The organism is Streptomyces sp. NPDC028331 (assembly GCF_055565775.1).
The window spans coordinates 113,729-162,007 of record NZ_JBVHTR010000011.1; the positions used below are offsets into that span (position 1 = coordinate 113,729).

Annotated in this window: 32 protein-coding genes; 12 read left to right on the forward strand and 20 right to left on the reverse strand. The window is 72.5% G+C overall.

The genetic code is table 11. The features are described from left to right. Positions 1–330: 330 nt before the first annotated feature. Together ACZ4SW_RS18315 and ACZ4SW_RS18320 are read left to right on the forward strand one after the other, a co-directional pair. Positions 331–1,344, forward strand: coding sequence for an alpha/beta hydrolase (locus ACZ4SW_RS18315; protein WP_468244053.1), 1,014 nt, complete (start codon positions 331–333; stop codon positions 1,342–1,344). A gap of 156 nt (positions 1,345–1,500) precedes the next feature. Next, positions 1,501–2,532 carry a helix-turn-helix domain-containing protein gene (locus ACZ4SW_RS18320; protein ID WP_468244056.1) on the forward strand — a complete coding sequence of 344 codons (1,032 nt, stop codon included), beginning with the start codon at positions 1,501–1,503 and terminating at the stop codon, positions 2,530–2,532. 24 nt (positions 2,533–2,556) lie between these two features. On the opposite strand, the gene ACZ4SW_RS18325 is transcribed toward ACZ4SW_RS18320, so the two are convergent. Further along, complete coding sequence (locus ACZ4SW_RS18325; protein ID WP_468244059.1) at positions 2,557–4,296, reverse strand: cholesterol oxidase substrate-binding domain-containing protein; 1,740 nt, start codon at positions 4,294–4,296, stop codon at positions 2,557–2,559. A gap of 134 nt (positions 4,297–4,430) precedes the next feature. Here ACZ4SW_RS18325 and ACZ4SW_RS18330 point away from each other — a divergent pair, with 134 nt between their 5' ends. After that, positions 4,431–5,414 carry an aldo/keto reductase gene (locus ACZ4SW_RS18330; RefSeq protein WP_468244062.1) on the forward strand — a complete coding sequence of 328 codons (984 nt, stop codon included), beginning with the start codon at positions 4,431–4,433 and terminating at the stop codon, positions 5,412–5,414. Positions 5,415–5,442: 28 nt separating this feature from the next. Here ACZ4SW_RS18330 and ACZ4SW_RS18335 read toward each other — a convergent pair whose 3' ends face one another. After that, the gene (locus ACZ4SW_RS18335) at positions 5,443–5,730 is read right to left on the reverse strand and encodes a hypothetical protein (RefSeq protein WP_468244064.1); all 288 of its coding nucleotides are present in this window, start codon (positions 5,728–5,730) and stop codon (positions 5,443–5,445) included. Positions 5,731–5,980: 250 nt separating this feature from the next. Between ACZ4SW_RS18335 and tgmA the strand changes: the two genes are divergently transcribed. Then, a complete protein-coding gene (tgmA, locus tag ACZ4SW_RS18340; protein ID WP_468244067.1) occupies positions 5,981–6,172 on the forward strand; it encodes a putative ATP-grasp-modified RiPP in 192 nt (63 codons plus the stop codon). Between the two features lie 13 nt (positions 6,173–6,185). After that, on the forward strand, positions 6,186–7,142 hold the full coding sequence (gene tgmB, locus ACZ4SW_RS18345) for an ATP-grasp ribosomal peptide maturase (RefSeq protein ID WP_468244070.1): 957 nt from the start codon (positions 6,186–6,188) through the stop codon (positions 7,140–7,142). A 90-nt stretch (positions 7,143–7,232) separates the two neighbouring features. Here tgmB and ACZ4SW_RS18350 read toward each other — a convergent pair whose 3' ends face one another. The 3 genes from ACZ4SW_RS18350 to ACZ4SW_RS18360 all read right to left on the reverse strand — a co-directional run bounded on the left by ACZ4SW_RS18350 (position 7,233) and on the right by ACZ4SW_RS18360 (position 11,291). After that, positions 7,233–8,852, reverse strand: a complete 1,620-nt coding sequence (locus tag ACZ4SW_RS18350; protein WP_468244073.1) for a serine/threonine-protein kinase — start codon at positions 8,850–8,852, stop codon at positions 7,233–7,235. A 114-nt stretch (positions 8,853–8,966) separates the two neighbouring features. Beyond that, positions 8,967–10,241: a 4-hydroxybenzoate 3-monooxygenase gene (locus tag ACZ4SW_RS18355; protein ID WP_468244076.1), complete on the reverse strand. Its 1,275-nt coding sequence runs from the start codon at positions 10,239–10,241 to the stop codon at positions 8,967–8,969. Positions 10,242–10,319: 78 nt separating this feature from the next. Further along, complete coding sequence (locus ACZ4SW_RS18360; RefSeq protein WP_468244079.1) at positions 10,320–11,291, reverse strand: LLM class F420-dependent oxidoreductase; 972 nt, start codon at positions 11,289–11,291, stop codon at positions 10,320–10,322. A 191-nt stretch (positions 11,292–11,482) separates the two neighbouring features. On the opposite strand from ACZ4SW_RS18360, the gene ACZ4SW_RS18365 reads away from it, so the two are divergent. Beyond that, the gene (locus tag ACZ4SW_RS18365) at positions 11,483–12,910 is read left to right on the forward strand and encodes a serine hydrolase domain-containing protein (protein WP_468244081.1); all 1,428 of its coding nucleotides are present in this window, start codon (positions 11,483–11,485) and stop codon (positions 12,908–12,910) included. A gap of 31 nt (positions 12,911–12,941) precedes the next feature. Here the strand turns inward: ACZ4SW_RS18365 and ACZ4SW_RS18370 are convergent, their stop codons facing one another. Genes ACZ4SW_RS18370 through ACZ4SW_RS18380 form a run of 3 tightly spaced genes read right to left on the reverse strand, consistent with a single transcriptional unit; the run spans position 12,942 to position 16,451 of the window. Then, positions 12,942–13,292 carry a UBP-type zinc finger domain-containing protein gene (locus ACZ4SW_RS18370; protein WP_468244083.1) on the reverse strand — a complete coding sequence of 117 codons (351 nt, stop codon included), beginning with the start codon at positions 13,290–13,292 and terminating at the stop codon, positions 12,942–12,944. Next, a complete protein-coding gene (locus ACZ4SW_RS18375) occupies positions 13,289–14,749 on the reverse strand; it encodes an ATP-binding protein (protein ID WP_468244086.1) in 1,461 nt (486 codons plus the stop codon). The genes ACZ4SW_RS18370 and ACZ4SW_RS18375 overlap by 4 nt, the downstream gene beginning before the upstream one ends. A gap of 22 nt (positions 14,750–14,771) precedes the next feature. Then, positions 14,772–16,451: an NAD(P)/FAD-dependent oxidoreductase gene (locus ACZ4SW_RS18380; protein WP_468244088.1), complete on the reverse strand. Its 1,680-nt coding sequence runs from the start codon at positions 16,449–16,451 to the stop codon at positions 14,772–14,774. A gap of 137 nt (positions 16,452–16,588) precedes the next feature. On the opposite strand from ACZ4SW_RS18380, the gene ACZ4SW_RS18385 reads away from it, so the two are divergent. Then, the gene (locus tag ACZ4SW_RS18385) at positions 16,589–17,458 is read left to right on the forward strand and encodes a universal stress protein (protein WP_468244091.1); all 870 of its coding nucleotides are present in this window, start codon (positions 16,589–16,591) and stop codon (positions 17,456–17,458) included. Position 17,459: 1 nt separating this feature from the next. Here the strand turns inward: ACZ4SW_RS18385 and ACZ4SW_RS18390 are convergent, their stop codons facing one another. The 5 genes from ACZ4SW_RS18390 to ACZ4SW_RS18410 all read right to left on the reverse strand — a co-directional run bounded on the left by ACZ4SW_RS18390 (position 17,460) and on the right by ACZ4SW_RS18410 (position 25,561). Further along, complete coding sequence (locus ACZ4SW_RS18390) at positions 17,460–18,215, reverse strand: dienelactone hydrolase family protein (RefSeq protein ID WP_468244093.1); 756 nt, start codon at positions 18,213–18,215, stop codon at positions 17,460–17,462. Between the two features lie 89 nt (positions 18,216–18,304). Further along, positions 18,305–19,561, reverse strand: a complete 1,257-nt coding sequence (locus tag ACZ4SW_RS18395) for a DUF4032 domain-containing protein (protein WP_468244096.1) — start codon at positions 19,559–19,561, stop codon at positions 18,305–18,307. A gap of 318 nt (positions 19,562–19,879) precedes the next feature. Next, positions 19,880–22,387 carry a SpoIIE family protein phosphatase gene (locus tag ACZ4SW_RS18400; RefSeq protein WP_468244099.1) on the reverse strand — a complete coding sequence of 836 codons (2,508 nt, stop codon included), beginning with the start codon at positions 22,385–22,387 and terminating at the stop codon, positions 19,880–19,882. 116 nt (positions 22,388–22,503) lie between these two features. Beyond that, positions 22,504–24,429, reverse strand: a complete 1,926-nt coding sequence (locus ACZ4SW_RS18405) for an AMP-dependent synthetase/ligase (RefSeq protein ID WP_468244102.1) — start codon at positions 24,427–24,429, stop codon at positions 22,504–22,506. A 181-nt stretch (positions 24,430–24,610) separates the two neighbouring features. Next, positions 24,611–25,561, reverse strand: coding sequence for a TauD/TfdA dioxygenase family protein (locus ACZ4SW_RS18410; RefSeq protein ID WP_468244105.1), 951 nt, complete (start codon positions 25,559–25,561; stop codon positions 24,611–24,613). A gap of 248 nt (positions 25,562–25,809) precedes the next feature. Here ACZ4SW_RS18410 and efeU point away from each other — a divergent pair, with 248 nt between their 5' ends. From efeU to ACZ4SW_RS18425, 3 genes are all read left to right on the forward strand, one after another. Then, positions 25,810–27,942 (forward strand): iron uptake transporter permease EfeU, encoded by a 2,133-nt coding sequence (efeU, locus tag ACZ4SW_RS18415; protein WP_468244107.1) that lies wholly within the window; start codon positions 25,810–25,812, stop codon positions 27,940–27,942. A 68-nt stretch (positions 27,943–28,010) separates the two neighbouring features. Next, entirely contained in the window at positions 28,011–29,291 is a 1,281-nt protein-coding gene (gene efeB, locus ACZ4SW_RS18420) for an iron uptake transporter deferrochelatase/peroxidase subunit (RefSeq protein ID WP_468244110.1), read from the forward strand. A 220-nt stretch (positions 29,292–29,511) separates the two neighbouring features. Continuing rightward, complete coding sequence (locus ACZ4SW_RS18425) at positions 29,512–30,054, forward strand: SMI1/KNR4 family protein (protein ID WP_468244113.1); 543 nt, start codon at positions 29,512–29,514, stop codon at positions 30,052–30,054. 115 nt (positions 30,055–30,169) lie between these two features. On the opposite strand, the gene ACZ4SW_RS18430 is transcribed toward ACZ4SW_RS18425, so the two are convergent. The 5 genes from ACZ4SW_RS18430 to ACZ4SW_RS18450 all read right to left on the reverse strand — a co-directional run bounded on the left by ACZ4SW_RS18430 (position 30,170) and on the right by ACZ4SW_RS18450 (position 40,096). Next, a complete protein-coding gene (locus tag ACZ4SW_RS18430) occupies positions 30,170–34,579 on the reverse strand; it encodes a golvesin C-terminal-like domain-containing protein (protein WP_468244116.1) in 4,410 nt (1,469 codons plus the stop codon). Between the two features lie 1,109 nt (positions 34,580–35,688). Beyond that, positions 35,689–36,504, reverse strand: a complete 816-nt coding sequence (locus ACZ4SW_RS18435; RefSeq protein ID WP_468244119.1) for an ABC transporter permease — start codon at positions 36,502–36,504, stop codon at positions 35,689–35,691. Next, on the reverse strand, positions 36,501–37,439 hold the full coding sequence (locus ACZ4SW_RS18440) for an ABC transporter ATP-binding protein (protein ID WP_468244122.1): 939 nt from the start codon (positions 37,437–37,439) through the stop codon (positions 36,501–36,503). Before ACZ4SW_RS18440 ends, ACZ4SW_RS18435 begins: the two co-directional genes overlap by 4 nt. A 102-nt stretch (positions 37,440–37,541) precedes the next feature. Next, positions 37,542–38,906 (reverse strand): FAD-dependent oxidoreductase, encoded by a 1,365-nt coding sequence (locus tag ACZ4SW_RS18445; protein ID WP_468244124.1) that lies wholly within the window; start codon positions 38,904–38,906, stop codon positions 37,542–37,544. A 104-nt stretch (positions 38,907–39,010) separates the two neighbouring features. After that, entirely contained in the window at positions 39,011–40,096 is a 1,086-nt protein-coding gene (locus tag ACZ4SW_RS18450) for a PP2C family protein-serine/threonine phosphatase (RefSeq protein ID WP_468244127.1), read from the reverse strand. Between the two features lie 140 nt (positions 40,097–40,236). Between ACZ4SW_RS18450 and ACZ4SW_RS18455 the strand changes: the two genes are divergently transcribed. Beyond that, positions 40,237–41,340 (forward strand): NAD-dependent epimerase/dehydratase family protein, encoded by a 1,104-nt coding sequence (locus ACZ4SW_RS18455; protein ID WP_468244130.1) that lies wholly within the window; start codon positions 40,237–40,239, stop codon positions 41,338–41,340. 26 nt (positions 41,341–41,366) lie between these two features. Here the strand turns inward: ACZ4SW_RS18455 and ACZ4SW_RS18460 are convergent, their stop codons facing one another. Beyond that, entirely contained in the window at positions 41,367–42,890 is a 1,524-nt protein-coding gene (locus ACZ4SW_RS18460) for a C40 family peptidase (RefSeq protein WP_468244133.1), read from the reverse strand. A 261-nt stretch (positions 42,891–43,151) separates the two neighbouring features. After that, complete coding sequence (locus tag ACZ4SW_RS18465; RefSeq protein WP_468244136.1) at positions 43,152–47,609, reverse strand: cation-translocating P-type ATPase; 4,458 nt, start codon at positions 47,607–47,609, stop codon at positions 43,152–43,154. Positions 47,610–47,794: 185 nt separating this feature from the next. On the opposite strand from ACZ4SW_RS18465, the gene ACZ4SW_RS18470 reads away from it, so the two are divergent. Beyond that, positions 47,795–48,178, forward strand: coding sequence for a hypothetical protein (locus tag ACZ4SW_RS18470; protein WP_468244139.1), 384 nt, complete (start codon positions 47,795–47,797; stop codon positions 48,176–48,178). Positions 48,179–48,279 lie beyond the last annotated feature (101 nt).

Consider the following 48,279-nt stretch of genomic DNA (forward strand, 5'->3'; position numbering starts at 1 on the left):
TATTAGGCTAGACCCCCCCCCTTGGTCCCCCGGCGGGCCAGAGGGGGGGGAAGGGGGGGGGGGGGAGAGGAAAAACGCACCCTCCCCCCCCCCGCCCTGGTCCGCTGCCCGCCCCGGTCCGCCGCCCGCCTCGGTACCCCGTCCGCCCCCGTTCGCGGACCGCCCTCGTCGGCGGCCGCGCCTCCGCGCTCGGCACCGACGGCTCGTTCCAGGTGAGCCCCGCCATTCGGCGGGGGATTCCCGCCGAACGGCGCGTGCCACGGCGGCGGGGCGGCGGGCACCATGAACGGCACTGGCCACACGGGCGTGGCCACGACGCGAGGAGCAGCCATGACCGCCGAGCCGACGACCTCCCCGGCACCCGCAGACACCGAGCCCGTCTTCCCGCCCCCGCCCTTCGACCCCGAGCTGGCGGCCGCGCTGGAACTGATCGGCGAGCAGTTGTCCCCGGGCTTCCCGCCCGAGGCCATCCCCGAGGTGCGCGCCGGCATGGTCATCCCACCGCCCTCCGACGAAGAGCTGAGCCGCGGCGGTGCCTTCGAGGTGGAGGAGCGGGCGGTGCCGGGACCGGCCGGGGCGCCCGACATCTCCCTGCTCATCTGCCGGCCCACGGGTGCGACCGGCCCGCTGCCGGCCGTCTACCACGCGCACGGGGGCGGGATGATCCTCGGCACCAACCGGTTCGGCGTGGAGGAGGCGCTCGACTGGGCCGAGGAGCTGGGGCTGGTCGTGGTCTCCGTCGAGTACCGGCTGGCCCCCGAGCACCCGCACCCGGCGCCGATCGAGGACTGCTACGCGGGCCTGAAGTGGACCGCCGAGAACGCCAAGGAGCTCGGCGTCGACCCCGAGCGCATCATCGTCGCAGGCGGCAGCGCGGGCGGCGGCCTCACCGCGGCGCTGGCACTGCTCGCACGGGACCGCGGCGGACCGGCACTGCTGGGCCAGATGCTCATGTGCCCGATGCTGGACGACCGCAACGACTCGGTCTCCGCCCACCAGATGGCCGGGCGGGGCGTATGGGACCGCACCGCCAACGCCACCGGCTGGGGCGCGCTTCTCGGCGACGCGCGCGGCGGGCCGGACGTCTCCCCGTACGCCGCCCCGGCCCGCGCCACCGACCTGTCGGGTCTGCCGCCCGCCTTCATCGACGTCGGCTCCGCGGAGACCTTCCGCGACGAGGACGTCGCGTACGCCACCCGCATCTGGCAGGCGGGCGGACGCGCCGAACTCCATGTGTGGCCCGGCGGCTTCCACGGCTTCGACGGCTTCGCCCCGCAGGCCCTGCTCTCCCAGGAGGCCCGAGCGGCCCGGTTGCGCTGGCTGCGGCGGCTGCTGAGCGCCTGACCGGGCCAGGGGCCGCCTTGTGGACCAGCCCCCTCGATCCACGAGGCGACCCCTGCGCCCCTCCCCGGCGAGACGAGCGGTCCGCCGCGCCGGGGAGGGGGCCGACCCGGCGCCCGGGCCTTGGCAGAAGCCGTGCGCACCCGCAGGATGGTGCCCGTGAAAGAGCTGGCAGGACGGCTTGCGGCGCTCGATCCCGACGCGGGCGCCGCGCTGCGCGTCATCGCGTACTTCGACCGCCTGACGGAGGAGCGTGCGGGCCTGGAGGCCCTGGTGCGCGGCGCCGCGGTCCTGTCCGGCAGCCCGGCCCGGCTGGTCGACGAACGGCGGGGCGTCCGCGTGCGTGTCGCACCCGACGGGCGCCGCCACGACACGGCGGACCCGCCCGACCCCGCCTGGCCGTGGGCACCGCTCGCAACGAGCACGGAGGTCGGTGCGGCCGACCAGGAGGGCGCCGGCCTCTGGCTGGAACACCCCGGCCCGCCCGACGGCGTCCACGCCATGATCCTGGAGCGGGCGGTGTCGGCCGTCCGGCTGGTCCTGGACCGCACCCGGGGCCGGGCACCCGCCGACGATCCGGCGCTCCTGGAGACGCTGCTGGACGCCTCCGCGACGCCCGCCGCACGGCTGAGCGCGGCGGCCCGGCTGGGACTTCACGCCGGGCAGCAGGTACGTGCCGTCGCGCTGCACGGCGGCGGCGCCCGCGTCGAGGCCGCCGACACCGTGCGAGGGCCGGGGGAGGAGCCGAGGGCCGGCATAGGCCCCGCTGTGGAGCCCGTACGGCTGCCCGAGTCATGGGCCGCGGCCCGCACCGCGCTCCGGTTCACCGCCGAGGGCACCGCGCACGACCCCGGCCCGCGCACCGTCCACGCGGACGACCTGGGCGGACTGGCCCTGCTCGCCGGGGCGGTCGGCCCGGACACCCCGCCGATCCCGGACGTGCTGGCGCTGGAGCGTGCCGTCGCCGAGGCCCCGTGGGCCGCGGTGACCCTGCACGCCGTGGCGTCCGCGCCCAGCCTGCGGTCCGCCGCCGCGGAGCTGACGGTGCACCACTCCACGCTGCAGGAACGCCTGGCCCAGCTCGAGCACGTCCTCGGCTGGGACGTGCACGCCCCGCACGGCCGTCTGCGCCTCCAACTCGCCCTCGCGGTACGGAGACTGCGGCGCTCCACGCCCGAGAGCGCCGGCTGACCGTTCAGAGCTCCGAGGGCGCTGTCAGGCGAACAGCCGGTCCAGAAAGGCGTTGCCGAACACGTGGTGCGGGTCGAGCCGGGAGAGCACCGCGGACGTCTGGGACCAGGACGGCCCGTCGTCGAACGAGCAGGGCACGGCGTCGTGCAGCACGTCCGGGTCCGACCACGCAGCCTGGTCCGTGTACGCCCACCCCTTGGACCACTCCGCGCGCACGAGGCCCACCCCGCCGTCGTAGGTGTCGAGCAGGAACCGCTCCAACTCCCTGTAGAACTCCTCGGCGTAGGGTGTGCCCGGCAGGGTGAGCACGTCGAGCCAGACCGCGGTGTCCCACTCCGGGTGATCGGCGCGCGGCCGCAACGCCGACAGCGACGGGGCCCGGGCGCCGGTGAGCCCGACGTCGGCGGGATCGTCGAGGCCCGTCACGCGGATCTCGACCTGGCCGTTGACCGGGAAGCGTCCGCGCGCGGCGTACGCGGTGAGCCGTTCCCGGTAGAAGGTGGTGAACTCGTGGACGACGCGCTGCACCTCGTCGCGTGAGGTGAGGACCGCGTAGCCGTTGGCGGTGACCCGCAGCGTCGTGGGTCTGATGTACAGCAGCGTGTTCTTGGACGGCCCCCACAGGTCCGCGGAGAGCGTGGCGGTCAGGCCGAGCACGGCGGCGTCCAGTTGCGCGTTGCCCAGCTCGGGCGCGAGGTACCAGGCGGCGTCGGACACCATCCGTCCCGCGAGGTCGGCCACGAGCGTGGGCACGTGGTCGGAGAACGGGTAGTTGTACGGCGACGTCACCGGCCGTGAGGTGAGCGGGCGCCGCGGGGCGACGCTCCACACCTTCAGCCAGGGGAACTCCGTGAAGGCGAACCAGATCGCCTCCGCCCGGCCCGTCTCGTCCAGGAACCGCGCGAACGTCCGGCCGTCGCTGCCGGGCGCCGCGAAGAGCTCGGCGGCCGGGACGTCGGTGCGGCTGACGCAGCGGAGGTTGGTGTCGGCGCCCACGCGCAGCACCACCTCGGTGACCAGGGCGCGGCCGAGATGGGTGAGCAGCGCGGCACCTTCGGCCTCGTCGCGCCGGTACGTGCGCAGGACGTAGGCGTCACTGTCCTGGTCCCACACCACCGCGGTCAGGGACAGTACGAGATTGCTCAGCGAACCGTAGGTGTGCCCGGGCAGCCGGCTCTCGCCGTGGGCCGGGACCGCGGTGCCGTGGGCGTCGATGGCCAGGGCACCGCCGAGGGTCAGGTCACCGGGCGCCGGCGCCGCGGTCAGGCCCAGGCCGTGGTCCTCCAGGAAGCCGAGCAGGGCCTCGAGCGTGACGCCGGTGCCGGCCCGGACGGCGGCCGGACCGGTGGACTCCAGCGACAGCCCCGTGAGATGGGTGGCGGTGTCCACGAGCAGTACGGGCGACCCGGCCCCCGTGCCCTCGGGGATCGTCAGGGGCGACCAGCCGTGGGAGCAGCCGCGGGCGCGGACCGTCCAGCCCTGCCGCCGGGCCCAGTTGACCACGTCCACGACCTCCCGCGCGTCCGCCGGCGCACAGGCCCACAGTCCGTCGGCGGTGATCTCGCCGACCCAGTTGCGGTAGGCCGTGCGGTACAGGCCGACGTCCGGTGGGAATCCGGGCAGCTCGTCCGCGGCGGCGGTGCCGTGCGTCAGGGCCGTGGTGGCGGTGGCCAGCGAAGCGGCGGTGAGCAGGAAACCCCGGCGCGTCCAGGAGGCTTCCCCGCCGCCTATGGCAGGAGGGGGACCGGCTGGTGGTTCGGTCATGTCGCCCACGGTAGGCGGCAGTTGACACGTGTCTCCCTCCTGTCACATCAATTCACCCGTATGAGTGATTCGGATGTATCCGGTCCGGGAGGGGCGTTCCGGCTGCGGCCGGGTCCGGATGACACACTGACCGCATGGAAGAGCGAGAATTCCGCAGGTCGGGCCAGCACGCGTCGGTCGTCGGCCTCGGCACCTGGCAGTTGGGCGCCGACTGGGGAGACGTGGACGACAAGGACGCCCACGAGGTGCTGGAGGCGGCGGCCGAGTCCGGGGTGACCTTCTTCGACACCGCCGACGTGTACGGCGACGGGCGCAGCGAGCAGACGATCGCCGCCTTTCTGCTCGGCAGGCCCGATCTGCATGTGCTGGTGGCGACCAAGATGGGGCGCCGCGTCGACCAGATCCCGGAGAACTACGTCCTGGACAACTTCCGCGCCTGGAACGACCGCTCCCGGCGCAACCTCGGCGTCGACCGCATCGACCTCGTGCAACTGCACTGCCCGCCGACGGCCGTCTACTCCTCCGACGAGGTGTACGACGCCCTGGACACCCTGGTCGAGGAGGGCCGGGTCGCCGCCTACGGAGTGAGCGTCGAGACGTGCGAGGAGGCGCTGACCGCGATCGCCCGCCCGAACGTGGCGAGTGTGCAGATCATCCTCAACCCGTTCCGCATGAAGCCGCTGCGCGAGGTCCTCCCGGCAGCGCGGGAGGCCGGCGTGGGCATCATCGCCCGGGTGCCGCTCGCCTCCGGCCTGCTGTCGGGCAAGTACACCAAGGACACCGTCTTCGCCGCGAACGACCACCGCTCCTTCAACCGGCACGGTGAAGCCTTCGACCAGGGGGAGACCTTCTCCGGCGTCGACTTCGCCACCGGCGTGGAGGCGGCCGCCGAGTTCGCGGCGCTCGCCCCGGAGGGCTGGACCCCGGCCCAGCTCGCGCTCGCCTGGATCCTCCAGCAGCCCGGCGTGACCACGGTGATCCCCGGCGCCCGCTCCGCGGACCAGGCCCGCGCGAACGCGGCGGTCGCGAAGCTGCCCCCGCTGCCGCGGGAGACGCTCGACGCGATCCGGGCCCTGTACGAGCGGCGGATCAAGGAGCAGGTCGAGGACCGCTGGTAGAAGCCCGCCGCCCCGGCCTGTTCCCCCCTCACGCCGACAGGGCGGAACGGGCCGCACGGGATGTGCCGCGCGCGGCGGCCCGGACCCGGTAGACGGTCTTCGACCGGTCGACCACGGGATCGCCGAGCACGATCCGCCCCGCCGCGTGCAACGCGTCGCACTCCTCGGTCGGCAGGGCCACGGGGCGGCCGCCGGCCTGCCAATAGCCGTACCGGCGGCGCCCGTTCGCATGCACCGTCAGGAAGACCGCCAGGCGCTGGTCGATGATCAGGCGCAGCACTTCGGCAGCACGGGAACTGAGCCGAGGGCGCGTCATGGTCGGTGAGCCTTTCCGGGGCGGGGCGGACGGTCGTCCCGCCCGAGGGCGAGATGATCTTTACTCCGCATTGTTGCCGAGGGCACTGACACTACGCATCCGGCGTGCCGGAGACGCCCCGTGTCGTCTCGGGGTTGCGTCTCGGGCATGTGATGACCTTCACCCCCATGTGTCGGAAAGTGATGAATTCCTTACGGGGGGAAGACGTAAAGATTTGGGAATAGGCAACCCATGACCGTGGAGGTTTTCCGTGCGACCGTTCACCCTCAACTACGCCGTGCCCAGAGGGCTTCCGGCCGCGGTGACGCCGTACCGTTTCGATGCCTCGCGGCAGTTGAACGTGCTCCCTGACGGGCGTCCCGCCGTCAGTGACCGTGCCCTGCTGCTGGCGACCGGCACGACCACGTCCACGGCCGGCTCGCAGACGCACTTCGACGACTGACGGCACGGCCGGGATGACGGTTCTCATCCTCACGTCGGAGCAGGACGTGACGGCCGACATGGTGGTGGCCGAGTTGCACCGGCGGGCCGTGCCCGTGATGCGCCTGGACCCGGCCGACCTCCCCGGCAGGGCGGTGCTGTCGGCCGACTACGCCCACGGCGACTTCGACGGCCACCTGTCGGTGGGCGGGCACGTCCTGAGCATGAGGGGCCTGCGCGCGGTGTGGGTACGCCGGCCCGGCGAACCGGCCGCCCACGCGGCGGAGCCCTCCACGTGGCTGACCGCGGAGACCCGCCAGGCCCTGTACGGCATGCTCTACTCGGCCGCCACACGGTGGATGAACCATCCCCGCAACGCCGAGCAGGCCCGCTACAAGCCGTGGCAGCTGCGGATCGCCCACCTCAGCGGCTTCGCCGTGCCGCCGACCGTCGTCACCACCGCGCCGCCCGTGGCCCGGCAGTTCGCCGAGGAGCACCGGGACGTGGTGGTGAAGTCGGCGTCGGGGCCGCCGACGGACGACCCCGAGCTCGCCCTGCCGACGACCCTGATCGGCCCGGACGCCGACTTCACCGCCGTCGCGGCCGGCCCCGCCCTGCTGCAGCGCTACATCCCCAAACGCGCCGACATCCGGCTGACCTGCGTCGGCGCGCGCCTGTTCGGCGCCCGCAAGAGAGCGGCACCCGGGCAGGTGGACGGCCGGTACGGGGACACCGAGTACCGCTGGGAGCCCACCGCGGTGCCCGACCGCATCGTGAAGTCGGTCCACGAGTACCTGACGCTGTCCGGCCTCGCGTACGCCGCCTTCGACTTCGCCGAGGACGACGACGGGGTGTGGTGGTTCCTTGAGTGCAACCAGGGCGGCCAGTTCGGCTTCATCGAACTGGAAACCGGCCAGCCCATCGCGGAGTCGATCGCCCACTGGCTGGCCCGGCGCCCACCCGACCGCCGGGCCCCGGAAAGTCGCCGGTAGCCGCTGAGCGGGCACGGCGGGGGGTATTCGTACGCGTGGGCCGGGCCGCCCCGTCCCCACGGCGTGACGTGTGCAGCGGATGCGGGCGACTCAGGTCGCCGGCGGCCGGAACGTTCTCAGGAACACGTCCAGTGCCTGCTCGTCGGCGGTGCTCCGCGCGTCCGCCGCCGGGGTCGTCCAGCGCAGGGAGCAGCCGCGGCCGTCGCCGAGCAGGAAGCCCCGTCCGAAGGTGCGCACCCGCACGCCGTCCTCCGTGGACAGCCACACCATGTCGGCGCCCTTGTGCCCCTGATAGGTCACGGCGCGGATGTCGCCCACCCGCTGGTAGCCGGCGTACGTGCTCTTCAGGGACGGCTCCAGATCCCGCCACACCGCGACCGGATCGGGGCCGAGCCGCACGCTGTAGGTCACCGTCAGCGTGCGGGGGTCCCCGCTCGCGCCGAACGTCACCCGATAGGTGCCCTCGGCGGCCTTGAGGGTGTGCACGGGCTTCCATCCCTGGGGCAGGTCGATGGAGAAGCCCTCCGGGGCGTCGTAGCGGTGGAAGGTCACCGCCGGGTTCTCGGCGGCGGGCGGCGACGAGGGCGCGGACGGGGGCGGTGCCGCACTCGTCGCGGGCGGGAGCGTCCTGCCGCCGGTGTCCCCGGAGGGCGCGGCCGGCCGCGAGGGCGCGACCGAGCGCGACGGCTGCGCCCCGGTCGCCGAGGCACCGCCCCCGTCGTGGCCGCCCGCGGTGACGACGACTGCGACCGAGCAGGCCACGACCACCAGCCCCGCGCCCACCAGGACCGACAGGCGCACCGACGGCCTGCTCCAGAGGTGTCCCGCCCGGTGGGCGACCAGCCACGCCCCCCGCAGGCGCGGCATCAGCGTCTCCTGCGTGGGCTCGTCGAGGTCGTTGCTCACGATGCGCACCAGGGAGGCCCGCACCGCGGACTCCGGGACCCGCTCCAGGGCGTCCCGGCGCAGCAGACCGGTGATGGCCGGGGCCAGCGGCCCGGCGCTCTGCGGGGGGCGCAGCGGCAGCCGGTCCACGGCCCGGAGCGTCGCCTCGGCCGAGCCGCGGTCCCGGAACGGCGGACGGCCCTCCACCATCGCGTACAGCAGCGCCCCGAGCGCCCACTGGTCCGCCGCGGGACCCGCGCTCGAACCGCGGGCCTGTTCCGGGGAGGCGTACGACGGAGCGGTGACCCGCTGGGTGACGGACGATCCGATCAGCCCGAACCCGGCCACCACGACCTGGCCGCCCTCCTGCACGAACACCTGCCCGGGGCTCAGATCCCCGTGGGTCACGCCCCGCCGGTGGGCGGCCTCCAGGACGTCGAGGAGCCCCAGGCCGATCCGGGCGGCACGCACGTAGTTCAGCGGCCCGCGCTCCAGGACCTCCCCCAGCGGCGTGCCCTCGATCCGTTCCGTCACGCTCCACAGGACACCGTCGTCGTCGACCGCGTCGAGGACGGTGGCGGTCCGGCCGGGGCACAGCAGTTCCATGGCCTCCGACTCGCGCAGGATCCGGGCGATGGTGCGGCGGGAGGAGACCTCGGGCCGCAGGGGCGCGAGTCGTGACCCGATGAGGGTGACGGGGCGCCCGAACTCCACGTCCTCGCCGAGCCAGACGGTGCGCCCCTCCTCCTGGTGGACGACTTCGAGCGTCCGGTACCGTCCGGCGATCAACTCTCGTGTGGAGACCTGCCCGTGGTCCATCGTCATCCCTCGCAGCGCACCGGACTCTCCCGTTTCCCGGATGTACGGCGGACGTGACGGTGGGTGTTCAAAGAAAGGCGATTTTCTACGAGCCGGATTTCCGCGACCCCCGCGCACCGCTCACACGTGCGAAAACGCGCCCTCTTCACTACTCGCCAGTAGTTTACCGTGGGTTACCGTCGTGGCCGCCCCGATGTACGACTCGGCGAACGCGGCGGCCGCCGCGGGGGAGGTGAACAGGCGTCGCAGCCGGGCGATCGCGTTGCCCGCACGGAAGGGCTCGCCCGACGACGGCCCGTGCAGCAGCTCCGCGAACCACTCGGAGAACTCCTGGTAGTCCCAGACGCGCCGCAGGCAGGCGGCCGAGTAGCCGCTCAGGCCCCCGGTGTCGCCCGTGCGGTGGTAGGCGATGAGCGCGTCCGCGAGCAGCAGGGCGTCGTGCAGGGCCAGGTTCATGCCCTTCGCGGCGATCGGGGCGACCAGGTGGGCGGCGTCGCCCGCGAGGAACAGCCGCCCGTACGCCATCGGCTGCAGCACGTAGTTGTGCATGTCCAGCACGCGCTTCTCGATCAGCCGCCCTTCCGTCAGCGGCGGCGCCCCCGCCACGGACAGCCGTTCGCGCAACTCGGACCAGACACGGTCGTGCGGCCAGTTCTCCGGGTCGTCACCCGGCGGGACCTCCAGGTAGTAGCGCGTGACCTGCGGGCTGCGCGCCATGTGGGCGGCGAAACCGCGGGGATGGACCCCGAAGACGACACAGTCCGACGACGGCGGCGCCTCGGCGAGCAGCGCCAGCCAGCCGACCCCGTAGTCGAGGCGCGCGAGGTGCGCACGCTCCGGCGGCAGAGCGGTCCGGGTGACACCGCGGGCGCCGTCGCAGCCGGCGATCACCTGGCAGTCGATCCGCCGGTGCTCCCCGGAGACGGGATCCGTGTACGACACGGACGGCTCGGCGGTGTCGATGCCGTGCACCCGCACATCGCGCACGCCGAACCGTATGTCGCCCCCTTTGGCGTCGGCGTACCGGCGTACGAGGTCGGTGACGAGCAGCGGCTGCGGATAGACGAAGTGATGGTGGCCCGTGATCTCCGCGTACGGGAACCGGAGCCGTTCCCCGTCGACGCGGAACTCGCACGCGCTCTGCGTCTGGGCCGTCTCCAGCAGCCGTCCGGCCAGCCCGTGCCGGTCGAGCGCCCGCACGGCCCACTCCTCGAGGAACCCCGCCCGCGGCCGCTGTTCGATGAAGTCCCTGCTCTCCGCCTCCAGGACGACACAGTCGACGGAGGCGTCCCGCAGGACGTTGGCGAGCGTCAGCCCGGCGGGACCGGCGCCGACGATGACGACGGGGACGCGCGGCTCGGGCCGGGGAAGGGGGGCGGGGGAGAAGTCGATCATCCGGTCATTATGGCGGCGTGCCGGCAACTCCTCCCACGCCAGGCGCCGTCAGGCGTGATCGCCCCCCGTTGGCGCCGCTCAGCCCAGGGCCTCCCGGAGGGCCGGCAGGAGTTCCTTGCTCGACCACTCGATGTACTCGGGCTGCGATTCGCCGCCGATCTGCACCAGCGCGATCTCCGTGAACCCGGCCTCGGCATAGGGCCGTACGGCCTCCACGAAGTCAGCCGGGTTGTCGCCGCACGGAATCGAGGCGGCCACGTCGTCGGGCGTGACGAACTGTGTGGCCGACGCGAACGAATCCGGGTGCGGCAGCTCCGAGTTGACCTTCCAGCCGGAGCCGAACCAGCGGAACTGCTCGTGCGCCCGCTGGATCGCGGCGTCCCGGTCCCTGTCGTAGCAGACCGGCAACTGCCCGACCCGGGGCTTGCCCTCGCCGCCGTGCCGGTCGAAAGCCGTCAGCAGCTCCTGCTTCGGCTCCGTGGAGATGACCAGGTCGGCGAGCCGGCCGGCGAGCGCGCAGGACCTCTCACCGGAGACGGCGACACCGATCTGCGGCGGCTCCTCCGGCAGGTCCCACAGCCGCGCCGAGTCCACGCTGAAGTGCTTGCCCCGCCGGCTGACATGGCCTCCGCCGAACAGGTCGCGGATGATGCCGATCGCCTCTTCCAGCATCTCGTGCCGCACCTCGACCGAGGGCCAACCCCGGCCGACCACGTGTTCGTTGAGGTTCTCGCCGGCGCCGAGCCCCAGCCGGAAGCGGCCCTGCGACAGCAGTTGCACCGTCGCCGCCTTCTGGGCCACCACCGCCGGGTGGTAGCGGACGGTCGGACAGGTGACGTACGTCATGAGCGGAATGCGCGAGGTGGCCTGGGCGGCGGCGCCCAGCACGCTCCACGCGTACGGGGCGTGCCCCTGCTCCCGCAGCCACGGGAAGTAGTGGTCGGAGGTCACGGAGAAGTCGAACCCGGCCTCCTCGGCCCGCACCACATGGTCGACGAGCTCACGGGGGCCCGCCTGTTCGGTCATCATCGTGTATCCGATTCGCACCATAAGGCGCGGGTTCCCGGCTGACAGGGACGAAAACGGGCCATTCGGACCCGTCCGGAGACACCGTGGACACCCGCCGGGTGGAGGCGGAAGGATGGCAGATACAGCGATCAGCCGTCCGATCGGCAGCCGTGGTCGGCAGGTCGACCGGCGGTCGACCGATCACCCGCCGAGACCGTCCCGGAGGCCGCCGGATGAGTGTCCGCCCGTTGCCCGTCAGCACACCCGCCGAGCAAGGGGTCGACGCCCGCGGGATCCAGGCGTTCCTCGACGCCGTGGAGGGGGCGCCGGACATCGAGCTGCACAGCCTGATGATCCTGCGCCACGGCCGTGCGGTGGCCTCCGGCTGGTGGGCGCCGTACACCGCGGACCGCCCCCACCTGTTGTACTCGCTGAGCAAGAGCTTCACCTCGACCGCCGCCGGATTCGCCGTCGCCGAGGGACTCGTCGACCTCGACGCGCCCGTGATCTCGTACTTCCCCGAGTTCGAGGCGGACATCACCGACCCGCGCAGCCGGGCCATGCTGGTCCGGCACGTCGCGTCCATGGCGAGCGGACACCTCGCCGAGACCTGGGCCGACGCCGTGGCACACGACCGTGCGGAGCCCGTCCGCGGCTTTCTGCGGATCCCGCCGGACCGGGACCCGGGCACGGTCTTCGCCTACAACCAGTCCGCGACGTACGCCCTCGCCGCGATCGTGCAGCGGCAGTCCGGACAGTCACTGACCGAGTACCTGCGCCCGAGGCTCTTCGACCCGCTCGGCATCGGGGAGGCCACCTGGGTTCAGCATCCGCGGGGCCGCGACCTCGGCTTCTCCGGACTGCACGCCACCACGGACGCGATCGCCCGCCTCGGACTGCTGTACCTCCAGGACGGTGTCCGGGAGGGCAGGCGCCTGCTGCCGTCGTCCTGGATCGCGCAGGCGACCCGCCCGCACATCGCCACCGCCGGCGGCACGCTCGAGGGCGTCGGACCGGACTGGCGGCAGGGATACGGATTCCAGTTCTGGATCGGGCGGCACGGATACCGAGGCGACGGCGCGTACGGCCAGTTCTGCGTCATCCTGCCCGAGCACGACGCGGTGATCGCGACGACCGCGGCGACCGAGCGGATGCAGGAGTTGCTGGACGCGATGTGGCAGCATCTGCTGCCCGCGTTCGGCCCCGCCCCGCTGACCGGCCGCGACGACGACGACAAGGCACTCCAGCACCGCCTCGAACGTCTCGCGCTCCCTCCGGTCGCGGCCGACTCCGATCCCGGACATCGGTCGGCGATCCACCTCACGCCGCAGGGCGGCCACTGTGCGGAACAGCCGACGTTGACGGCGGTCGAGGCCGCCCGGGAGGACGGCACCTGGAGACTCGCCCTGGTCGAGGGCGAACACCGCCTGGTGGTCCGTCTTCCGGGCTCCACCTGGGCGGTCGACGAGGACCCGTTTCCCACGGCGACCAGCGGCGGCTGGACCACCCCGGACACCCTCAGCGCCGACATCCTGTTCCTGGAGACCCCGCACCGCCTGACCATCACCGGCACACGCGGCACGGGCACGTTCACGGCCCACTGGCACACGACCCCACTGCACGGGGGGCCACTGCGCCGCAACCGCGCGCCCCGTGCGTGACGATCCGGCCGGGGCGCCGTGATCGATACACCTAGCCGAGCGTCTCCATCCAGTTGGCCGGGACCCTCCCGCGCGGTCCGGGCGCGGGCTGGTCCTCGGGGTGACAGACCGGAGGAGCCAACTCGGGCCCGGCCTCGTACAGCTCGGACGTCTCGTAGTTCCAGAACCAGCCCTCACCCGGCTCGAAACTGCGCATCACGGGATGCCCGGTGGCGTGGAAGTGCGCGGTCGCGTGCTTCGCGGGCGAGTCGTCGCAACACCCGATGTGCCCGCACTGCGCGCACCGCCGCAGATGGAACCACCATCCGCCCGCCGCCTCGCACTCCACGCATCCGGTGCCGCTCGGCGGGACGCTCGGGTCGATGCCCTGCACTGCGCTCATGACGACGCCTCCGGTGCTGTCTCGGAATCCACGGCGGTGAGCGGCAGCCGTACCTGGAACCGCGTGTCGCCCGGCTGGGACTGCACGCTCAGGCTGCCGTGGTGCTTGTTGACGACGATGCGCCAGGAGATGTCCAGGCCCAGCCCGGTTCCCTGGCCGACCGGCTTCGTGGTGAAGAACGGGTCGAAGATACGGTCGCGGATCTCCGGCGGCACACCCGGCCCCGTGTCGCGGAACTCCACGAGCAGCCGGTCGTGGTCGAGCGCCGTCCGCACGGTCAGCGTGCCCTCCCCGCCCGCGTCGTTCATGGCCGACACCGCGTTGTCGATGAGGTTGGTCCACACCTGGTTCAACTCGCCGGGGTAGGCGGGGATGCTCGGCAGCGTCCGGTCGTAGTCCTTGACCACGGTGATCCGCTTGCCGATCTTCCCGGACAGCATCATCAGGGTGCTGTCGAGGAGTTCGTGCACATCGGCCGTGCGGTACGGTGCCCGGTCGAGCTGGGAGTACTGCCGGGCCGCGTTGACGAGCGTGGACACCCGGGTCGTGGAGTCCTCGATCTCGTTCATCAACAGCTCGGTCTCGACCGTGTAGTTGAGCCAGCGGACCGCGCCCTCCAAGGTGCCCTCGTCGACGGCCGCGGCGACCTGGTCCAGCCAGTCGGTGTCCAGACCGGCCTGCACGAACGTCGGCGCGAGCTGCCAGCCGCCGTCGATCCCGTGGTCGTCGAGCCAGTCGGTGATGGCGTCCTCGCGGTCGGACGCCTCCAGCGGGCTGACCGGCACCGCCTTGGCGACCTGTTCGGCCGTCCGCTCCTGGATGTCGACCAGCGTCAGCAGCGCCTCCGGCTCGTAGCGCCCGGCGGCGATCACGCCCAGCTTGTGCCGCATCCCGGCGACCCGCTCGCGCAGCGCCGACGTGGCGCGCACGGCCGCCGCGGCCGGGTTGTTCAGCTCATGGGTGAGACCCGCGGACAGCGAGCCGAGGGCCAGCAGCCGCTCCCGCTGATTGATCACCTGCTGGGTGTTCTTGGTGCCGAAGAACAGCCCCTCCAGCAGGTGCACCGCCATCGGGAACCAGTCCCGCATGATCGAGGCGAACGTTTCGGCGGGCAGGATGAAGAACCGCGAAGGTTCGGTGACCCGCATCGACCCGCCGTACGACGCCGCGGCCCGGTCGCCCAGATACGCCTGGAAGGCGCCCGCGTACACACCGCGCTGCGACGTCCGGTTGACCTCCACGTCGTCGGCGCCGACCCGCCGCGACAGCACGACCGTCCCTTTGAGGAGGACGAAGAAGCAGGTGGCGGGCTCACCCTCGGTGTAGACGGGGCCCGGGTCGAACTCCTCCACCCGCCCTTCCCGGCACAGCCGCGCCAACTGCTCGTCGTCCAGCTTCTCGAACAGGAAGAGCGTTTTCAGCTCCGCCCGGTCGCACGCCATCGGCCGTCCGCCCATCACCGCTCCCCACGTCGTGGGTTCATGACTGCTCCAGATACCGGTGGACGAGCATCACGGCCATGGCTCCCTCGCCCACCGCGGAGGCCACCCGCTTGGCGGACTCGGCGCGCGCGTCGCCCGCCACGAACACGCCGGGGACGTTCGTCTCCAGGTGGTACGGGGGCCGGTCCAGCTCCCAGCCCTTCGGCGGCTGCCCGTCGCTCGTCATGTCGGGGCCCGTCGGGATGAACCCCTTCTCGTCCCGCAGCACCGTCCCCTCCAGCCAGTCGGTGAGCGGGGCCGCCCCGATGAACACGAACAGCCACTGCGCGTCGACGAGTTCGGTCTCCCCGGTCGCCACGTCCCGCAGCGTCAGCTTCTCCAGATGGTCCGAGCCGTGCGCCGCGTCCACCACGGTTCGGGTGCGGACGTGAATGTTCGGAGCGTCGTTGATCTGCTGGATCAGATAGTGCGACATCGACGCCGACAGCGACTCGCCGCGTACCAGGAGATTGACGGACTTGCAGCCCCGGGACAGGTACATCGCCGCCTGGCCCGCGGAGTTGGCGCCGCCCACGATGTACACGTCGTACCCCGAACAGGCCGGCGCCTCGGTCAGTGCCGAACCGTAGAACACCCCACAGCCCGTCAGCTCGGCGAGCCCCGGGGCCAGAAGCTGCCGGTACGACACGCCGGTCGCGAGAATCACGCTGTGCGCGCCGATCGCGGTGCCGTCCGAGAACCGTACGATCCGCGCGGCACCGTTGACCTCGAGAGCGGACACCTCCCGCGCGGTGAGGATCTCCGCGCCGAACTTCTTCGCCTGCCGACGCGCCCGGTCCGTCAACTGCGCCCCCGACACACCGTCGGGGAAACCGAGGTAGTTCTCGATCCGGGAACTCTGCCCGGCCTGGCCGCCGGTCGCGGACCGCTCCACCAGGAGTGTCCGCAGCCCCTCCGACGCCCCGTACACCGCCGCACCCAGCCCGGCGGGCCCGCCACCGATCACGACCAGGTCGTAGAACTCCGAGGTCGGCGTGGTCGCCAGGCCCACGTGCGCGGCCAGCTCCGGGTCGTCCGGTTCGACCAGCGGCGTGCCGTCCGGGGTGACGACCAGCGGCAGCCGCTGCCCGTCCTGCCCCGCCGCCGCCAGCAGCCGCTGCCCCTCCGGCGTGTCGATCGAGTACCAGCGGTAGGGCACCTGGTTGCGGGCGAGGAACTCCCGTACGTCCGAGGAACGCGCGGACCAGCGGTGCCCGACCACCTTCGTGGTGGGAACCGGCCGGTAGTCGGAAGCCCGCCACGCCTCCAGCAGGTCGTCCAGGACCGGGTAGAGCTTCTCCTCGGGCGGATCCCACGGCTTGAGGAGGTAGTGGTCGAGGTCGATCACGTTGATCGCGTCGATGGCCGCGTTGGTGTCCGCGTACGCCGTCAGCAGCACCCGCCGCGCCCCCGGGTAGACGTCCAGCGCCTGTTCCAGGAACTCGATGCCGTTCATCTGCGGCATCCGGTAGTCGGCCAGGATCACGGCCACCAGGTCGCCGCGCAGCTTCAGCTCCCGCAGCGCGTCCAGGGCGCTCTCACCGGACTCGGCGCGCACTATGCGGTACGACTCGCCGTACCGGCGGCGCAGGTCGCGCGCCACGGCACGCGACACTCCGGGGTCGTCGTCCACGGTCAGGATGACGGTCCGTGCAGCTGCCCCCGCAGCCTGTGCCATAAGGTCTCCCGCCCCGAGTTCATCCGCGTCCCGCCCATCGTATGTTCGATCGTCCGGTTTCGCTCCTGAACCCGGTGAGCACCGGTCGGTGGCATGATCACCCCTCACCGGAGCAGCAGCGACAGGAAGGCAGCAGCATGACCCGCCCGATCACCGTGGGAGTGGACGGATCGCCCCAGAGCACCGCCGCGGCCGCCTGGGCGGGCCGGGAGGCCGTGCGCCGTGGCGTGCCGTTGCGGATCGTGCACGCCTGGGAGTGGCAGGCCCCGGACATCGCCCTGGGGGCCGACGAGGACGCCCAGGCCCGCTGGGCGCAGGAGGTCGTGGACGCGGCCCGGGGCACGATCACCGGGCGGCATCCGGAGCTGACCGTGACCGCCGAAGCCCTTCGCGGCGAACCCGTCGCAACGCTCGTCACCGAGGCGGCCACGGCCGAACTGCTGGCACTGGGATCTCGCGGGCACGGTGCGGTCGTCGGGTTCCTGATCGGCTCCGTGGGCCAGCAGGTGATCGCCGAGTCCGCCCGTCCCGTCGTGCTGGTCCGCGCGGCCGACCGGCCCGCGGCCGAGGCGACGGGCCGCGACATCGTCGTGGGACAGCACGGCGGGCCGGACGACAGCGCGCCCGCGCTCGCCTTCGCGTTCGAGACGGCCGCGGCCCGGGGCGCGGCCGTCCGCGTCGTACGGGCCTGGAGCCTGCCGCCCGTGTTCGCCTACAGCCCCGGCTCGCTCAAGCTGCTCGACGAGGCCGGCGGGCTGGAACCGCACGAGAGGAAGGCGCTGGACGAGGCGCTGCGCCCCTGGCGGGACCGCTACCCCGACGTGCCGGTGACCGAGCACGTGGAGATGGGCAGCGCCGCCCAGGTGCTGCTCGCCGCGGCCGGCGACGCCCAGCTCGTGGTGGCGGGACGCCGTGCCGCCCGGGCGGTGGGACCTCGCATCGGCTCGGTGGCACACGCACTGCTGCACCACGCCCCCTGCCCGGTGGCGGTCGTACCGCCCGCCTGACTCACAGGACGCGGTCGAAGAGGGCCACCAGTTCCCGCCAGTGCCGTTCCGCCGCCTCGGCGTGGTAGCTGGAGGTGTCCTCCTGGGTGTAGCCGTGCGGGGCGCCCTCGTAGACCTCGCAGCGGTGACGGACGCCCGCGTCGGTGAGCGCCTTCTCCAGCCGTTCGATCTGCTCGGGCGGCAGCGAGTGGTCCTGGTCGGCGTGCCCGAAGTACGCCTCCGCCGTGATGCGGTCGGCCAGGAGGTGGGGGCTGTCCGGCTGGTCGCTCGCCAGCTGCCCGCCGTGGAAGCCCGCCACGGCGGCGACGCGCTCCGGATGCGTGCCCGCCGTGCGCAGGGCCAGCCGGGCGCCCATGCAGTAGCCCGTGACGCCGACCGGACCGTCGGCGGCCTGCGGGCAGTCGGCGAGCCGGCGCAGGTAGGCGTCGGCATCCCGCTCCACACGCTCGGGCGTCAGCGCCCGCATCATCGGCATGAGCTGCTGGAAGATCTCCGGGCGCGCCGACGGGTCGATGAAGTCGGGCAGCTCGATGACGGGCGCCCGGCCGTGGCGGTAGAAGACGTTGGGCACCAGCACCGTGTAGCCGTGCCCGGCGAGGCGGTCGGCCATCTTCTTCAGGGAGGGGCGCAGCCCGAAGGCGTCCATGTAGAGCAGGACCGCGGGGTGGGGGCCGTGGTCGTCCGGGTGGGTGAGGTACGCGTCAGCCGTGCCGTCCTCGGTGGGGATGTCCACCGACGTTCCACGGGTGGCGGTCATGAGTGGTTCTCCTGCCTGTCGACGTCCGGCCGGGGACGACCCGGCCGGGCCTTCCGTCGCCATCATCGCAACGCCGGCCGGCCGGCCCCTCAGGAGGGTCGTACGGGACCGTCCTCGTCCTGCGGATCGGCCAGCGTCTCGCGGACCTTGGGCAGGATGTTGTCCACGTAGTCCTTCACGGCGGTGTCCAGACCTATGTCGTGCTGAGCCCGCTCCGACAGGTACCACCGGTGTTCCAGCAGCTCGTGGTACAGCTCCGCGGGATCCATCGCCCCCCGCAGCTCCGGCGGCACCGCGCGCACGGTGGGCCGGAACACGTCCCGCACCCAGCGGTGGGCCAGCACCTCGGGCCGGGCGGCGAGGGGGTCACCCGGCGCGTAGTCCTCCTGGGTGGCCATCCAGCTCTCCAGGTCGTTCAGCAGCCGCCGCGCCTGGTTCTCCTCGGCGTCCAGGCCCGTCAGCCGGAGCAACTGCCGCTGATGGTGGCCCGCGTCGACGACCTTCGGCACGAAGGTGACCGTGTCGCCGTTGGAGGAGTGCGAGATCTGCATCTCCGCCACGTCGAACCCGAGGTCGTTCAGGCGGCGGATGCGGCGGTCGATGTAGTGGTGCTTGCCCGCCGGGTACACGGACGTGCGGGTCAGCTCGTCCCACAGACCCGAGTACCGCTGGCAGATCTCCGTGCCGAATTCGATCGGGTCGACGGACGGGTGCAGCGCCCCTGAGGCCTCCAGATCGAGCAGCTCACCGCTGATGTTGACGCGCGCCAGGTCGAGGTCGTAGTCCCGCTGCCCGGCGCTGAGCCGCGGGTGCAGCTCACCGGTCTCCGCGTCCACCAGGTACGCGGCGTAGGCGCCCGCGTCGCGCCGGAACAGGGTGTTGGACAGCGAGCAGTCCCCCCACGCGAACCCCGCGAGATGCAGTCGGACCAGCAGCACGGCCAGCGCGTCCATCAGCCGGTGCATGGTGGCGGGCCGCATGGTCGTCTCGAACATCGAGCGGTACGGCATCGAGCCGCGCAGATGCCGGGTGATCAGCACCGGCTCCAGGGGCTCGCCGTGCTCGTCGGTACGGCCGGTGACCACGGCGAGCGGGTCCACCGCCGGAATGCCGAGCCGGTCCAGGTCCCGCAGCAGCTCGAACTCCCGCACCGCGGGCCGCTCGGCGAGCTCCTTGACGGCCACCACCTCCGTGCCGGCGCGCGCGTAGCGCACCACGTGCCGGGAGATACCGCGCGGCAGCGGCACCAGGTGATGCTCCGGCCACTGCTCCAGGGGAAGCTGCCAGGGCAGTTCGAGCAGGAGCGCGGGGTGCTCCGGATTGGTCGCGCTGATCTGCAGAGCCATCGATGGACTGTCCTCGCCTCACGGTCGGCCGACGTGCCAAGGAGCATCACCGCACCAGCACGGCACCCGAGTCAACAGGCGGCCCGGATCTTGGACGGGAACCTGCGGTGGCGGCCCAGCCGCGTTCGACCTGTTGGGCGTTCGAGGAGGCCACATGGCGCGGGAAACCACACGGTGCGGACAGCACATGGTGCGGACACCTCATGGCACCGGACACCTCATGGCACCGGACACCTCATGGCACCGGACACCTCATGGCACCGGACACCCCATGGCACCGGACACCCCATGGAGCCGCAGACCACGACGGCCCGGAGCCTACGACACCCCGTTGCCCACACTCCGCCGCGTCGCCAGCAGCAGCGCGATGTCGTCCGGCCGGTCCGCGGCGCACCGCGCCCGTTCCGTGAGCCGGTTCCCGAGTTCCGCCAGGGAACCTTCCGCCCGCCGGTGACACTCCTCCCACGCCCGCGACAGCGCCGCACGCAGCTCGCCGACCCCCTCGTCGATGTCCGCCCCCGGCCGCTCGACCAGCCCGTCCGTGTACAGCGCCAGCACGGACCCCGGCTCCAGCCGCAGCCATGTCACCGGGTACCGGGCCTGCGGGTCCACCCCGAGCACGACACCACCGCGCACGTCCAGCACGTCCGTACGCCCCTTCGGGTGGCACAGCAACGGCTGGGGATGCCCGGCCCGCGCGGCCCGCGCCGACCCCGTGACCGGGTCGAGACGGATGTAGCAGCAGCTCGCGAACTGGCCCGGGTCCAAGCCGATGAGCAACCGGTTCGTGCCGCTCATCACCTGGTCCGGAGGAAGGTCACCCAGCGCGAACGCCCGTACCGCGCTGCGCAGTTGCCCCATGGTGGCCGCCGCCTGCACCCCGTGCCCCTGCACATCGCCGATGACCAGGGCCAGTCCGTCCCCGGCCTCCACCACGTCGTACCAGTCGCCGCCCACGTCCATCCCCTGGGTGCCCGGCAGATAGCGGCCCTCGGTCTGCACCAGCGGATGGGTGGACAGCCGCTGCGGCAGCAGGGCCTCCTGCAGACCGCGGGCCAGGGCCGCCTCGGAGTCGTAGCGGCGGGCCCGCTCCAGGGCCTGCGCGATCAGACCGGCGAGCGCGGTGAGCACCGTACGCTCCTGGGAGCTGAACGTCCGCGGCCGCTCGAAACCGAGGATGCAGGAGCCGACCGGCCGCCCGGAGGCGATCAGCGGCAGGAAGGCCCGCGAGCCCGTGTGGGCGTCCAGCGGGATGCCCGGATAGGCGGCCTCCAACTGCTGCATCGACTCGAAGAACAGGGGGCGGCCCGTCGTGAGCGTCTCCACACCCGGCAGCTTGGCGTCCAGGCCCACCCCTTCGAACTGCCCGAGGAACCTCGGCGGGAAGCCGGTCTCCCAGGCCAGATACAGATGCCGCTCGTGCAGCAGGTAGATGGCGAGATGGCGCCCCCCGAACGCGGGCAGCAGCTCCCGCATCACCACCTCGGACACCTGACGGGCGGTCAGCGCCTCGGACAGCGCGATCGCGAGCACGATGGGGCGGTACACCGGGGCCAGCGCGCCCTGCGCGCCGAGCGTCCCCGCGGCGGTCGTCGCCGCCGTCTCGTCCACCGAGGCCGCCTCCGCCGTGTGCCCGAGCGGCACGACCCGGCAGGTGACGATGTCGGGGCCGGGATAGACGGACAGCGTGAGCCAGTCGCCGTCCCGCTCTCCGCGCGGGCCGGTCATGGGACGCTCGACCTGGAAGTGCACCGGCTCCGACGACAGCAGCGCCGCCCGCAGATGGTCCTCGTAGGCGGGCCGGTCCAGCCACGGCACGGCCTCCAGCAGTGGCCGGCCGACCAGTTCCGCCGGCTCCCGCCCCAGCAGGCCCGCGGCTCGCGGGTTGATGTAGGTGACCAGGCCCAGCCGGTCGAACGCGAACACCCCGTCGGGGAGCAGGTCCGTGGCGCCCTCCGCCGCCGGGCCGGGCCCCGGATCGATGACGAGACCGCCCACCCGGTGCTTCTCGCGCTGCGGCCCCTCCGTCCAGAACTCCAGCAGCCGCTCGCCGCCGTCCTCGGCCCGCACCCGCAGCGGCCGCGCCGGCGAGCCGCCGGCGGCCGTCTCGCGCAGCGCGGTCAGCACCAGGTGCGCGTCGTCGGGGGATACCGCCCGGGCGAGCGCCTCCGGCGACCGGACGATGTCGTCCGCGGAGCACCCGGCCAGCCCCCGGAAGGCGTCGTCCGTGGTGATGGTGCCGTCGGCCGGGTTCCACACGAAGTGCCCGATGCGGCCCCGGGGGCGGCCGGCGACCGGGGGCCGTGCACACAGCGGCGGCCCGTCCCACACCAGCGGATCACCGCCCTCCTCGAGGGCGGCCAGGGTGTTGCCCAGCCGGTCCGCTATGACCGTCAGCCGGCCTCGGTCGGGCATCGCCTCGGTCGTGTACGGCGCCGCGGGCCGCAGCACCGTCAGCACACCGTACGTCGTGGCCCCGGCCCGCACGGGCACGTACACGGAGCCGAAGCGGAACGGCAGCCCCGCGGACAGTTGCGGATAGCGCCGCATCGTCTCCGCGGCATCGGCGAGTACCACCTGCACGCCCAGCCGGTAGGCGTCCGCCACGGGGAACGGCCGGTCCTGGTGCAGTCGTGACCACGGTTGGAACAGCTTCGCGGGCAGCCCGCAGAGCGCGGCCAGGCGCAGCACACCCGGAGTGCCGGAGCGCAGGTACACACCGCCCGCCAGACCGTCCACGGCGCGCAGCGCGTCCGCCACCGCGCCGGTCAGCGCGGCGGCCGGCGTCCCGAGTGCGCCGCCCTTGTCCTCGATGCTCCCTGGCATCGGTCTGCCCTCGTCCCCGGCCGTCGGGTCGGTACCACAGTCAGCATGCGCCGCCCCGCCGCGCGTGCGCATCCCGGCGGGGCGGCGAACCGGCGGACAGGCGCCGCGGAAAGCGGCTACCGCACGCGACGGAACACGTCGTCGGCGTCTTCCCAGGTGAGCGGCTCCTCCGGCCGCCGCGCCCGCGGCACCCGCGACGCCGACTGGTACATGGCGTCGATCTCGACCGCGTACCGCCGCGCGATGACGTCCCGGCGCAGCTTCATCGACGGCGTCAGCAGCCCGTTCGCCACGTCGAACGGCTCCGGCAGCACCCGGAAGACCCGGATCGACTCCGACCGCGACACCGTACTGTTCGCCGCGGCCACGGCGCGTGTGATCTCCTGCCGCAGGGCGTTCTCCTCCCGGGCGTCCCGGCTCGGAGCGTCCCCGTGGGCCAACAGGGCGCCGCGCCAGTGCGCCACGAACTCCGGGTCCAGCGTGATCAGGGCGCCCACACAGGGCCGGTTGTCGCCCACGACCACCGCCTGGTGGATCAGCGGATGCACCCGCAGCCGCTCCTCCAGCGCCGCCGGGGCCACGCTCTTGCCGCCGCTCGTGACGATGATGTCCTTCTTGCGGCCCGTGATCGACAGATATCCCTCGGAGTCCAGCCGCCCGAGGTCGCCCGTGGCCAGCCAGCCGTCGCGCAGCGCCGTGCGGGTGCCGTGGTCGTCGCCCACGTATCCCTGGAACACCGACGGGCCGCGCACCAGGATCTCCCCGTCCTCGGCCACCCGTACGTCGACACCCGGCAGCGGGCGCCCCACGGTGCCGGTCTTCTCCCGCCCGATCGGCTGGGCGGTGATGCCGCCGCTCGTCTCGGTGAGCCCGTACCCGTCGTGGACGAGGATGCCGATGCCGGCGAAGAAGAGGGCGAGTTCGCGGTTGAGCGGCGATCCCCCGGACACCGCACCGCACACCCGCCCGCCCAGCGCGGCGCGCAGCTTGCGGTACACGGCCTTGTCGTAGAGGGAGTGCTGGAGTCTCAGGTCGAAGCCGGGGCCGGGACCGGTGCCCAGTCGCTGCCGCTCGGCCGCCAGCGCGTAGTCCTGCGCGGTGCGGACGGCCCGCTCGAACAGGGCGCCCCGGCCGGCCTGCTGGGCGGTGCGGAGGAACTTCTTGTACAGATTTTCGAAGACGTACGGCACCGCGTACAGATACGTGGGCCGGAACGTCCGCAACGACGTGGCCAGGACCTCCGCGCGCAGCTCGGGTTCATGGCCCATGAGGATTCCGCCCCGCAGGCACAGCCCCTGGACCATCAGCCCGTACACATGGGAGAAGGGCAGGAAGACCAGGATGGAGGGCTGCTCGCCGGGCGGTGCCGCGGTGTGCCCCCAGCCGGCCAGCAGCGTGTCGCAGGGGCTCGCCAGGTTGCGGTGGCTGAGCGCGCACCCGCGGGGGTGCCCGCTGGTGCCGGAGGTGTAGGCGACGACCGCGGTCGAGTCCGGCAGCACGATGCGGCGCAGGGAGTCGATGGTCGTGGCGGGGACCGGGCGGCCGCGCTGCACGAGGTCGTCCAGCGCGCCGGCGTCCAGTTGCCACACGTGGCGCAGCCGGGGCAGCGAGCCGCACACCGACCCCACGGTCATCACGCCCTGCTCGTCCTCGACGACCACCGCGACGCAGCCGGCGTCCCTGAGGATCCACTCCACCTGCTCGTGGGACGACGTCGGATAGATCGGCACCACCTCGGCGCCGATCGCCCACAACGCGCAGCTCAGCAGCGTCCACTCGTAGCGGGTGTGGGCCATGACGGCCACCCGGTGACCGGGGCGGACGCCGGAGGCGACGAGCCCCCTCGCCAGATCGACCACTTCGTCCCGCAGCTCGGCCGCCGACATGGGAACCCACGTGTTCTCGTCGGCGCGGCGTGCCACCATGGGGAGCCCGGGGTTACGGCTCGCCGTCTCGAAGACGCTGTCGGCGAGTCCGCCCGTCATGACGGGCCCCGATGCCGGATCCGGGGCGGCCGGACGGGCGTTCCCGAAGTCGCGCATGCGCCGCCCCCCGTGGCTTTCCTGCTTTCGTAGCCGATCGATGCGGGATCGGCGGTGCTCGAATGTAGCCCAGGTTGCCGCGGGACGTGCCGGAAACGGCAAGGAACCCGCCGGCGTCCCCTCAGGCGCGGGGACCGGCCCGGCGCTGCGGCGCAGCCGGGTCGCGTCCTGCTGCGCCGTGTCACCAGCGGCCGGGTTCCGTGCCGGTGATCGGGGCCGAGGGCCGGCCGTCCGGACCGACCGGGACGTCCCCGGCGAGCATCACCCGGTGCATGATCCGGGGATGCCCGGGCGTGACGAGGTCGCTCGGGGCGAGATGGACGGTGGCCCGGTTGTCCCAGAAGGCCACGCTGCCGGCCTCCCAGCGGAAACGGACCGTGTACTCCGGGCGCGTCACCTGCTCCAGGAGCATCTGCAGGATGTGCGCGCTCTCGGCCCGGGACAGGCCGAGGATCTGCTCGACGTAGTAGCCGTTGACGAACAGCACCCGTTCGCCCGTCTCCGGGTGCACGCGGACCAGCGGGTGCTCCGTGGCCACCTGGTGGTCCAGCAGATGACGCAGGTAGGCGTCGTCACCGGGGCGCGGCTGGTACCCGACGCCGAGCCGGTGCTCGGCGCGCAGGCCGTCGACGAAACGCCGGACGGGCTCCGACAGACCCGCGTAGGCGGCGGCGAGGCTGGACCACTGGGTGTCCCCGCCGTACGGGGGCACGCTCTCGGCGCGCAGGATGGTCGCGGCGGGCGGATCGACGCGGGCGCCGTGGTCGCAGTGCCAGCCCCGCAACAGGGAGTGGCGCCTGCGGCGCAGCCACTCGTCGTGCTCCATGCCGTAGCGTCCGCCCAGCTCCAGCCGGTCGGCCGTGGTCTCCACCTCCGGGAAGTCCGGCGGTGAGGCGCTGCCGCGCCGGCCCGGGACGACGGGTTCGCCGAACCTGCGGGCCAGCGCGATGTGCGTCGCGTGGTCCAGCTTCTGGTCCCGGAAGAACACCACCTTCCAGCGCAGTACGGCCGACCTGATCGCGGACACCACCCCCTCGGTCAGGTCGCCTGCCAGGTCGACCCCGGCGATCTCGGCGCCGATGTGACCCGCGACGGGCCTCACCTCGACCTCCGTACCCCTGTCCGTCGTCATACGGGCTCCGTCCGTGGTGGGGCTGGACCTCACGGGGCAAGCATCTCCCGTCCCGGGCTCGTGCGAAAGATCACACGGACTGCGTACGTGTGACCCGTCGCTCCCCGCCACGTCGGCGCCTTTACCTTCCCATTGCCCTTTCATGGGCGATTGACGACATGGCTGTCGTCATGATGGTTCGGCACAAGTAAGGCATGCCTTCGCTAACCTGCACGACCGACGGCGGGGGGCGTGCCGGGGAGGGCCGCATGTGGGATGACGCGTTTCCGAGCTTTCTCATCGGACTGAGGGAAGGACTCGAAGCCGGACTCATCGTCTCCATCCTCGTGGCGACTCTGGTGAGAGCGGGTGCGAAATCCCGGCTGCCTCAGGTGTGGACGGGCGTCCTCGCCGCGGTCGCGCTGGCCATGAGCTTCGGCGCGGTGCTGACGTTCACCGCGGCTTCCCTGTCCGCGACCGCCCAGGAGGCGTTCGGCGGCACCCTCAGCGTGATCGCCGTCGCGTTCGTCACCGCGATGGTGTTCTGGATGCGCCGCTCGGCCCGCAGTCTGTCCGGCGAGATCAAGGAGAAGGTCACCGGCGCGCTCGCGATGGGCGCGGGCATGCTGATCCTCACCTCGTTCCTCGCGGTGGGCCGCGAGGGCCTGGAGACCGCCCTGTTCCTGTGGACCACGGCGCGCGCGGCCGGCGAGTCCGCGGGCCCGATGGCGGGCGCCGGCATCGGTCTGGTCCTCGCCGCCGGCCTGTGCTGGGGTCTGTACCGGCGCGTCCTGAAGATCAATCTGACCAGGTTCTTCACCGCGACCGGCGCCGTCCTCATCGTGATCGCCGCCGGAGTGCTCGGCTACGGCCTGCGCGATCTGCAGGAGGGCGGGGTCCTGCCCGGCGGCACCGCCTACGCCGTCGACCTCGGCGGCAGCGTCGACGCGAGCTCCTGGTACAGCACTCTGATCCAGGGCGTGTTCAACCTGACGCCGACGATGACGTGGCTGCAGGTCGTCGCCTACGTCGGCTACCTCGCCGTGGTGATGACGCTGTTCGTGCGCGGCGTGCGGTCGGCCGGGGCCGCGGCCGACCGGGCGAAGCCCGCGGCGAAGGCGCAGGAGGACCGGCCGAGGACCGCGGAGGCGAAGGCCGACCAGCCGGGCACCGTGGAGCCGAGGCAGGACCAGCCGGGGCCGGCCGGGCAGGCGCCGGAAACCCCGTCCGCCGCACCGGCCCGCCGCCGCCCCGTCTGGGCCGTTCCCGTCGCCGTCGTGGCCGTCCCCTCCGTCGTGGCCGGGCTGATCGTCGCCCTCAGCGGCTCCAAGCCCGCCGGTACCCAGACCGTCGCCGTCTCCGAGACCGAGTGCGGCAAGGGCTTCGCCGCTCCCAAGCCCGGTCGGCAGACCTTCCAGATGCACAACACCGGCGACAAGACCTCCGAGGTGTACCTCATCGACCCGGCCACCAACGCGGTCTACGGCGAGATCGAGGGCCTGGCCCCCGGCACCACCCGCGACCTCGTCGCCACCGTCGCGGGCGGCAGCTACGCCTGGCGCTGCGTGCCCACCGGAGGCCGGGCCGTCACCTCCGCGGCCGTCCGGGTCAGCGGCAGCGCCGGCGCGAAGGCCGTCGTCCCGGTCTCCGAGAAGGACCTCGCCGCGCCCCTGGCCGCGTACAAGACGTACGTCGAGCAGGGCCTGGCCACCCTCGTCACCCAGACGCGCAAACTGAGCGACGACATCTCGGGCGGCCATCTCGACGCCGCCCGCACCGACTGGCTGACCGCCCACCGCACCTACTCCTCCCTCGGCGCCGCCTACGGCACCTTCCAGGACTTCGACCAGAAGATCGACGGCCGCCCCGACGGCCTGCCCGGCGGGGTGAACGACAAGGACTTCACCGGTTTCCACCGCCTGGAGTACGGGCTGTGGCACGGGCAGTCCGCGGACCGGCTCAAGGCCCCCGCCCAGCAGCTCGCCGACGACGCCGCGGGACTGCGGAAGGCGTTCCCCACCCAGCCCTTCGACCCGGGCGACCTGCCCCTGCGCGCCCACGAGATCCTGGAGAACACCCTCCAGTTCGAGCTGACCGGCGACGCCGACCAGGGCAGCGGCACCGAACTGGCCACCTCGGACGCCAACCTGGCCGGCACCCGGGAACTCCTCACCGTCCTGAGGCCGCTGCTGACCAGCCGCGCCCCGCACCTCCTGCCCACCGTGGACGCGGACATCGCCCGCGTGCAGAAGCTGCTCGACGCCGCCCACCACGGCGACTCCTGGACCCCCGTCGACCGGCTCGACGAGACCACCCGCGACCGGCTGAACGGCGCCACCGGACAGCTCCTCGAGGACCTCGCCCCCATTCCGGACCTGCTGGAGATCCGGAAGTCCGCCTGATGACCGCGCATCCCGCCGCGCGGCGAAGCACCGAAGCCGACACCGCACACACCGAAGGGAACCGCTCCATGCCGTCCGCCGAAACGCCCGCCCTCCAGGGAGGCTGCCCCGCCGGTCACGGCCGCCGCTCCTTCGTGAAGACGGCCCTGGGCGCCGGAGCCGCGGGCGCGGTCCTGGCCGGCGGCGGCTTCGCCCTCAGCCAGGCCGGCACCGGCGAGGCGCAGGCCGCGGACGACCCGAACGCCACGAAGGTCCCCTTCCACGGCGCCCACCAGGCGGGCATCGTCACCCCCGCCCCGGCCGCCGCCACCTTCGTCTCCTTCGACGTCATCGCCGAGGACCGCAAGGACCTCGCGGACCTGTTGCGGACGATCACCGAGCGGGCCCGCTTCCTCACCTCCGGCGGCACCCCGGAGGACCTCGGTGTCGGCGCGCCGCCCTCCGACAACGGCATCCTCGGTCCCGAAGTCCCCGCCGACGGGCTCACCGTCACCGTCGGCGTCGGCTCCTCCCTGTTCGACGACCGCTACGGCCTCGCCAAGGCCAAGCCGCGCCGGCTCACCCCCATGCGCACGTTCCCCAACGACAACCTGCGGCCGGCCGAGTGCCACGGCGACCTGTCGCTGCAGATCTGCGCCAACCGGCAGGACACCGTGCTGCACGCGCTGCGCGACATCGCCCGGCACACCCGGGGCGCGATGCAGATCAAGTGGCGCATCGACGGCTTCCAGAACACGCCCCGCCCGAGCGGCGCCCAGCGCAACCTGCTCGGCTTCAAGGACGGCATAGCCAACCCCGACGTCACCTCGTCCCGGGAGATGAACCGACTCGTCTGGGTCGACGAGGGACAGGGCGAGCCCGCCTGGGCGACCGGCGGCAGCTACCAGGTCATCCGGATCATCCGCATGCTCGTGGAGTTCTGGGACCGGGTCTCGCTGACCGAGCAGGAGAAGATGTTCGGCCGCCGCAAGGACACCGGCGCACCGTTGGACGGCGCCAAGGAGACCGACGTCCCCAACTACGCCAAGGACCCGCACGGAACGGCGATCCCGCTGGACGCGCACATCCGGCTGGCCAACCCCCGCACCGCGAAGACCGACAACTCCCGCATCCTGCGCCGCGGTTACAACTACGACCGGGGCATCGACAACGTCGGCAACCTCGACATGGGGCTCGTCTTCTGCTGCTACCAGCAGGACGTCCAGCGCCAGTTCGAGGCCACCCAGACCCGGCTGATCGACGAACCGCTCGTGGACTACATCTCCCCGACGGGCGGCGGCTACTTCTTTGCCCTGCCCGGCGTCAGGGACTCCTCGGACTGGCTCGGGCGAGGGCTCATGTCCGCCTGACGGCCCCCACCACCCCGGTGCAGCGGCCGCCGCAGACGCGCGTGGCCGACGTCCTCGCCGCCGGCTTAGACACTCCCGCGTTCACACAGCACACTGGGTCCCGTACCGATGGTGCGTGCGGTGCCGGTGGGCGGCCCCGATATCTCTGAGGTGGTGTGGCCGGGTGGCCGGGACAGAAGAAGTGCAGTCGGCGTGGGGGCGGGCAGTGCACTGGCTTACGGTGCATGCACCGGTCAGTGCGCAGGCGCTGCGGGGGCCGGCGACGGACGAGGACCTCGCGGGTCTGCGTCGGGCTCTGGGCTTCGACGTGCCCGAGGTGCTCGAGGCGCTGCTGCGGATGAACAACGGCAGCACGGCGAAGGACACCACGCGGACCCTTCCCAACGGGCGAGTGGTGCCTGCCCCTCACCTCGATTCGGTGATCTTCCCCTACGGAAAGATTCTTCTGGGGTGCGCGGAGATCGCCGAGGAGTACGCCAAGTGGCGGCGGTATGAGGAACAGAACGGCTTGGACGGCTACTGGAGCGCGTCCTGGGTTCCTGTCATCCGGGATTTCGAGGGGCAGTACTACGGATACGCCGTGGATGCCTCCGGGGCGTCCGGCTTCCCCGTGCTGGAGTACGGCGAAGGATCCGCTCCCCGTGTTACCGCCCCGTCACTGGGGGCGCTGCTGGAGTCGTTCGCGGACGCGCTGGAGAGCGGCAGTTGGGACGGGTGGCCCGCGCGGGTGGAGAAGGGGTCCCTCAGGTGGGGCGAGGAGTGACTTCTTGCGGGGGAGACCGGATCCGGCCTGCTCCCTGAATGCGTGTGGGGGCCGCCTCCTTTGAGGCGGCCCCCACACATGTGCGCTGTGTCAGCTTCGGAGTGTCAGTTGGTTGTCAGTTGGTTGCCTTCAGGACGCACTTGACGGACGTCGACATGCTGGGGGTGCCGCAGGCTCCGGTGGTGGCGGTGTCGAGCCAGTAGGCGTCCTTGTCCATCAGGCGCATCTTGGTGATGAATCCGCCGAAGGGCGACATGGACTGCTGGTTGTCGGTGTCGGAGATGGCGGAGCGTCCGCAGACCTCGGTCCAGGTCGGCACCGTGCCGTTGAGGTTGTACAGGTGCATGGTGCCGTTGACCTTGGTGGCGTAGGTCTGGATGCAGGCCCGGCCGTTCGGTACCCCGGTGGTGCTGTCGTCGGGGACGGCCGGGTTGAGCCCTCCTTCGCCGCTGCTCATGCCGCCGCTGTTGTAGCTGGCGCCGAAGGCGAACTCGTCGCAGTTGAGGAGCTTGTCATCGGTTCCGTCCAGGGCGCTGAGATCGCCGTTGTCCGCGGCCCAGCCGGTCGGGCACATGCGGCCCCGGTTCTTGTCTCGTTGACTGGTGTCGCTCAGGTAGTAGAGGGGCTGCCCTGTCGCCTTGGAACCGGGGTGCTTGGGCGAGAAGGTCTGGATCAGCCAGGCGTGTGCCGCGGCCTGCGGATACTTGGCGGCGTTGAAGGTGTAGGTGGGGGCGTAGTTCGGGAAGACGCACCCTCCGCCCACGGTGACGACGGTGTCGCACCGGACGGTGTCGAGATCCGTCGCCCTGGACGTGCTCTTGCTCCACTGGTACCCCGTGGTCTGGTACTGGAGGCTGTTGTCCGAGGGGTACTCGTCACCGTCGATCTTGACGTCCGGGTGGAAGAAGTAGGTCTTCCCGCCGGTGGAGGCGTCCCAGGTGTAGGACGAGGTGATGGACGCCTCGTGGGTGTCACCGGCCGTCCAGGACGGCGTTCCCTTCCACGCACTCATGTCCGCCTCGACGGGCTTGCACGGAGATTCGCACAGGTGCTCGTTGATGGCCAGGTCGATCTTGGCGAAGTCTGCCGGGATCTGCTGGGCGGCCACGCTGAGGTGTTCGGTGAAGGAGTTGGTGCCGTCCAGTTCGATGGTGCGCTGGAACTGGAACCAGGCGGTGGCCTGTACCTGTCCGTCCACGCGCAGGTAGTACGGGACGACGCGTGTCTCGCATTCGATCGTGCGGGTGGCACGGGCGATGACCTTGCCGTCGTCGCACCAGGGCGCCACGCCGTGGCTGCTGACGTAGGGCACCACGCTGCCGTCCTGCGCCGGGTTGGAGGCGTCCCCCTTCAGGGGTGCGGTCGCCTCGTCACTGACCGGCTGGTCGAGCAGGTCGGGGTTGGGGCTGTTCTCGTTCGGGTCGGGCAGGGTCAGGTCGACGGGGCGGTCGTTGCTGATGCCGTAGTCGCCGGGCACGAAGGCGACGGCGTCCCAGGCGATGTCCTCATCGCCCGATCCGGTGCCGTAGGAGTTGGAGAGGGTGACCTGCGGGGTGTTGTCGTTGAAGCGGTAGGCGCCCAGGGAGACCCATGTGTTGGATTCGTTGGCGTCCTGGTCGAGACGGGCCTGGGCCTCACCCCACGCCGTGTTGATCTTGTAGATGGCCTCGTGGGTCTGTGCTCCGGTATCGGGGACGTGGACGAACACCTCGGCCTGTTTCTCGGCGACCGGGCCGTTCAGCTTCCACGTTCCCAGGACGGTCATGCGCCCGCTGGTACCGCCCAGATGTGCGTAGTCGCGTGTGTGCGCGTACCAGAAGTGGCCCTGGTAGCCGCCGCCGATCTGGTGCAGGTCGGCCTTGGCGTCGTACTGCCCCAGGCCCGGCCCGGTCGCGTTCGGGTCGGGGTAGAAGGTGAACTGGAACGAGCCGTCGGTCTTCGTCGTTCCGCAGGCGCTCCAGGTGTTGGTGCCTGCGGGCACGGAATCGACGACCTTCGCGCCCGAGGGTGCACCGGAGCAGACGGGTGTGCCGTGCTGGAGGCGGTAACCGCGGCCGGGCTCGTTGATCAGGCTCTGGTACTTGATGCTCTCGAAGCCGCAGGTCGTGGCGCAGTCGGACTTCCAGGTGGTGTTGGGCGCGTTCCACCAGTACTGGGTGTAGCAGGCGGCGTCGGGGCAGTCGGGCGGGTTGGCCGTGTCGCAGTTGTTCTTGGAGTTGCAGAACGTGTCGAGCGGCGGCGAGACGTGCGCCCGGTTGTACCGCGCGCTGCCTACGTTCTGGTAGGGAAGGTCCGTGCCGTTCCAGTAGGCGGGGCGGAAGCCGGCGGAGGAGAAGCCGGACTCGCCCGGCCAGTCCTGGCGGCCGGAGGTGGCGTAGGAGAAGCCGGTGTCGATGGACCAGGCGGCCCAGCCCATCACCTTCTCCTCGTAGGGCCAGTTCTGCGGATGCGCGGCGTCCCTGGCGGCCAACGGGTCGACGTCGGTGTTCATGAAGGCCAGCCGGGATGCGGGATAGACCGGGTTGGCGGGGTTGTTGTACCAGCCCAGGCCCCAGTTGCCGTTCGTTCCCGCGTCCGCCTTCTTGTTGAAGCCGAGGTTGTAGTTCCACACGGCGGTGAACCAGTTCTCGGGCTTGGCCGGGTCGTCGTTGTTCACGGCGATCGTCTGGCCGGCCTGGTGCACCTCGTTCCACTTGTCGGCGAGGATGTACAGCGACGCGGCGATGTTGGTGGCGTAGTCGACGGCGATCGCGCGCTGCGTGCTGACCGGGAGAGAGGTTTCGTGGTCCTTCTCGTATCCGGCCTTGCGCATGCCGTCGGTGACCTGGCCGACACCGTAGCCGCAGTCGGACTTCTCCCAGTGGATGGTCCAGTAGGCGGCAAGGGTTCCGCCGGTCTCGTGTCCGTAGTAGCCGTCGACGGCCGCGAGGGGACTGCCCATCTGGCCGGGGATGGAACCGGACTCGGCCTGCCACAGGTTGGACTCCTGGGCGAGGATGCCCAGTTCGACCTGCGCGGGAATGCGCCCCCCGGTGACCAGTTCCGGCTTCGGGAACAGGCCCTGCGGGTCGATGGTGGACAGCCCGGTCTGTGAGCGCCAGCCGCCCTGGGTGAGGTAACCGGAGTGCAGGTTGCCACGGATGGCCATGTCCACGGCCCATTCGACCTGGTTGGGGGTCGGCTGGAGGGCCTGGGTGCCGACGTCGTTACGGGGCACGGCGCACCAGGCGTCGGTGTCGACCGGGTCGTGTGACCTGGGATCGTCGGCGGCCGGGGCCATCATGCTCATGGTCGACAGTTGCGGCTTCGCAGAGCCGGTCAGTGCCGGTGACGGCGCGCCGCCTGCGGTGGTGCCGGGTGCGGCGGCTTGCTGTTTCGTGTGCTTGCCGGTGCCCGTGACCGTGGCGGTGATGGTCAGGGCATGGCTGATGCGTCCCTGCGTCCTGTCGGCTGCGGGCTCCTTGGTCGCGGTCTTGGTGAAGCCGCGGCCGGCGTTGCTGATGTTGTCGACGCCCGCCTGCACGGCCGGGGAGACGACCGGGTCGACGGCCAGGCGTCCACGGGTGGAGACCTCCGCGTCGGGTGAGACGTCCAGCGCTTTGATGCCACCGGCCGCGAAGCCCTTGCCGTGGCCGGCCTTTCCAGTGAGGTAGATCGTGCCGTCCGTGCCCTGGCGCAGGTTCATCGCGGTGAGCCGGCCGCTGGCGACGGTCGTCTTCCTGCCGCGCGCGTAGGTCTGCACATTGGCGTCGGTGTCACCGGTCCGGTCGATATAGCTGACCGTGCCGTCACCGGCCACATGGATGCCGTAGGGGGCGTGTTTCGTGGCGGCGAGTTTGGTTGTCCTGCCTTTGCGGTCGACGTGGACGAGCCGGTTTCCGGCGGCTGCGACCACACCGTCCTTGGTGGGCACGGCAGAGGTGATCTCGCCCTTCGCGGTGGTGTCCGCGACGGTGGCTCCCTTGGTGTCCACCGTGACCAGGCGCGTCCTGGTGTCGCGGAGCGCGGTGAAGACGGCGGTGTGGGTGCCCGGGTTGCACGTCGGGTCGAAGTAGGCCAGCGACGCCGTGAAGGGCAGCTTGGTGACGCTGCCGTCGTCGAGGTTCACGATCGCCGTGAACGCGCCGCCCATCATCAGGTCGGGCTTGTTGGTGAAGCTGCGGGGTGCGTAGGCGACGGCCGCGTGGTGGTCGTCCATGACGCACTGGTTGCCTATCCAGGTGTCGGCCGGAAGCTGAGGCTCACTCAGCACCGCCGCCGTCTTCCAGGCGTAGGCGTTCTTGCTGTCGGCGACGAGCAGATGCAGTCCGTCGCTGTCGGCGACGGCGGTCACGGCCCGATCGGCGGAGGTCTTCCATCCCTTGCCCAACGTGGCGTCCGGGGACTTGACGGCGCCGTTCGTGGGCGTGGGGGCGGGCTTGGGGGCCGCGGATGTGGGCGTGGTTGTGGGGCTGGGCGTTTTCGCGGTGGCCGGCTGGGCTTGTATGAGACCTGCCAGAGCGGCGGTGACGGCGAGGACCGTCACCGCACTTCGTCTATGACGGGTTATCACTTGTCCCCCTGTTCTCTGCATGTGTGATGTGGACATCGATGTCCTGGACCGCGACGTCGTCAGGGCCCTTTCGAACTCGATCTCCGTGCTCGTCGTGCCGTTCGGCGGCAGCATCCCGTCACCGTGATGTTGCGGCACCTTCGCGAAGACACCCCTGCCGGTGGAGCGCGCGACGGCTCACCCACCGCGGTACTGCGAGGGGCTGAGCGTCTCGTACCGTGCCGGCAGCCAGGTGCTGCATGGGCTCGCGGAGGGCGGCGGTGCCGCGGGATCGTGGTCAGGTGAACTGCTGGGATGCTTCGCGTTCTTCAGCGGAACTCGGGCCCGGTCGTGGTGCGGCTACCAGAACTCGGGCTGGTCGGAACAACCCGCCCACACGGCATCGCAGTCGAATGTGCCGTTGCAGCCCCGGGGTGAGCAGGCGGGGCGGTGGCAAGCGGGGCCGCCGCGGCGGTGGCGCCCACGGCTCCCGACGTCCTCACGTGCACAGGTATGCGCTTCATGGGATCGTTCCCCCTCCCCGTTCCGGCCGACAGACGACGACCGGTGTGTGCTGCGCTCGGTCTCCCGCAGGTCCCCCATCCGTGATGTGTGTTGCCTGTGGGGCCCTGTGGCTGCGCGCGGTGCTGAACGTAACAGCGAGGTGAGAGCATTCTCATGGCGGGCTCGGGCAACCGCCAAGGCAAACTCCGGGGAACGTCAAGAGACTTGAAAGGGCGTGCGCAGTAAGCGGATTCCAGGGGTCGGCAGACGTGCTGTTTGGCGCCGTTTGTCGGCATGCGGCTGGAGCCGTGATGCGGATGAGCGGTTGCCATGGCCGCTTCAAGATTTTCCCAAGACATGGCAGAAGAAGTGGATCAACCCTGAAGAACGTGTGCTTTAGGGCTTGACTCCCGGCAGACACAGGCAAGTTGAACTCTGCCGACCCCTTACCGGCCGGCCGGCGCGGCCACCGTCCGACCGGCCGCTGTGGCCGCGGACCTCACGCCCTCGTGATCGCGCGGGACGCTGTCACCACCCACACCCGACAGGGCTGCTCGGTGTCGCCGACCAGTCCGCCAGGTCGGCCACCCGGTACGGCGTCAGGCGTCGCGGCGCCGGAGGGCCACCGCGGCCCCGGCCAGCGTCGCCAGCGCATACAGGCAGAACACCGCGAAGCCGGCCCAGGGTGCCAGGGTGTGCGGAGGCTGCTGGACGTGGACGAGGCCCTGGCCGGCCGTGCTCGGCAGATACGGGTTGACGGCCTCGAGCCAGGACGACGGCAGCGCCTCGGCGAGCACGGGGAGCACCAGCAGGACGCCGAACAGGGTGGCGATCCCGCCCGCCGTCGTGCGGGTCAGCGCACCGAGCGCCACCCCGATCAGGCCCACGACCGTCAGATACAGACCGGCGCCGAGGACCGCGCGCAGCACGCCGGGAGCGCTCAGTGAGGTCCCCAGGTGGCGGCCGGACAGCGCGGCCTGTCCCAGCAGGAACGCGGCCAGCGCGGCGCCGGTCATCAGCACCCATGCCACCGCCGAGTACACCAGGGCCTTCGCCCACAGCACCGGGAGGCGCCGCGGCACCGCGGCCAGCGAGGCCCGGATCATGCCCGTCGCGTACTCGCCGGTCATCACCAGGACTCCCAGCACGCCGACGGCGAGCTGGGCCAGGAAGAAGCCGCGCAGACTGACCAGCGTGGGATCGAAGGCGAGCCGCTCCTGCGGCGGCAGATCGTCCCAGCGGTGCGCGGTGAAGTAGCTGAACACACAGCCGAGTCCGACCATCGCGACGACCGCTGCGAGGAGGGTGAACAGGGTGGACCGCAGCGACCGCAGCTTGATCCACTCGGAGCGGATCACCCGGAGCTGGGTGACCCGGCCCCGTTCCGCGGCGGGGGTCACCGATGCCGTCGTCATGCCGCAGGTCCTTCCGCGCCGACCAGGTGCGCCGCCGCTGTCCGGTACTCCACGGCGTCCCCGGTCAGTTGCATGAACGCCTCCTCCAAGGAGGCCTGCTGCGGCGTGAGTTCGGCCAGCGCGACACCGTGCGCGGCCGCGATCCGCCCGATCCGCTCGCTGCCGAGCCCGGTCACCGTCAGCACGCCGGGTTCCTCCGCCGTCACGGACACGTCCGGGCCGGCCAGCAGACCGCGCAGCCGCTCCGCCTCCTCGGTGCGCACCCGCACCACCTCGCCGGCGGCCCGTGCGACGAACTCCGCGACCGACGTGTCCGCGATCAGCCGCCCCCGCCCGATCACGATCAGATGTTCCGCCGTGAGCGCCATCTCCGACATCAGGTGCGAGGAGACGAGGACCGTACGCCCCTCGGCGGCCAGCCCCTTGAGCAGATCGCGGATCCACCGGATCCCCTCCGGATCGAGGCCGTTGACCGGCTCGTCGAGGATCACCGTCGCCGGGTCGCCGAGCAGCGCTCCGGCGATGCCCAGCCGCTGCCCCATGCCGAGGGAGAAGCCGCCGACCCGTTTCCGTGCCACCGCGCGCAGCCCGACCAGGTCGATCACCTCCTCGACCCGGCGCCGGGAGATTCCGTGGGTCGCGGCGAGCGCCAGCAGATGGTGGTACGCGCTGCGCCCGGTGTGCACCGAGCGGGCCTCCAGCATGGCCCCCACCTCGTGCAGGGGCGCCCGGTGGTCGGCGTAGTCCCGGCCGCCCACGACGGCCCGGCCCGAGGTGGGCGCGTCCAGACCCAGCAGCATCCGCATGGTCGTGGACTTCCCGGCGCCGTTCGGCCCGAGGAACCCGGTCACGGCGCCCGGCCGCACGGTGAAGCTCAGGCCGTCGACGGCGGTGCGCTCGCCGAAGCGCTTGGTGAGGGCGTGGGCCTCGATCATGCCCTCCACCCTCGTACCCGCGCGCCCGGCTGTCGCGCCGGACTGCTCCGGCCGGATGCCGGGCCGCTTCCGCAGGCGAGGCGGCTGTCCGGGAGCGTCCCTCTACGCGCCGCTCTCGCGGAGCATGTCCTCCCGCTCGACGATCTTCACGCGTTCCCGGCCCTGAGGCTCACCGAGTGCCTTCTCCGCGGCGTCCAGGCGGTACCAGCCCTCCCAGGTGGTGAAACGGACGTTCCGCTCGGCGAGGAAGGCGTCCACCGCCTCGGGCGCGGGCGAAACCGGCGTGTGGAGGCGCCCGTTCGCGTGGTCGTCGAGCAGGTTGGCCACCGTCTCGTTGGCGTCGCCCTTGGTGTGGCCGATCAGGCCCACCGGGCCGCGACGGATCCAGCCGGTCACGTACGTCGACTGCAGATGCGTGCCGCCGTCCTCGATGACCCGCCCGCCCTCGTCCGGCACCGTGCCCGAGTCGGCGTCCCACGGCAGCTTGGGCAGGGGGGCGGAGAGGTATCCCACGGCACGGTAGACGGCGGTGACGTCCCAGTCCCGGAACGTGCCCGTGCCCTTGACGTTGCCGGTGCCGTCCAGGGCCGTGCGCTCGGTGCGCAGGCCGACCACCCTGCCGTCCTCGCCGTGGATCTCGGCCGGCGACTCGAAGAAGTGCAGGAACAGCTTGTGCGGCCGGTCGCCGACGTCGCGGATGGCCCAGTTCTCCAGCGTCTTGGCGACCATGTCCGCCTGCTTGTTGCCGCGCCGGGTCGCGATCGAGCCCTCGTCGTAGTCGATGTCCTCGGGGTCGACGACGACCTCGATGGAGGGGGAGTGGTCCAGCTCCCGCAGCTCCATCGGGCTGAACTTGGCCTGCGCGGGGCCACGGCGGCCGAAGACGTGGATCTCCCGGGCCCGGTTGGCCTTCAGGCCGTCGTACACGTTCGGCGGGATCTCGGTGGGCAGCAGTTCGTCCGCCGTCTTGGCCAGGACACGGGCCACGTCCAGGGCGACGTTGCCGACGCCGAGCACGGCGACCTTCTCCGCCGTCAGCGGCCAGGTCCGCGGCACGTCCGGATGCCCGTCGTACCAGGAGACGAAGTCCGCCGCCCCGTAGGAGCCGTGCAGGTCGATGCCGGGTATGTGCAGGGGCCGGTCGGCCATGGCGCCCGTGGAGAAGATCACGGCGTCGTAGAAGGCGCGCAGGTCGTCCAGGCTGATGTCGGACGGGTAAGCGACGTTGCCGAACAGGCGGATCTGCGGCTTGTCGAGCACCTGGTGCAGGGCCGTGACGATGCCCTTGATGCGCGGGTGGTCGGGGGCGACGCCGTACCGGATGAGGCCGAACGGGGCGGGCATCCGCTCGAAGAGGTCGATGGACACGCCGGGTTCGGTGGCCACCTCGGACTTCAGCAGGGCGTCGGCGGCGTAGATGCCGGCGGGACCGGCTCCGACGATGGCTACCCGCAGGGGGCGGGGCATGATCAGGTTCCCTTCGAGCGGGGATGGAAGGCTCGTCGGGAACCCTAAACTGAGGCAATCCTAACTTGGTACGCGGGTCTGCCCTATGACCTCATATGGCGGCTTTATGGCTTGGGCTCCGGGGTGAGCAGAAGCATCGTCACGTCGTCACGAACGGTGCCGCAGTGCTGCACGAGATCGGCCCACACGCGCTCGGTCGTGACGGCGGGGTCGTCGTCGGCGAGGCGGGGAAGGCGGTCGATCAGCGGATAGAACGCGCCCGTGGAGTCCCTGGCCTCCCAGATGCCGTCGGATGCCAGGAACAGCCGGTCCCCTCGCTGGAGCGGGCGGATCACCTCGTCGTACCCGCCGCCCTGGGGCAGCCCCAGGCCGAGCGGTGTGCCCGGGGTGATCTCGACCTCGGCGGCCTTGCCGTCCTGGAGCAGCACGGGCGCCGGACTGCCGCAGACGACGATCCGTACCGTACGGGCGTCGGGGGTGAACTCCAGCAGCACCGCGGTCGCGAACAGTTCCCCGAGGCGCGGATCCCCCGAGTCCACCAGCAGCCTGCGATCGAGGCACGCGGCGACCGACGGCAGGTCCGGCTGGTCGAGCACGGCCTCCCGGAACGCGCCGAGCAGCGACGCCACCGTGGAGACGGCCGACAGTCCGTGGCCCTGCACGTCGCCCATGACGGCCCGTACCCCCGAGCGGCCCGCGCGCACGTCGTAGAAGTCGCCGCCGACGAGGGTCCCGCGCTGCGCGGCCCGGTACAGCCCCGTGCAGCGGACCGGACCGACCCGCGGCGGCAGCGGGGGCGCGACGGCGCGCTGGGCGGCCTCGGCGACGGTGCGTTCGAGGTCGAGCTGGGCGTCGCGGCGGCTGCGCACATACGACACGAACACGCTCAGCAGCGCCACGAAGCTGATGGTCAGCAGGTCGGTGTTGCCGGGGTGGTCCAGGTGGAAGACCCGGATGTGCTGCAGGGCGATGACCAGCACACCGAGTACGGCGGTCGTCACCGGTCCGTACGACAGCACGGCGAGCGGCGGAATGGCGCCGAGCAGGAAGCCGATGTCCAGGGGCCCGGGCGAGACCAGCGTGGCGACGCACACGACCACCAGCAGCAGCAGCGGCAGCACCCGAACCCACTTCGGGGGCGGCGCCCCGCGCAGCCAGCTCCGGCCGTCCGCCTCTCGGCGCCCCGGCATGGCACGCACGCTTCGCACATCCTCAACGCTCCTACGCCGAGCGGCCCGCCGCACGTCGGCGCAGGGTCTCGAGGATGCGCCCGGCCGCGCGTATCGTTCCGCCGTCCGGTGCGTCGGGGCAGGCGTCGAAAGGGGAGGGCGTGAGCGGAGACGGGGCGAGGACCGCTGTGGTGACCGGCGGCAGCGGGTTCGTCGGAAGCCACCTGGTGCGACGGCTGCTGGAGCGGGACTACCAGGTGCACGCCACGGTGCGCGACGTTGCGCACTCGGCCAAGGTGCTGCCCTTGCGCAGGCTCCAGGAGGAGTTCCCCGGCCGGCTGACCCTGTTCGAGGCGGACCTGCTCCGGCAGGGTTCCTTCGACGAGGCGATGAGCGGCTGCCGCGTGGTGTTCCACGTCGCGTCGCCGTTCCGCATGCCGGAGAAGATCAAGAACGGGCGCCGGGACATGGTCGAACCGGCCGTGGACGGCACCCGCAACGTGCTCGCGAGCGTGGAGCGGACGCCGACCGTGGAGCGGCTGGTCCTGACCTCCACCGTCGGTGCCGTCTTCGGCGACTACATCGACGTGCTGGCCATGGACGACCAGACGCTGTCCGAGAAGTACGTCAACACCACCAGCACGGTGGAGAACAACCCCTACCACTACGCGAAGACGCTCGCCGAACGCGAGGCCTGGGCGGCGGAGGCGGCTCAGAGCCGCTGGCGCATGGTGTCCGTCAACCCCGGCCTGATCCTGGGCCCGTCCCTGACCCCCGCCTCGGAGTCAGGCAGCCTGTTCCTGCTCGACGAGCTGTTCAAGGGCTACTTCTTCTACGGCGCGCCCGACTTCGGCTTCACCACGGCCGACGTCCGGGACGTGGCCGACGCGCACATCGCCGCCGCCGAGCATCCCGCGGCGAAGGGCCGGTACATCGTCGCCGCGGAGACGATGACCTCCTTCCACGAGATGTCCCGCATCATCCGCACCCGGTACCCCCGCGACCTGCGCCTGCCCCGCACCGCGCTCCCGCACTGGCCGGTACGCGTCCTGGGCCCGGCCTTCGGCCTGACCCAGGACTACATCCGCAAGCACCTCGGCATCCGCTTCCGCGTGGACAACAGCAGGAGCGTGCGCGAACTGGGCATCACCTACCGCCCGATCGAGGAGACGCTGCTGGACCACTACGAGTCCTGGCGACGGCAACGCCGGGCACGCCGACGCAGAAGCCGCTCGGAGGCGGTTTCCCCCCGCCTGCTCATATGACGGTGCGGGAACGGCGCGCCCTGATGTCAGGCGGGCCGCACCGCCCCGTGGATCGCCGACTGCCCCGCGTAGTGGAGGGACTCCTCACGGATGTACGCTCCCGGGCCCGGCGCGTGGATCATCATGCCGTTGCCGGTGCAGATGCCGACGTGTCCGGCGCTGTCGTGGAAGAAGACCAGGTCACCCGGCTGCAGACCGGTGAGGGGGACCGGCGTGCCCATGGCCGCCTGATCGGGCGCGGAGCGGGGGAGTACCACCCCGGCGGCCTTCCAGGCGGCCTGGGTGAGGCCGGAGGCGTCGTAGGAGTCGGGCCCGCTCGCACCCCACACGCACGGTTTGCCGATCTGCGCCCGGGCGAAGGCGAGCGCCTTCGCGGCCTTGGTGCCGTACCCCGTCTCCGGCACACCGGCGAAGGCATCGGAGACCGGGGGAGCGGAGGCGACGGGCGCCGGGGCCCCGAAGGGGGTCGTCGCGGTGACAGGCGCCGTGGCGGCGAGGGCGGCAGGCGGCGTCAAGAGGTCCGGGCCGGGTGCGGTGGCCGGGGGTGCCGGCATGGCGTAGGCGGTCGAGGTGGCCGGCGTGGCGTAGGCGGTCGAGGTGGCCGGCGTGGGGACCGGCGCGGTGACAGGTGCCGTGGTGGCGAGGGCGGCGGGCGGCATCGAGGGGTCCGGGCCGGGTGCGGTGGCCGGGGGTGCCGGCATGGCGGAGGCGGCCGGGATCGTGGGCAGTACGGACGTGGTGAGCCCGGTCGCCCCGTCCGGGGGAGCCGCGACGGAGGCCGGGGGCACGGCAGGGGGGACGGCCGTGGCGGCAAAGCCCGTGGCAGGGGACACGCCCGGCAGGTTCGTACCGGCGTCGGCCGCCTGCCCCGGCTGCCACACCTCCCCACTCCCGCCGAGCGCGCTCGGTGTCCCCCAGAGGCCACCCGCGGGGTTCTGCCCCGCCGCATGCCGCTCCAGCATCTCCCGGGCCGCGTCGAGCTTGCGCCGGCTGCGCTGCTTGGCGGTGGTCGGCGTGGACCGATCCGGCGCGGCGGAGGCCCCCGGCAGGGCCCGCGGAGTCTCCTGCCGCGGCGTCGGCGCGGCAGACGCGGCCGTGGGAGCGGCGGTCAGCTCCGCCACCGGCCCGGCGGTCAACTCCCGGACCGGCCGGTCCGGCCCGGCGGCCGGCCCCGCGGTCAGCTCCCGGACCGTCCGGTCCGTGCTCGCCCGCTCGAGGCCGGGCAGTTCGTTGCCCTGCCGCCTCGCCGGGACCATGGGCCGGTCTCCGGCCGCCCCGCCCGGCAGCCTGTCCGCGGGCAGCACCGCCGGAACGGTCGGACCCAGCTTCGCGCGCGCCGCTTCGAACCACTCCCGGGCGACGTCGCCGAGCGCCGGATCGCCGGGCCTGCGCTGCCTGCCGAAGACCGAGTCGGCGCGTCGGCGGGTCCCCGTCGACATCGCCCGGGTGGCGTTGAAGTTCCCGGTGGCGGTCTCGGCCCGGTCGTAGAGGCTGTGGATCCGCTCCTGGACCTCGTCGCGGCTCGGCCCCTCGGAGTCGCGCTGCGCCATGGGGACGTACTCCTTCCGTGCTCCGCCTGCCGGGTCGGCCGTGAAGCGCCCCGGGCCGTTCGGGCTCTGGGGGAGGGTTCGGGCTGGAGGCTCCGGAAGGCGTGCCCTGTGGCCCGTGCCCTCGGCGGAGGCCGTGCGACCCGGCGAGGTTCGCCGGAGGGAGTCGAGCGGCCTGCCGGACAACCTAGCCAACTTGTGTGCCTCGCGTGAAGATTGGGCCGCGAAATGCCCGATACGTCGATGTGATTTTCATCTTGTCGTTCATGAAGGCGTGTTGACGGCCCGAAAGGCGTCCTGTCGGCTACCGTCTACGCCTTGGCCGCGATCGGCGACGGCCGGCGGCGGCGGAACCGCGGCCCGGATCCGGGCGATCAGCGGCGGCAGGAACGGCGAACTCAGCGTCGCGGCCGCCGCGGTGGACAGCGCGATGCCCCAGGCGAGCGGGCCGAGGGGCGTGCAGCCGAAGAACCGGCTGAGCACCGGAGTCTGCACCACGGCCGCCAGCGCCGCCAGCGAGCCGAGGGAGGAGCCGACGATCGCGCGGCTCCTCCCTCCGGCCAGCAGCGTCTGCCCGAGCTGCGTGCCCACCAGCGCGACCAGGGCGACCGTGCGGGCGCGCACGGCGCGGCCGGTGAACCGGGCGACGATCCAGGCGGCCGTGGCGCCCAGGGCGGTGGCGACGGCCCGGCACACGGTCTCCTCGGTCAGGGCCGTGCCCAGCGAGACCTCCGGTCCCTCGTGCAGCATCCGCTCGGCGGCCTCGGGACGCGGCGGGCGCAGCGCCACCGCCATGGCCGGGACGAGGTCCGTGAACAGGTTCACCAGCAGCAGTTGACGCGCCGTCAGCGGTGAGGTCCCGGTGGCGGCCGCGCCCAGGAGCGTGAAGGCGATCTCGCCCAGGTTGCCGCCCACCAGGATCGCCAGCGCCTGCCGCACGGACGCCCACATGGCCCGGCCCTCCACCAGCGCGGCGAGCACCGTCTCCAGCCGGTCGTCGGTGACGACCAGGTCGGCCGCGGCGCGCGCCGCCGGCGTGGCGCGCGTCCCGAACGCGATGCCGACGTCCGCGAGCCGGATCGCGGGCGCGTCGTTCGCGCCGTCCCCGGTCATCGCGACGGTCCGTCCCAGTCGCTGGAACGCCTGCACCACGCGCACCTTGTGCACGGGCGTACCGCGCGCGACGACCCCGACATCCGGCAACAGGGCGTCGAGCGCCCGGTCGTCGAGCTCGTCGAGTTCGGTGCCGGTCACCACCCGCCTGCCGTCCAGGACGCCCAGTTCGGAGGCCATCGCGCCGGCCGTGCCCGGGTGGTCGCCGGTGATCATCACGATGTGCACCCCGGCGTCCACCAGGTGGTGCACCGCGTCGGCGGCGGTGCCGCGCACACGGTCCGCGAAGGCGAGGAACCCGACGAAGTCGAGCCCCCGCACGGTCTCGTCCGTCAGCTTCTCGTCGGCCGCGTCCCGCGCCTCCGCGACCGCGAGGATGCGATGGCCCTCGGCCGCCAGCTTCTCCCCGGCCCGGAGCACGTCCGCGCGCTCCCGCTCGTCCAGCGGCCGGCCGCCACGGGTGGCGCAGCGGTCGACGACCTCCTCCGGCGCGCCCTTCACCGACAGGATCCGCCGTTCCCCGCACCGGCCCACCGTCGCGTGGAATCCGCGGCTGGGTTCGAACGGCAGGCCGGAGACGCGCCGCCAGCCGGACGCGTCCGTCGTCCGGCGCACACCCGCCTCCCCGGCGCCGGTGGTGACGGCCCCGTCGGTGGCGTGTTCGAACCCGGCGCCGCCGTGCGGGTGGGGGGTGGCCCGCAACGCGGCGGCGAGGACGGCGCGTTGCTCGTCGCCGAGCGATTCCAGGGGCCGGCTGTCGCCGTCCGCCGCGACGGCGACGAGGGAGATGCGTCCGTAGGTGAGGGTTCCGGTCTTGTCGAAGCACAGGACGTCGGTGCGGCCGGCCGCCTCGATCGTACGGGGGTCCCTGACCAGTGCGCCCCGCGTGGAAAGCCTGCGGGCGGAGGCGAGTTGGGCCGCCGACACCAGGAACGGCAGCCCCTCGGGGACGCTGGCCACGGCCAGCCCCACGCCCGCGCCCACCGTGTCCCGCGTCGAGCGCCCGCGCAGGGCGCCGGCCGCCATCACCGCGGCGGCCGAGCCGAGCGCCACCGGCAGCGTACCGCGGGTGATCCGCGCCAGCCTGCGCTCCACTCCGACGGCGGGCGCGGCCGCACCCCGCCCCAGCACCGCGGCGCGGCTCGCCTCCGTCGCCGTGCGCGTGGCGACGACGACCGCGCGGCACCGGCCGGCCGCGACGGTCGTGCCCTCGTACACCATCGACGTGCGCTCCGCGACGTCCGACGCCAGCACGGGCTCGATCGCCTTGGCCACCGGAAGCGACTCGCCGGTGAGCGCCGACTCGTCGATCTCCAGGTGGTGCGCCTCGAGCAGGCGGGCGTCGGCTGGTACGACATCGCCGGCGCTCAGCACGACCACATCGCCCACGACGAGATGCTGGGCGGGCACGGTGGTCTCCCGCCCGTCCCGCAGCGCCCGGGCCATCACGGCCGACTCGCGGCGCAGCCGGGCCACCGCCCGGTCGGTCCGGTAGCGCTGGAACCCGCCGACGAGCCCGGACACGGCGGTGACCACCACGATGACGACGGCGTCGAGCACGGCGCCCACCGACGCCGACATGGCCGCCCCGGCACCGAGGACGGGCGTGAGCGGGTTGGCCATCTCGGTCAGGTACGCCCGCACGGGCGACGACGTGGGAGCCCGCTCACCGGGTGCGGTGCCCCGCGCCCGCGCCTCCTCCTCCGGGAGCCCGGCATCCGCGCTCCCGGTCCGGGCGAGCACGGTGCCCGGGTCCATCGCGTGCCAGGGGCCACGCGAGGCGGCGGTGACCGGCGGGGGACGCCGCAGCAGTCGTACGGCCGACCAGACCCCGGCGCCGGTGGCGAGGGCGCCGCCCGCGTTGAACGCCGTGACACCGCGCGCGGCGGGCCGCCCCGACCGCCCGGCCAGCGCCGCCGTGGCGCCGACCGCGGCGGCCGCCTCGGCGATCCGGACCCCGCGACGCGCACTGTCGCGGGCACCGCGGCAGGCCCGTACGATCACGATCGCCGCCGCCGGATCGGCGTCCACGTACAGATCCGCGCCCCAGGGCGGCGTCCCGTCCGGATCGGCGACACCGACCCCGACGTCGGCCGCGCTCAGCGCCACGCGGTCGCGGGAGATCAGCAACACTCCCTCGCCGTCGCGCTGGAGGTCGCGCACGCAGTCCACCAGCCGTTCGCCCGCCCCGCGCACCGCGTCGGCCTCCCGCACGCCCGGATCGGCGGTGTGCGCTCCGGCGGCCACGACCCGCAGCCCGGCGGCGTGCGCGGTGGGGACCAGGGCGCCGGCGGCCTCGTGCATCTGCGGCACCGCACTGATCACGGCGAGCAGCCGGTGTCCGCGCGCCAGCCCCAGCACCACCCGTGCCCCGGCGTGGTGCAGCCGCTCCCGCTCCCGCGCTCCGGTGCGCCCCTGCAGGGACAGCTTCTCCACCGGGCCCAGGGCCCATTCGCCGTCGTGGGACGGCTTCTCGGGCGCGGAGCCGTCGAAGATCCGGTGGGCCCGCGCGGCGAGGTCGCCCACGTGCGCGTCGTCGTCGAGGGGCACCAGCTCGGCCAGCACGTGGGACCCGGTGGCCAGGACCGCGGTGTCGAGGAGCACGGTGCCGATACGGTCGAGCCGGCGCAGCGCACCGGAGTCCGCCACGAGGACGCCCCGGCGGGCCAGGCCTCGGCCGAGGGCACAGGCGAAGCCTTCGCGGGCCAGCAACGGTGCCTTGGGGATCGCCGCCAGCGCACCGCCTGCGGCCCTGGCCGGGCGCCGGGTGACGAGCAGCGATCCGGCGAAGGACGCCGCCGCCACGAGGGCGGCCTGGTCGGCGTACCGCTCGACCGGCCCCGGCCGCAGCGGCGTCTCACGGGGTGGCGGGCCGGGCACCGCGCCGTGGGAGCCGGCCGAGGCGGTGCCCGTCAGGCGCGGCTCGGCCGCGGTCCAGGCGGCGGCCTCCGCGCGCGCCTCCAGCATCCGCAGCGTGTGCCGGACGGTGTCCACGGTGACCCCTACGACACCTCCGGAGCCCGCATGCCCCACCGCCGCCAGCAGGGCCAGCAGCAGGTTGGCGTTGTCGACGCCGATCGCCCGGTCCACCACCCCACGAATCCTCGGGTGGGCATCGACCAGCGGGACGAGAGCCGTGACCCAGGGCGGGAGCGGCGCCCGGCGGGCCAGACCCGTCGCGGCGGCCAGGGGGGCGGCCGCCACCTGCACGGCCACGGCCAGGGACGCTCGCCGGGCCGTCCGTCCGGAGGCCGGGTGATCGGGCAGCGGCTGCTCGAGTCCGTGGGCCTCCTCCACCTCCTCGACGGCCTCGATCAGGGCCGGCACCAGCTCCTCGGTGTCGAAGGAGGCGTCGGTGCCGACCACGGCGTGCCCCAGCACGGTGTTCGCCACGGCCCAGGTCACCCCCGGCAACCCGGTGAGCCGCCGCTCCACCTCCTCGGCCAGTTTCTTCGCCGAGGTGTGGGGCAGCTCGCCCTGGCCCAGGCCGCGTACGGCGATGTGGAGGCGCCCCTCGAATCTGCGCACCCGTTTGCGTGTGCCGTCCCACAGCGCGGCGGTGGCGGAGGACACGACGGACCGCAGCAGTCGCCGTCCGGGCAGTGCCACAGCGCATCACCCGCTCTCCGCGGCCGGACACTCACTCCGAACAACACGAGTAGCCAGGAACCGCCGAACTCAACCGGAATGCGGGCAAACCTCCGATTCCCGTCCGGTCACAGAGCGCACGTCGGACGGGGCGCGAGAGAATTGGAGTGGCACACCACACCGACTCCGTGAGAGGAGGACAGGGGATGGCCAGAACTCCGGTGCCGACACCGAGTGAAGCGACCCGGAAGCAGTCGGCGGAAACCCATGCGCACGAGGGCGGTGGCCTGCACCTTCACACGCGTACGGTGCACCCTTCGCTGAAGATTCCGTACATCACGAGGGACGACCTGACCAGCACCGCCAGGGAGGCGACCTCCCGGATGCCCGGCGTGCCGTCCGGCAAGGACCTCGCGTTCTACGGGGGGCTGACCGCGATGGCGGCCATGGGGGCTCTGGAGTGGCCGGTGGCGCTGGCCGTCGGCGGGGCCACCTGGCTGGTTCGCAGCAGCAGGGCGCGCGAACGGGGCGTCGAAACGGCGGCCGAGCACAACGGCGGGAGCCGTGCCACGGCGAGGAGGACGGGCTGAGGCGACCCGGCCCCGGGGGGGGGGGGGGGGGGGGGGGAGGGGGGGGGGGGGGGGGGGGGGGGTGGGGGGGGGGGGGGGGGGGAGGGGGGGGGGGGTGTGGG

What these genes read in the sequence shown, in the direction of transcription:
- ACZ4SW_RS18315 (WP_468244053.1), top strand. Translation starts at nt 331, where the DNA reads ATGACCGCCGAGCCGACGACCTCCCCGGCACCCGCAGACACCGAGCCC.
- ACZ4SW_RS18325 (WP_468244059.1), bottom strand. Translation starts at nt 4,296, where the DNA reads ATGACCGAACCACCAGCCGGTCCCCCTCCTGCCATAGGCGGCGGGGAA.
- ACZ4SW_RS18330 (WP_468244062.1), top strand. Translation starts at nt 4,431, where the DNA reads ATGGAAGAGCGAGAATTCCGCAGGTCGGGCCAGCACGCGTCGGTCGTC.
- ACZ4SW_RS18335 (WP_468244064.1), bottom strand. Translation starts at nt 5,730, where the DNA reads ATGACGCGCCCTCGGCTCAGTTCCCGTGCTGCCGAAGTGCTGCGCCTG.
- tgmB (WP_468244070.1), top strand. Translation starts at nt 6,186, where the DNA reads ATGACGGTTCTCATCCTCACGTCGGAGCAGGACGTGACGGCCGACATG.
- ACZ4SW_RS18350 (WP_468244073.1), bottom strand. Translation starts at nt 8,852, where the DNA reads ATGACGATGGACCACGGGCAGGTCTCCACACGAGAGTTGATCGCCGGA.
- ACZ4SW_RS18355 (WP_468244076.1), bottom strand. Translation starts at nt 10,241, where the DNA reads ATGATCGACTTCTCCCCCGCCCCCCTTCCCCGGCCCGAGCCGCGCGTC.
- ACZ4SW_RS18360 (WP_468244079.1), bottom strand. Translation starts at nt 11,291, where the DNA reads ATGGTGCGAATCGGATACACGATGATGACCGAACAGGCGGGCCCCCGT.
- ACZ4SW_RS18365 (WP_468244081.1), top strand. Translation starts at nt 11,483, where the DNA reads ATGAGTGTCCGCCCGTTGCCCGTCAGCACACCCGCCGAGCAAGGGGTC.
- ACZ4SW_RS18370 (WP_468244083.1), bottom strand. Translation starts at nt 13,292, where the DNA reads ATGAGCGCAGTGCAGGGCATCGACCCGAGCGTCCCGCCGAGCGGCACC.
- ACZ4SW_RS18375 (WP_468244086.1), bottom strand. Translation starts at nt 14,749, where the DNA reads ATGGGCGGACGGCCGATGGCGTGCGACCGGGCGGAGCTGAAAACGCTC.
- ACZ4SW_RS18380 (WP_468244088.1), bottom strand. Translation starts at nt 16,451, where the DNA reads ATGGCACAGGCTGCGGGGGCAGCTGCACGGACCGTCATCCTGACCGTG.
- ACZ4SW_RS18385 (WP_468244091.1), top strand. Translation starts at nt 16,589, where the DNA reads ATGACCCGCCCGATCACCGTGGGAGTGGACGGATCGCCCCAGAGCACC.
- ACZ4SW_RS18390 (WP_468244093.1), bottom strand. Translation starts at nt 18,215, where the DNA reads ATGACCGCCACCCGTGGAACGTCGGTGGACATCCCCACCGAGGACGGC.
- ACZ4SW_RS18395 (WP_468244096.1), bottom strand. Translation starts at nt 19,561, where the DNA reads ATGGCTCTGCAGATCAGCGCGACCAATCCGGAGCACCCCGCGCTCCTG.
- ACZ4SW_RS18400 (WP_468244099.1), bottom strand. Translation starts at nt 22,387, where the DNA reads ATGCCAGGGAGCATCGAGGACAAGGGCGGCGCACTCGGGACGCCGGCC.
- ACZ4SW_RS18405 (WP_468244102.1), bottom strand. Translation starts at nt 24,429, where the DNA reads ATGCGCGACTTCGGGAACGCCCGTCCGGCCGCCCCGGATCCGGCATCG.
- ACZ4SW_RS18410 (WP_468244105.1), bottom strand. Translation starts at nt 25,561, where the DNA reads ATGACGACGGACAGGGGTACGGAGGTCGAGGTGAGGCCCGTCGCGGGT.
- efeU (WP_468244107.1), top strand. Translation starts at nt 25,810, where the DNA reads ATGTGGGATGACGCGTTTCCGAGCTTTCTCATCGGACTGAGGGAAGGA.
- efeB (WP_468244110.1), top strand. Translation starts at nt 28,011, where the DNA reads ATGCCGTCCGCCGAAACGCCCGCCCTCCAGGGAGGCTGCCCCGCCGGT.
- ACZ4SW_RS18435 (WP_468244119.1), bottom strand. Translation starts at nt 36,504, where the DNA reads ATGACGACGGCATCGGTGACCCCCGCCGCGGAACGGGGCCGGGTCACC.
- ACZ4SW_RS18440 (WP_468244122.1), bottom strand. Translation starts at nt 37,439, where the DNA reads ATGATCGAGGCCCACGCCCTCACCAAGCGCTTCGGCGAGCGCACCGCC.
- ACZ4SW_RS18445 (WP_468244124.1), bottom strand. Translation starts at nt 38,906, where the DNA reads ATGCCCCGCCCCCTGCGGGTAGCCATCGTCGGAGCCGGTCCCGCCGGC.
- ACZ4SW_RS18450 (WP_468244127.1), bottom strand. Translation starts at nt 40,096, where the DNA reads ATGCCGGGGCGCCGAGAGGCGGACGGCCGGAGCTGGCTGCGCGGGGCG.
- ACZ4SW_RS18460 (WP_468244133.1), bottom strand. Translation starts at nt 42,890, where the DNA reads ATGGCGCAGCGCGACTCCGAGGGGCCGAGCCGCGACGAGGTCCAGGAG.
- ACZ4SW_RS18470 (WP_468244139.1), top strand. Translation starts at nt 47,795, where the DNA reads ATGGCCAGAACTCCGGTGCCGACACCGAGTGAAGCGACCCGGAAGCAG.